At 71.7% G+C, this 40,963-nt stretch carries 32 protein-coding genes and 1 tRNA gene (1 of these 33 cut by a window edge); 16 read left to right on the forward strand and 17 right to left on the reverse strand.

What is annotated here, in order from left to right:
* Positions 1-2,804 carry the 3' portion of an ATP-dependent helicase gene (locus MXD95_RS03820; RefSeq protein ID WP_250639106.1) on the forward strand. The gene continues 820 nt to the left of window position 1, outside the view, so 2,804 of the gene's 3,624 nt are visible here — the last part of the coding sequence; its start codon lies beyond the left edge, outside the window; it ends in the stop codon at positions 2,802-2,804.
* On the opposite strand, the gene MXD95_RS03825 is transcribed toward MXD95_RS03820, so the two are convergent.
* Both MXD95_RS03825 and MXD95_RS03830 read right to left on the reverse strand, forming a co-directional pair.
* On the reverse strand, positions 2,798-3,595 hold the full coding sequence (locus tag MXD95_RS03825) for an endonuclease/exonuclease/phosphatase family protein (protein ID WP_250639107.1): 798 nt from the start codon (positions 3,593-3,595) through the stop codon (positions 2,798-2,800). The two genes, MXD95_RS03820 and MXD95_RS03825, sit on opposite strands and share 7 nt — an antisense overlap.
* A 443-nt stretch (positions 3,596-4,038) precedes the next feature.
* The gene (locus tag MXD95_RS03830) at positions 4,039-5,586 is read right to left on the reverse strand and encodes a helix-turn-helix domain-containing protein (protein ID WP_250639108.1); all 1,548 of its coding nucleotides are present in this window, start codon (positions 5,584-5,586) and stop codon (positions 4,039-4,041) included.
* Between the two features lie 370 nt (positions 5,587-5,956).
* Here MXD95_RS03830 and MXD95_RS03835 point away from each other — a divergent pair, with 370 nt between their 5' ends.
* Both MXD95_RS03835 and MXD95_RS03840 read left to right on the forward strand, forming a co-directional pair.
* A complete protein-coding gene (locus tag MXD95_RS03835) occupies positions 5,957-7,309 on the forward strand; it encodes a M16 family metallopeptidase (RefSeq protein WP_250639148.1) in 1,353 nt (450 codons plus the stop codon).
* The gene (locus MXD95_RS03840; RefSeq protein WP_374121952.1) at positions 7,306-8,658 is read left to right on the forward strand and encodes a M16 family metallopeptidase; all 1,353 of its coding nucleotides are present in this window, start codon (positions 7,306-7,308) and stop codon (positions 8,656-8,658) included. The genes MXD95_RS03835 and MXD95_RS03840 overlap by 4 nt, the downstream gene beginning before the upstream one ends.
* Before the next feature lie 83 nt (positions 8,659-8,741).
* On the opposite strand, the gene MXD95_RS03845 is transcribed toward MXD95_RS03840, so the two are convergent.
* Both MXD95_RS03845 and MXD95_RS28810 read right to left on the reverse strand, forming a co-directional pair.
* Entirely contained in the window at positions 8,742-10,532 is a 1,791-nt protein-coding gene (locus MXD95_RS03845; RefSeq protein ID WP_250639109.1) for an ANTAR domain-containing protein, read from the reverse strand.
* A 113-nt stretch (positions 10,533-10,645) separates the two neighbouring features.
* Positions 10,646-10,885 carry a mycoredoxin gene (locus MXD95_RS28810; protein WP_250639110.1) on the reverse strand — a complete coding sequence of 80 codons (240 nt, stop codon included), beginning with the start codon at positions 10,883-10,885 and terminating at the stop codon, positions 10,646-10,648.
* 95 nt (positions 10,886-10,980) lie between these two features.
* On the opposite strand from MXD95_RS28810, the gene MXD95_RS03855 reads away from it, so the two are divergent.
* The 4 genes from MXD95_RS03855 (at position 10,981) to MXD95_RS03870 (ending at position 16,074) form a co-directional block, all read left to right on the forward strand.
* Complete coding sequence (locus MXD95_RS03855) at positions 10,981-13,308, forward strand: ATP-dependent DNA helicase UvrD2 (protein WP_250639111.1); 2,328 nt, start codon at positions 10,981-10,983, stop codon at positions 13,306-13,308.
* A 173-nt stretch (positions 13,309-13,481) separates the two neighbouring features.
* Positions 13,482-13,910 carry a hypothetical protein gene (locus MXD95_RS03860; protein WP_250639112.1) on the forward strand — a complete coding sequence of 143 codons (429 nt, stop codon included), beginning with the start codon at positions 13,482-13,484 and terminating at the stop codon, positions 13,908-13,910.
* Positions 13,911-14,020: 110 nt separating this feature from the next.
* On the forward strand, positions 14,021-14,308 hold the full coding sequence (locus MXD95_RS03865) for a WhiB family transcriptional regulator (RefSeq protein ID WP_250639113.1): 288 nt from the start codon (positions 14,021-14,023) through the stop codon (positions 14,306-14,308).
* Between the two features lie 101 nt (positions 14,309-14,409).
* Positions 14,410-16,074, forward strand: a complete 1,665-nt coding sequence (locus tag MXD95_RS03870; RefSeq protein WP_250639114.1) for an alkaline phosphatase family protein — start codon at positions 14,410-14,412, stop codon at positions 16,072-16,074.
* A gap of 119 nt (positions 16,075-16,193) precedes the next feature.
* Here MXD95_RS03870 and MXD95_RS03875 read toward each other — a convergent pair whose 3' ends face one another.
* From MXD95_RS03875 to MXD95_RS03885, 3 genes are all read right to left on the reverse strand, one after another.
* On the reverse strand, positions 16,194-17,963 hold the full coding sequence (locus MXD95_RS03875; RefSeq protein ID WP_250639115.1) for an ABC1 kinase family protein: 1,770 nt from the start codon (positions 17,961-17,963) through the stop codon (positions 16,194-16,196).
* 61 nt (positions 17,964-18,024) lie between these two features.
* Positions 18,025-19,455, reverse strand: a complete 1,431-nt coding sequence (locus MXD95_RS03880) for a ThiF family adenylyltransferase (RefSeq protein WP_250639116.1) — start codon at positions 19,453-19,455, stop codon at positions 18,025-18,027.
* A gap of 329 nt (positions 19,456-19,784) precedes the next feature.
* Entirely contained in the window at positions 19,785-21,275 is a 1,491-nt protein-coding gene (locus MXD95_RS03885; protein ID WP_250639117.1) for a zinc-dependent metalloprotease, read from the reverse strand.
* A gap of 120 nt (positions 21,276-21,395) precedes the next feature.
* On the opposite strand from MXD95_RS03885, the gene MXD95_RS29530 reads away from it, so the two are divergent.
* From MXD95_RS29530 to MXD95_RS03900, 3 genes are all read left to right on the forward strand, one after another.
* Positions 21,396-22,127, forward strand: coding sequence for a molybdenum cofactor biosynthesis protein MoaE (locus MXD95_RS29530; RefSeq protein ID WP_480024054.1), 732 nt, complete (start codon positions 21,396-21,398; stop codon positions 22,125-22,127).
* A 60-nt stretch (positions 22,128-22,187) separates the two neighbouring features.
* On the forward strand, positions 22,188-22,694 hold the full coding sequence (locus MXD95_RS03895) for a hypothetical protein (protein ID WP_250639118.1): 507 nt from the start codon (positions 22,188-22,190) through the stop codon (positions 22,692-22,694).
* Between the two features lie 141 nt (positions 22,695-22,835).
* The gene (locus MXD95_RS03900; RefSeq protein WP_250639119.1) at positions 22,836-23,876 is read left to right on the forward strand and encodes a YlbL family protein; all 1,041 of its coding nucleotides are present in this window, start codon (positions 22,836-22,838) and stop codon (positions 23,874-23,876) included.
* Positions 23,877-23,990: 114 nt separating this feature from the next.
* On the opposite strand, the gene MXD95_RS03905 is transcribed toward MXD95_RS03900, so the two are convergent.
* Positions 23,991-24,497, reverse strand: coding sequence for a PPA1309 family protein (locus MXD95_RS03905; protein ID WP_250639120.1), 507 nt, complete (start codon positions 24,495-24,497; stop codon positions 23,991-23,993).
* Between the two features lie 140 nt (positions 24,498-24,637).
* Here MXD95_RS03905 and MXD95_RS03910 point away from each other — a divergent pair, with 140 nt between their 5' ends.
* Positions 24,638-27,703 (forward strand): UPF0182 family membrane protein, encoded by a 3,066-nt coding sequence (locus MXD95_RS03910; RefSeq protein WP_250639121.1) that lies wholly within the window; start codon positions 24,638-24,640, stop codon positions 27,701-27,703.
* 162 nt (positions 27,704-27,865) lie between these two features.
* Positions 27,866-27,939 (forward strand) — tRNA-Met (locus tag MXD95_RS03915).
* Positions 27,940-28,133: 194 nt separating this feature from the next.
* On the opposite strand, the gene MXD95_RS03920 is transcribed toward MXD95_RS03915, so the two are convergent.
* Entirely contained in the window at positions 28,134-28,400 is a 267-nt protein-coding gene (locus tag MXD95_RS03920; RefSeq protein WP_250639122.1) for a hypothetical protein, read from the reverse strand.
* Positions 28,401-28,533: 133 nt separating this feature from the next.
* A complete protein-coding gene (locus MXD95_RS03925) occupies positions 28,534-29,076 on the reverse strand; it encodes an Lrp/AsnC family transcriptional regulator (RefSeq protein WP_250639123.1) in 543 nt (180 codons plus the stop codon).
* Positions 29,077-29,261: 185 nt separating this feature from the next.
* Here MXD95_RS03925 and MXD95_RS03930 point away from each other — a divergent pair, with 185 nt between their 5' ends.
* Positions 29,262-30,725, forward strand: coding sequence for an aspartate aminotransferase family protein (locus MXD95_RS03930; protein WP_250639124.1), 1,464 nt, complete (start codon positions 29,262-29,264; stop codon positions 30,723-30,725).
* 1,178 nt (positions 30,726-31,903) lie between these two features.
* Here the strand turns inward: MXD95_RS03930 and MXD95_RS03935 are convergent.
* From MXD95_RS03935 to MXD95_RS03955, 5 genes are all read right to left on the reverse strand, one after another.
* Positions 31,904-32,677 carry a glycerophosphodiester phosphodiesterase gene (locus MXD95_RS03935; RefSeq protein ID WP_250639125.1) on the reverse strand — a complete coding sequence of 258 codons (774 nt, stop codon included), beginning with the start codon at positions 32,675-32,677 and terminating at the stop codon, positions 31,904-31,906.
* A 61-nt stretch (positions 32,678-32,738) separates the two neighbouring features.
* On the reverse strand, positions 32,739-33,578 hold the full coding sequence (hisN, locus tag MXD95_RS03940) for a histidinol-phosphatase (RefSeq protein ID WP_374121953.1): 840 nt from the start codon (positions 33,576-33,578) through the stop codon (positions 32,739-32,741).
* A 99-nt stretch (positions 33,579-33,677) separates the two neighbouring features.
* Positions 33,678-34,664, reverse strand: coding sequence for a ribosome small subunit-dependent GTPase A (rsgA, locus tag MXD95_RS03945; protein WP_250639126.1), 987 nt, complete (start codon positions 34,662-34,664; stop codon positions 33,678-33,680).
* A gap of 47 nt (positions 34,665-34,711) precedes the next feature.
* The gene (aroA, locus tag MXD95_RS03950) at positions 34,712-36,043 is read right to left on the reverse strand and encodes a 3-phosphoshikimate 1-carboxyvinyltransferase (RefSeq protein WP_250639127.1); all 1,332 of its coding nucleotides are present in this window, start codon (positions 36,041-36,043) and stop codon (positions 34,712-34,714) included.
* 167 nt (positions 36,044-36,210) lie between these two features.
* The gene (locus MXD95_RS03955; RefSeq protein WP_250639128.1) at positions 36,211-37,047 is read right to left on the reverse strand and encodes a methyltransferase domain-containing protein; all 837 of its coding nucleotides are present in this window, start codon (positions 37,045-37,047) and stop codon (positions 36,211-36,213) included.
* Positions 37,048-37,077: 30 nt separating this feature from the next.
* Here MXD95_RS03955 and MXD95_RS03960 point away from each other — a divergent pair, with 30 nt between their 5' ends.
* The 3 genes from MXD95_RS03960 (at position 37,078) to rsrA (ending at position 39,185) form a co-directional block, all read left to right on the forward strand.
* The gene (locus tag MXD95_RS03960; protein WP_250639129.1) at positions 37,078-38,028 is read left to right on the forward strand and encodes an alpha/beta hydrolase family protein; all 951 of its coding nucleotides are present in this window, start codon (positions 37,078-37,080) and stop codon (positions 38,026-38,028) included.
* A gap of 264 nt (positions 38,029-38,292) precedes the next feature.
* Positions 38,293-38,904 (forward strand): sigma-70 family RNA polymerase sigma factor, encoded by a 612-nt coding sequence (locus MXD95_RS03965; protein ID WP_250639130.1) that lies wholly within the window; start codon positions 38,293-38,295, stop codon positions 38,902-38,904.
* Complete coding sequence (rsrA, locus tag MXD95_RS03970; RefSeq protein ID WP_250639131.1) at positions 38,901-39,185, forward strand: mycothiol system anti-sigma-R factor; 285 nt, start codon at positions 38,901-38,903, stop codon at positions 39,183-39,185. The genes MXD95_RS03965 and rsrA overlap by 4 nt, the downstream gene beginning before the upstream one ends.
* Before the next feature lie 101 nt (positions 39,186-39,286).
* On the opposite strand, the gene MXD95_RS29130 is transcribed toward rsrA, so the two are convergent.
* Both MXD95_RS29130 and MXD95_RS03975 read right to left on the reverse strand, forming a co-directional pair.
* On the reverse strand, positions 39,287-39,361 hold the full coding sequence (locus MXD95_RS29130) for a 50S ribosomal protein bL37 (RefSeq protein WP_369809780.1): 75 nt from the start codon (positions 39,359-39,361) through the stop codon (positions 39,287-39,289).
* A 170-nt stretch (positions 39,362-39,531) separates the two neighbouring features.
* The gene (locus MXD95_RS03975; protein WP_250639132.1) at positions 39,532-40,665 is read right to left on the reverse strand and encodes a DUF5317 domain-containing protein; all 1,134 of its coding nucleotides are present in this window, start codon (positions 40,663-40,665) and stop codon (positions 39,532-39,534) included.
* Positions 40,666-40,963: the final 298 nt, after the last annotated feature.

Genomic DNA, 40,963 nt, shown 5'->3' on the forward strand with positions numbered 1-40,963 from the left:
CCCTCGCCCTCGACGCGGCCCGCCGACGTCCGCGGACCAAGGGTGTGCAGGACCTGCTGCGGCGGATCGCCCACACGTCCCGTGGACGGCGCGAGCTGGCCGCGCTGGTCACCGAGTACCGCGCGGCCCGGCGCGAACGGGGCGTGCTCGACTTCGGCGACCAGGTCACTTACGCCGCCCACATCGCCGAGACGATGCCGCAGGCCGGACGAGCCGAGCGGGCCCGAGCCCGGGTGGTGCTGCTCGACGAGTACCAGGACACCTCCGTCGCCCAGCGCCGGATGCTCACCGGCCTGTTCGGCGGCGGTCATCCCGTCACCGCGGTCGGGGATCCCTGCCAGGCCATCTACGGCTGGCGGGGGGCGTCGGTCGCGAACCTTGACCATTTCCCCATCCACTTCCCGCGGGCGGATGGCACCCCGGCTGCCGTCTACGAGCTCTCGGTCAACCAGCGCAGCGGCGGCCGGCTGCTCGAGCTCGCGAACGCCGTCGCGGAGCCTTTGCGGGCCCGGCACCGCGTCGTCGAGCTGCGTCCCCGCGCGGACGTCGCCGAACGCGGGCAGACCATCGTCGCGCTGCACGGGACCTGGTCCGACGAGGTGGCCTGGGTCGCCGCGCGGGTCCGCGCCGCCGTCGACGCCGGCACCGCGCCGAGCGGGATCGCGGTGCTCGTGCGGGCCCGTGGCGACATCCCGCCGCTGCTGGGCGCGATGCAGGCCGTGGGCCTTCCGGTGGAGGTGGTGGGGCTCACCGGGCTGCTCACCGTCCCCGAGGTCGCCGAGATCGTCACGGTGCTGGAGGTCCTCGACGCGCCCACGGCGAACACCGCACTGGTGCGCCTGCTCACCGGCCCGCGGGTCCGACTTGGCGCCCGCGACCTCGCTGCCCTCGGCCGTCAGGCCCGCGAGGTCGTCCGCCTCGACCAGACGGCCGAGTCCCAGTCCCAGCCGGAGTCCCGGTCCGGGTCCGGGATGGGCGCCACAACCGGGGGCGGGGACGGGGGCGATCCGCCGGAGCGGCAGGACGCGCTGCGCGCGGCGGTCGCCGACGTCGACCCGTCGGACGTGGTGGCGCTGTCCGACGTCCTCGCCGAACCCGGGCCGGAGATCTCCGCGCAGGGCGCGGCGCGGGTGCGCCGCCTGGGCGCCGAGATCGCGGCGCTGCGCGGCCACCTCGGCGAAGGGTTGCTCGATCTGCTGCACCGGGTGATCGCCACCATCGGCCTGGACGTCGAGCTCACCGCGACCGATGCCGCCGTGCGCGCCCGCCGTGAGGAGAACGTCGCGGCGTTCCTCGACGTCGCCGCCGACTTCACCGACCCGGACGGGACGACCTCGCTGCACGCCTTCCTCGGCTTTCTGCGCGCCGCCCGTGAGCACGAGCGCGGCCTGGACGTCACCGGCCCGTCCGGTGCGGACGCGATCGCGCTGATGACGATCCACCGGTCCAAGGGCCTGGAGTGGGAAGTCGTCGCCGTCCCGAACCTGAGCGCCGGGGTCTTTCCCGACCTGAAGGTGCGCGACCAGTGGACGAGGACGACCTCTGTCCTCCCGGTGCCACTGCGCGGCGATGCCGACGACCTGCCCGCCGCTCCCGTCCGCGACCAGCAGGTGTCCGACCAGAAGGCCGATCACGACGCGTATGCGGCGGCCGCCACCGGCTACGCCGAACGGGAGGAACGCCGCCTGGCCTACGTCGCCGTCACTCGGGCGAAGTCGCTGCTGCTCGCCAGCGGTCACTGGTGGGGCCCGACGCAGAAACGCCCGCGCGGCGCGTCGCTCTTCCTCGAGGAACTCGCCGAGCATGCCCGCTCCAGCGACGGCGGACGGATCGACGGGTGGGCCGAGCGCCCGGCCGAACGCACCAACCCGGCCCTGGACACCCCACCCGAGTTCGCCTGGCCGGTCCCCTACGACCCCGAGCCGTACGCTCACCGCCTCGAAGCCGCCCGCGAGGTCGTCGCCCGCCTCGACGCCGCCCTCCACCCACCCGGCCCGTCGTTCGACGAGGAAGCCGGCACCGGCGACGGGGACGGGGACGCAGGCTTCCCCACCGCGGCGACCGTCGGCCCGGCGGTGGCCGCCGGGCAACGCGTGCCGCCGGATGACGATCTGGCGGGAATGACCGCGGGGGAGCGGGCGCTCCTGGCCGAGCTGGACCGGGAGGCGCGGCTGCTGCTCGCCGAGGAGCGCGCCAGCCGCAGGCCGCAGCTGGACGTGCCGCTGCCGGCGAACCTGACCGCGTCCGAGATCGTCCGGATGCACGCCGATCCCGCCGCGTTCGCCCGGGAGCTGGCCCGCCCGCTGCCACGCCAGCCGGTGGCGGCGGCCCGCCGGGGCAGCCGGTTCCACACCTGGGTGGAGGAGCTGTTCGACCATCGCGCGCTGATCGGCGCCGACGATCTGCCCGGTGCCGAGGACGCCACCCTCACCGACGATGACCTGAGCGATCTGAAGGACGCCTTCCTGCGCACCCCCTACGGCATCCGGCGGCCGTACGCGATCGAGGAGTCGTTCGAGCTGCCGCTCGCCGGACGCATCGTGCGCGGTCGCATCGATGCCGTCTACGCCCTCGGCGGCGGCCGCTGGGAGGTGATCGACTGGAAGACCGGTGAGTCCCCCGCCGACGAGCTGCAGCTCGCCATCTACAGACTCGCGTGGGCTCGCCTGCGTGGCATCTCCCCGGACTCCGTGGACGCCGCCTTCCTCTACGTCCGTACCGGCGAGCTCGTCCGCCCCCGGCCCCTGTCCGAGGCCGCCCTCGCGGCCCTCCTGTCCGCCCCCGGCGGGACAGCCGGTCAGTGACGTCCCGGCAGGTCGAGGTCGACGAGCAGGGCGCGATGATCGGAGATCGGGGCGCGCAGGCAGTGCACGGCGCGGACCTCGCCGACGTGGCCGCGGGCCAGGATGTGATCGAGCTGCACGCGGGGCGAGGGCGACGGATAGGTCGGGGCGACGGCGAGGCGGTGCCAGCGGGGGAGCAGGCCGGGAAGGCCGCCCGGCAGGTTCAGATCGCCGAGGATGACCACCGGGCCGTCGACGCCCGCGAGCCGGCGGGTGAGCCGGCGCAGCTGCCAGGCGTTCCATCCCGGGACGAACGACAGATGCGTGGTCACGACGGTGATCGGCCCCTCCTCGGCCTCCAGCGTGGCCGCGAGGGCGATCCGGGGTTCGTCGTCGAGCAGGATCAGCCGCGCCCTGCCGCCCGGCCTCCCGCCGGGCAACGCGATCGGCGAGCGTACCGGCGAGCGGCCCAGTTCGATCACTCGCCACTGCCGCACGGGCAGCCGGCTGACCAGGGCGATCCCGTACGCCGGCTCGCCGCCAGCGCGAGGATGGTCCGCAGGGCGCCAGCTCTCGCCAGGGGTGCCGAAGACGGTGGGGACGAAACGCCAGGTGCCGCCCGCCGCCCCCATGGCCTGCGCGGCCAACGCGGTGAGATCCAGGCGGCCTGACCTGGGCTGGTCGAGGTCGACCTCCTGCAGGCCGAGCACGTCGGCGTCCAGGCCGGCGATGGCCTCGGTGAACCGCGCCGTCCGCACCTCGCCGTCGGCAAGTGACCGACCGTGCATCACGTTGAAGGTGCCCAGCCGCACGCGGCGACCGTACCCGACCGCGACACCATCCGCGCGGATCATACTGCCGGTCGCACGCCCTGCTCCGCGTGGGCGGGCGTTATGGCCGCAGGTGCGAGCGGAACCAGTCGGCGACGACCTGATCCACGACCTTGGCCAGCGGGGCGGGGCGAGTCCATCATGTGCCAGGTCACCACGAGCGGCGCCGCGCCACCGTCGCCGGCCCCGTTTCGATCGCCTCGCACTGCGTCGCCTCGCACCGCGTCGCCTCGCACCGCGTCGCCATGGATCGCGTCGCCATGGATCGCGTCCCCGTGGACAGGATCGCCGTGAACGGGAGGGAGTGCCGTGAACGGCACGCCGGCCGCCCAGCCGGTGATGGCGCCCTTCTCTCCCCCGCTTCTGGTTTCCGAGCTGGCCCGGACATGATCTGTCATCGTGGCAACGCTAGGCCATGGGCACGATCACGTGGTGGAATCTCTGCTGTCGGCAGAGCCGCTCTGCTGCAGGCAGAGCGCAGCCGTTGGGTGACTGGTGGATCGGGGCGCAGGGGCGGCCTGTCGGACACCCCGGCCGCCGCGATCGCCGCCTGTCGTGTCACCGTCCTGGATGGCGTCTGCCCGGGCACCTCTGCTGGCGGCGCTGGCGCGCAGGACCAGTTCGAGGTCGAAGCGGGTGTCGGGGTCCTCGAGGCTCGGGCCGAAAAGGTCGCGAAGTTGGTTGACGCGGTAGCGGACGGTCTGCGGGTGGATGTGCAGGCGTTCGGCGATCAGGCCGCGCTGGCCGCGCAGGGACAGCCACTGCAGCAGGGTCTCGGCGAGGCGCTCGCGGGTGCGGTGGGGCAGGCCGTCGAAGGGGGCGAGCAGGCGGGTGGCGAGATCGGTGACGAGACCGGGGTCGCGGGCGAGCAGCAGGGCGCTCAGGTGCTCGTCGGTGAACAGCGGGTCGGCCGCGGCGGCGGCGGCGAGCCGGCCGGCGGCGCGGGCGTCGCGGGCGAAACGGGCCCGGGCGGCGCTGGCGGCCGACTGGGCCCAGGGCACGGCGGGACCAACGACCGCGGCGAGCCCGGCGAGCCGCCCGGCCAGCGCGGTGCGGGCCGGGCCGCGTTCGGCCGCGCTCAGGAACAACCAGGTGTCCGTGCCCTGAACGGTCCGCGGACAGTCGTCCGGCAGGTGCAGCATCCGCAGCACCGAAGCCCTCTCGCCGCCGCTGTCGTCCGGTGCCGCTCGCCCGTCGTTCCCGTCCTTCCCGTCTCGCTCGTGTGCCGTGTGCCGTGCGCCTCTGCTGTTTCGTCCGGTGTGACCGGTGTGGTTTTCCCGTCCGGAGGGGTCCTGTCGAACTCCGGCGATCGCGCCCATCCGCGCGCCGGCGGCGGATGCGAGGCTGGTGTCGGCAAAACCGTCGGCGGGGATGCAACCGGGGATGAGGACCGCGGCCAGGCGACGGGGCAGGCTCAGCCGGCCGGACTGGGCGACCTGGGCGACGGCCTCCACCGGCGCGCCGGTGAGCAGCATCTCGCCCAGCCGGTCCAGCAGCCGTTCGCGCTCGCCGGCGGCGGTGAACTGCTCGGCGGCGTAGCCCTCGGCGGATGCGGCGGAGATGCTGTCGATGTAGGCGAACATCATCTCGGCGAGGGAGACCAGGCCGGACGCCTCGACGCCGTGGCTGGCCGCGGCCTGACCGAGACGCCGCCAGGACACCCGGGCGCCGACCCGGTAGGCGCCGAGCAGGTTGTCCAGAGACCGTCCCGCCCGCACCTCGCCGCGGCCGAGGCGGACGTACACGTCCCGGCTGGCGGCCAGGTCCGGCTCCCGCTGTGGCCCGGCCTCGACAACGGCCAGGAAGCGTCCCAGCGCCTCGTCCACTCCACGGCGCACCCCCCGGCCGAACCCGCCCTCCAACGGACGGGCGTAGGCGGGCACCTCCTGGGCGATCGCCAGGATGATCTCTTCGCCCAGTTGGTCAAGCTCGGCGGCAAGGGTCGCGGGCAGACCAGCTGGAAACTGTCCCATGGGAACAGACTGTCTCATGCGCCACACTCCGAACGGCGACGGGCGGCTGCGTGCCATCGCGTGTCCCGGGCCGTCGCCGGGCCGTCGGGCAGCCTGGCGGTGGATGGGCGGCGCAGTGTTTCGTGCTCGCGCCGCGGGATGTCACCGGACTGTGGTGGTGCGGCCGGCTCGGCTCCGACGGGCAGCAGCGGGCAGTAGCGTGGCTACCGTGTCCTCGTCCTCGCCCCACGCTCCCGACCCGGTCGGCTCCGCCGCGGTGAGGTCGGCGCCCGCGGTCCCCTCTCCGACTCCGGCGGACTCCACCCCGTCCCATCCGGCATCGTCTCGGCCGGCCCCCGCTCAGCGGGCGTCGCCCCGGCCGGCGGTGCCCCTGCTGGCGTCGGCGTACCCGATCGAGCGGGCGCGGCTCGACAACGGGCTTCGTGTCCTGCTCGCGCCCGACCGGACGGCGCCGGTCGTGGCGGTGAGCGTGCACTACGACGTCGGCTTTCGGTCGGAGCCCGAGGGGCGGACCGGTTTTGCGCACCTGTTCGAACACCTGATGTTCCAGGGCAGTGCCAACATCGGGAAGGCGGAGCATCCCAAGTACGTCCAGGCCGCCGGGGGAATCTTCAACGGTTCCACCCATCCGGACCACACGGACTACTACGAGCTGCTGCCGTCCGGCGCACTGGAACTCGCTCTGTTCCTCGAGGCTGACCGGATGCGAAGCCCCAAGATCACACAGCAGAATCTTGAGAACCAGATCGCGGTCGTGCAGGAGGAGATCCGGGTCAACGTTCTGAACCGGCCGTACGGCGGATTTCCCTGGATCAAGCTGCCCCCGGTCGCCTTCGACACGTTTCCCAACGCGCACAACGGTTACGGCGATTTCACCGAGCTTGCCGCGGCGAGCCTCGAGGATGCCGAGGACTTCTTCGACAAGTACTACGCGCCGGGCAACGCCGTGCTCACCATCGCCGGCGACTTCGATCCGGATGAGGCGCTCACCTTCGTCGAGCGCTACTTTGGTGACATCCCCGCCCGTGACGTGCCGGCGCCGCGCAGTTTCGTCGAGCCTGTCCCGAGTACGGAACGCCGGGCGCGGATCACCGATGCGCTCGCCCCCCGCGCTGCGCTCGCCGTCGGCTACCGAGTTCCTGATCCGATCGCCGACCTGACCGGCTTCCTCGCCTACTACCTGTTGGCCGACGTGCTCAGCGACGGGGATGCCAGCCGCCTCGAGCGCCGGCTTGTCCAGAAGGATCGGTCGGTGATCGCCGTGCGCACCTACCTCGGCACCTTTGGCAGCGCGTTCGAGCAGCGCGACCCGATGCTGTTCACCCTGGACGTCCGTCAGTCCGAGGACACCACCGCGGACGCCGTGCTCGCCGCCGTCGACGAGGAACTCACCCGCCTGGCCGACGACGGCCTGGTCGACGGCGAGCTGGAACGGGTGCAGGCGCGCGTCGCCTCCTCGCTGCTGCGCGAGGCCGACGACGCCCTGAGCCGAGGCATGGCGATGGGCGTGCACGAGCTTCGCCGCGGCCGTCCGGAGCTGCTCAACGAGCTGCCGGGGGAACTGGCCGCCGTCACCGCCGAGGCTGTGGGCGCTGCCGCCGGCAGCCTGCTGACCCAGGGCCGCTCGGTCCTCGAGCTGCACGCTGGGGCCGCGTCCACCGCGGCGGCGCCGGCCGCGGCATCATCCACTGCGGCAGCCGCAACGACACCGGGAGCACCGTGACCTCGCCAGCCTCGCCCACGACGGCCTCCACGGCGGAGGTGGTCATTCCCGCCGTGCGGCCGTCCGAGCCGGCGCGGTTGCCGGTGGTCGCCGATCGCATGCTCGACAACGGGCTGCGGGTGCTTGTGGTCGAACGGTCCAGCGTGCCGCTCGTGGAGGTGCGCCTGAGGATCCCGTTCGCCGGCCATGGCGTGGAGCATCAGGCCCGAGCGGAGGTGCTGGCGGAGACGCTGTTCACCGGGTCCACCCGCTTTGACCGCACCCGATTGGCCATCGAGGTCCAGCGGCTCGGTGGCGCGCTGTCCACCGGCGTCGACAACGACCGGCTCACCGTCGGCGGCTCGGCGCTCGCGAGCAACCTCGAGCCGCTGTTGCAGATCCTGGCCGAGGTGCTGCTCGGCGCCACCTACCCGCCCGACGAGGTGGCCGGCGAACGCGACCGGATCGTCGAGGACACCGCGGTCGCCCGCAGCCAGCCCGCGGTGATCGCCCGGGAGGCGCTGCTCGCCCGCGTCTTCGGCGACCATCCGTACGCCACCGGCATTCCCGACCCGGACGTCGTCGCGGCTGTCGGCGCCGACGACGTGCGCGCCCTGCACGCGCGGCGGGTCTCCCCGGTCGGCGCCATCCTCACCCTCGTCGGCGACGTGACCGCCGAGCGGGCGTTCACCGCGGTGAACGCCGCCCTCGGCGCCTGGGCCGGCGAGGCCTCCCAGCGCGCCGCGGCGCTCCCGGCGGTCAGCCCCGGGCCGGTTCTCATCGTTGACCGTCCCGGCGCCGTGCAGACGAACATTCGCCTCGGCGGGGCAGCCCTGGATCGCAGGGCCCTCGGCGCGCCGGCCCAGCGGCTCGCCAACACGATCTTCGGCGGCTACTTCAGTTCCCGGTTGGTCGACAACATCCGCGAGGACAAGGGTTACACCTACTCGCCGCGCAGCTCCATCGACCACTATCAGGCCGGTTCCCGGCTCACCATCGCCGCGGACGTCGCCACCGAGGTCACCGGCCCGGCACTGCTGGAGATCTGGTACGAGCTCGGTCGGATGGCGCTGCTCGCGCCCAGCCAGCAGGAGCTGGACGCGGCCCGCCAGTACGCCGTGGGCACGCTCGCGCTCGGCAGCGCCACCGCGGCGGGCCTCGCCTCCACGTTGTCGGCGCTGGCCAGCGCGGGCATCGGCGTGGAATACCTGCGCGATCATCCGCGGGCCCTGGCCGACGTGTCCCTCGCTGACGTCCAGGCCGCCGCGTCCGATCTGTTCGCCCCTACCTGTCTGGTGACGGTCCTCGTCGGAGACCGGCAGAAGATCGCCCGTGCGGTCGAGGACCTCCTGCAGGTCACGCCGGACTAGCGGGTCCCTCCAGTCTGGACGGGCCGCCCACCCGCGCCGGCCCGTCCAGACTGGACGCCTTGATCCGGGTTCGTCCGTCGCCGTCAGTGACGGCTGGACGTGGACCGGGGCGGTGCGGGTCGGGGCGCGCCACCGCCGGGCCCCGAAGCCGGCCCGGGTGGACCGCTGGGGGCTGCGCCGCCCGGGCCCGCCGATGGCGCGCCGGCCGGCCCCGAGGACAGTCCGCTCCCCGGCCCGGCGGACGCACCGCCTGCACCGCCTGCACCGCGCGGGCTGCCTGACGGGGCGCCACCCGGCGTACCGACCACCCCGCCACCGCCACCCGTGCCACCTCGCCCGCCGAGTTCACCGGGCAGGGCCACGCGCGGGTCGCCGACCGAGTCGACGACCTGCCGGGCCAGGTCATGCACCCGACGACCCATGCCGCGGGCGGTGCGCCGCAGCCGCTCGAACGCCTCTCGTGGACGGATCTGGTTGCGCTCGGCCAGAACCCCGATCGCCTGCTCGACGACAACCCGGGAGGCCAGCGCGTGTTCGAGCTGGACGACCGACAGCCGTAGCTGCTCGATCTCGCTGAGGTCGCGTTCGGCGCGTCGCGGCCGTCCCGGCGGCGCGAGATCGTCGGCGAGCAGATCGGCGAGCACCATCGCGGACAGCAGATCGCCGACCGGCCGGACCTCGGGACCCGGTCCTTCGACCACCCACCCGGCGGAGGTTCGCCGCAGCCGCATGTCCGCGCCGGGCTGGCGGGCAGCCGCCGTGATCGCGGCAGCCGCCGCGGCGTTCGACCCTCGGTTCGCGCCGGACGAGGGCCCGCCGGGTCCCGCGGTACCCCCACTCGGAACGGCTGGCTGTCCCGGTCGTGGTGGCCCGGGACGCACCGCCCGCGCGACCGTCTGTGGCGTCGGGGTCCGCCCAGGTCGTGGGGGCGTGGGGCGCGACGTGGCCGATCCCCGACCCGCGGCACCCGCTGGCACCCGTCCGGCCGGGGGAGAACCGGCCGGCGCCGACACCTCGGACCCGTTCGCGGGTCCGCCCCGTGCCGGTTCCGTGGGCACGCCTGCCGTGGACGGGTCGCCCGCCGCCTGGGACACCCGCGTGGGGGCCCCCACCCCCGACTGGCCACCCGTCCGAACCACCTCCCCACTACCGTGCGGCGTCGCCTGCACCGTCCGCGTCGCCTCCGGCACGGTGACCTCCGCGGATGTCGCATCCGGTGGCGCTGTCCGGGGCGCACCCGACGTCGGTGCCGGTGGCGGCTCCGGCGGTGCCGCTGGTGCTCCCGCCTCGAGCGGGGTCGGTGGCGAGGGCGGCTGCGCCGGGGATTCACCGGGCGGCGACGCGCCGCCCGCAGGTGCACCCGGTGGTGGCCCGTTTGGCGAGTCGGCGGGCGGGGGCGTCGAGCCCTGTGGGGATGGTGCGCCCTGGGGGGGGCTCGGCACCTGACCAGATGCGGCCAGCCCGTCGGCAATCCCGCGGATCAGGGCACGATTCTCTGCGGTCACGGGTACCTCGCCGTGGTCCAGGCTGACGAGAACGCCGAGCAGTTGGCCATCTGTATGCAGCACCGGCGTCGCGAGATAACTGCGCACCTCCAGCAGGCGATGCTCCGCGGTGTCGGCGACCGGATGCCCCGGATCGACGCTGGACGCCGCCGCCGGCGCACCGTCGAGCATGCGGGCGATGATGCTCTCCGCACGGGGATAGTTGGTTCCCACGTCCAGACCGGCGAAGGATCCCGCCACCCGGAGATAGCCCACAGTCGTCGTAGAAACCACGACGAAACAGGCTGCCTCCATCCGGTCCAGGGCGTGAACGGCCCGCAGCGCGGCATCGATGGTGCTCCACGCCTGTTCTGAAGGTACTGACGACACAGGCCGAACTCTCCCACAAACTTCACGGGCAGTGACGGACACCGTCCCACGAGCCGGCCGCGTGTGCGGTGGGAAGGTAAGAACTCCCGGGATGTCGTTGCTCTACGTATCCGTTATGCGGCAGAAGTGACCTTCTCGGTGACCTGGCGGAGGCTCGGGTTCGTCATCACGGTGCCATCGGGAAAGAGCACAGTCGGTACGGTCGCGTTCCCGTTGTTCGCATCGCGGACAAGTTGCTCTGCTGTCGGGTCGTTCTCGATATCGATGGTCGTGTACTCCACGCCGGCGCGGTCGAGTTGGCTCTTCAGCCGAACGCAGTAGCCGCACCAGGAAGTCGTGTAGATCGTGAGCACGAATGGCCTCCAAGTCACCGGGACGCTGGCGGTCGCTGCAACAGTGTGGCGGCGCCATCCCTTCCCGCGCCATACCGGTACTACCGTGTCGAGGGATGTCCGTACCCACCGCCCCGACGCCCGCGCCCGCTGCCGGCGCTTCGCCCGCGGCAGGCCCGTCCCCGGTCGCACCCGCCTCGGCGATCGTCCTGTCGCCCGCCGACGAAGGCCCGGATCTGCTGGCGATGCTGGACCCGGAGCAGCGGGCCGCCGCGGATGCACCGATTGGCCCAGTCTGCATCCTTGCCGGAGCCGGTACGGGCAAGACACGCACGATCACCCACAGAATCGCGCACATGGTCGTGGATCGCGCGGTTGCGCCCGATCAGATCCTCGCGGTGAGCTTCACCACCCGGGCGGCCGGTGAGCTGCGCGGCCGGCTGCGGGCGATGGGCGTGCCCGGCGTGCAGGCGCGGACGTTCCATTCGGCGGCGCTGCGCCAGCTGCAGTACTTCTGGCCGACGGTGGCCGGCGGACCGCTGCCCCGGCTGGAGTCCAGCAAGATCCCGAATATGGCTCGGGCGGCCGGACGGCTGGGACTGCGACCCGACCGGCCGGAACTGCGGGACCTGACCGCCGAGGTCGAATGGGCGAAGGTCACGCTGGTCACCCCCGAGGACTATGCGCGCCTGGCCCCGGCGGCGGGCCGCGAGACCACCATGACGGCGCAGACCGTCGGGCGTCTCTACGGCGCCTACGAGGAGGTCAAGCGGGAGGCCGGCGTCCTGGACATGGAGGATCTGCTGCTGCTGACCGCGGCCGTGATCGAGGAGCACGGCTGGGTGGCCGGTGAGATCCGCTCGCGCTATCGGCATTTCGTCGTCGATGAGTACCAGGACGTCAACCTGCTGCAGCAGCGGGTGCTTGACGCCTGGCTCGGGGACCGTGACAGCCTGTGCGTCGTTGGTGACCCACATCAGACGATCTACTCGTTCGCCGGGGCCTCCCCGCGATATCTGCTCGAGTTCCCGCGCCGCTATCCACAGGCGACCCTCGTCCGGCTGGTGCGCGACTACCGTTCGACCCCCCAGATCGTGGGACTCGCCAACCGGCTGGTGACGGCCGGGCCGCGGGCCGAGCTCATCGCCGTCCCCCCGGCCGGCCCCGCACCGGTCTGGCTCGAGTGCGACACCGAGGCGGACGAGGCGAGCGCCGTCACTGGACGCATCCGCGCTCTGCTCGCCCGCGGCACGCCGGCCAGCCGTATCGCCGTGCTGTACCGGACGAACGCCCAGTCCGAGGCGTATGAGACGGCCATCGGCGGCGCCGGTATCGCCTATCTGCTGCGCGGTGGGGAGAAGTTCTTCGCCCGTCCCGAGGTCGTCACGGCGATGCGGCTGTTGCGGGCCGCCGTGCGTTCCGCCGACACCGACCGGCCCGCCGGGCTCGCCGACACCGTCGCGGACGTCCTCGGGGCTCTGCAGTGGTATCCCCACACCCCCGCGGCCGGCCCCGGCGCCGAACGAGAGCGGTGGGAGAACCTCGCCGCCCTGCACCGCCTCGCGGAGGATCTCGCCGCGCGGGTCCCTGAGGCCGGCCTCGAGGAGTTCGTCGACGAACTGGCCGACCGGGCCACCCATGAGCATCTGCCCACGGTCGAAGGGGTGACCCTGTCCACCCTGCACGCGGCGAAAGGCCTGGAATGGGATGCCGTCTTCCTCGTCGGCCTGACTGAGGGCACTCTGCCGCTGGTCCACGCTCGCACCGCCGAGCAGGTCGAAGAGGAGCGCCGCCTGCTGTATGTCGGGGTCACTCGGGCCCGCACCCACCTGGTCCTGTCGTGGTCGCTGGCCCGCACCGAGGGCGCCCGGGTACGACGGCCGTCCCGCTTCCTCGAGGATCTACGGCCGCCTCGCCGGGGCGGCCGTCCGTCCGGTTCCAGGCCCGGCTCTGGTCCCGGGTCTGGCATCGGTTCCGACGGCCGAGGCGGTGTACGGGGGAGCGGCGGGTCCGTTGGTGGCCGTGGAAACCACCATCACGGCGCCGACGGTGCGGGCACTGACGGTGCGGGTGCTGACGGCGCGCAAGAGGCGGACCGGGCAGGGCGTGGTCCTGGCCGGGGGCGTTCCGCGGTGCGCTGCCGGGTGTGTGGCCAGGCGCTCACCGGCGCGCCGGCGCGGGCCGGACGGTGCGCGGACTGTCCCGCCGACGTCGACGCCGAACTGTATGAACGCCTGCGTACCTGGCGTGCTGCCGCGGCGAAGGACGCTCGCCTGCCGGTCTTCGTGATCATTACCGACGCGACGATGCGCGCGATCGCCGAATGCCGGCCCGGCTCGGTCGCCGAGCTGGTGCGCATCCCCGGGATCGGCCAGGCCAAGCTCGACCGCTACGGAGCGGCCGTGCTGGCCCTGGTCGCCGGCCGCACCCCGCCATCCCCCTGATTCCGGGGCCGGGCTCTACGCGCGCCGTGCCGTGACATCCTGTGTCCGGCACGCGACAGAGAAAATACGTTGAGGTTCTCGCGAAGGCCTTCTACCGTTACCCACGACGCCCTACAGACGCCGAGTGGATGCCATGCGCCACCGGCCCTCCGGAGAATCGAGGTGATCTCGCAGTGGTGAACGCTCTGATGGACGGAGTGGGCCGCGAGGTCGTCGGTCTCCGGGGTCTCCCAGCGGCCTCCGGTGCTACCAGTCCGGCCGTCTGCGTCACCGTTTTGGCCGCCTTTGCCGAGGCCCGTGTGGATGCGAAATCCGCGGTTGTCGGCGGTACCGTCGCGCCGTCTGTCCGCTTTCGGAATACCGGCATGTCTGGCATGACCGCGCGTGGCGTCGCTGCGCAATGGTCGCCGGAGCTCGCCGGCCAGCCGATGCGGGTCGCGCTGCCCATCGTCCGGCCGTCCACAGGTCAGCTGTCTGCCGCGAAGTCGTATGCCGCAGCGTTGCTCGCTGCCGTTGCTTCGGCACCCGCGGATGCCTACGGCCTGCCGTCCACGCATCGTCACCTCATGTCTGGATCCGTCCTCGATCCGCTCCCGGGCTAACCGCTCCGGAGCCGACGCGAGAGCCGCGATCCCCATGGGGATCGCGGCTCTTTGTCGTTTCGCTTCCTTCCATCCGCTCGAAGCCCAACCGTGTCGGAGGTGACACCCCGGTGTTCGATCACTCGATCGTCGCCCGGATCGAGCAGGATCGGCTCGTTCTGCCCTGCTGGGACGTCGATCCGGAGATGTTCTTCGCGGAATCCCCGGCGGACGTGGAGACCGCCAAAGCCGTCTGCCGGGCCTGCCCGGTCCGGGTCGCCTGCCTGACGGCCGCCCTCGACCGTGCCGAGCCGTGGGGGGTGTGGGGCGGTGAGCTGGTCGTGACCGGCGTCGTCGTTCCGCGTAAGCGTCCCCGCGGCCGTCCACGGAAGATCCGCCCCGAGGAGGTCGCGGCCTGAGGTCCACTTCGTGGGCGGGACACCGCATGGTCGGTGTTCCGCCCGCTGGCGTTGGCCGTGGATTTCTTCCTGTGCTCCCGGTGGCCGGATAGTGTTTTCCCGTGCCCAGCCGCGATCGCGTCTATCCGCTGTCGACCGGAGCCACTCCGTCCCCCGAACCGCCGCAACCCGTGGTGATGCAGCCGTTCCCCGCGGCTGCCCCCCTGCCCGCCGCCGTTCCGGCGCCCGCGCGCGGACCTGGCTCGGCGGCATCGGGCGCTCCTTCGCCGGGCTCGCCGGCGTCCGGCGGCCTGGTGGACGGCTCCGACGACCTGTCTCGCGCGGTTGCCGCGCTCACCGCACCAGAGCTGGTCACCATCGTCGATCTGGTCGCCTGGCGGGATGCGCAGTGGCTGCACGTCGCGAACGCGGCCGGATCGGCCCGCATCGCCACGACCGCCGCGGACGGGCCCTGGGAGCTGCGATCCGGGCGCCATCCGCTTGGCTCGCAGGACCCGATGCACGGGGTGCCGCTCGCGCGGGCACTCGCCGATCCTTCGCCGCCGAACGAGCGCAACGCCTATCCGTTCGCCGCGCGTCGACTGCTGTCCGCCTTCGGCGATGCCACGCGCTCCCCGGATCTGATCGTCATCCACACTCCCGGCCACTACTGGCCGGAGCGTGGCGGTCATCTCGGGGAGCACGGTTCGCTGGACGCCGCCCAGTCCCGGGCCCCGCTGGTGCTTTCCGGAGCCGGTGTGCACGCCCGCGGCCCGCGCGACGCGGTGGCCCGGGTTGTCGACATCGCACCGACACTCGCCGCCCTGGCCGGTGTCACCATGCCGGGCGTCGAGGGCACCCCGCTGACTGACCTGGTCACGTCCGGTGCGCGCCACGTCGTGGGCCTGCTGTGGGACGGGGCGAACTGTAACGATCTTCTGGATCTCGCCCGCTCCGGCGCCCTGCCGAACGTCGCCCGGCTGCTGGCGAACGGCACCGCGCTGAGCGGCGGAGCCATCGCGGAATTCCCCAGCGTGACACTCACCAATCACACCTCGGCGCTCACCGGCGTCGGCCCCGGTCGGCACGGCATCCTGCACAACGTCTACTTCGACCGCGCCATCGGCCGGCAGGTGATCGTCAACGATGTGAGGACCTGGCACACCGCGTGTGACCAGCTCCGCGACGGCGTCGAGACCCTCTTCGAGGCCGTGGCCCGGCAGCGCCCGCACGCGGTGACCGCCTGTGTGAACGAGCCGGTCGACCGGGGCGCGCACTATTCGACCTTCGGCCTGGTCCGCGCGGCCGGCATCGTCGGCGGTGCCGGTGACATGGGTGACCACCTGCCGCCGCTCGAGGGCGACCCGCACACCACGGCGGAATGGGCGTCGAAGGATCCCGACTACGCGTGGTCCAGCCGGGTCGACGCGCTCGGCCTTACGCAGGTTCTGCAGCTGTGGGCCCCGGACGTCACCCCACCCGATGTCATGTGGTGGAACACCACTGTCACCGACACCGGTCACCACGGTGGTGGCCCGTACTCGTCCGAGTCCCGCGCCGCGCTGCGGGACGCGGATGCGCGGCTCGGCGCCTTCCTCGGCCTGCTCGCAGATCGGGATCTGCTGGCGAACACCGCGTTCCTGCTGACGGCCGACCACGGTTCGGAGGCGGCAGACCCTGGTTGCCGCGGCGACTGGGGTGACGCACTGCGCGACGCTGGCGTGCGGTTCCGTGACGAGGGCTATGGCTTCGTCTACCTCGGTGCGCTCACCGACACGGCGATGTGACCGACACGGCGATGTGACCGGCACGGCGATGTGACCGACACGGCGATCGTGGTGGACCGCCGCGTCAGGTAGCTGGTGCGCGGCCGTACCCAGGCCAGGCTTCCCCCGGCCCGGGTACGTCAGTCCTCGGCGCTGACCGGTTCGGTCGGGGCGGCACCGGCCGGGGCCGGCTCACCGGGAGCCGTGGCGGTGTGGGTCTGCTCCGGAATCGTGTTCTCGCGCGCGGACCTGGCGCTGTCCTCCTCGGCCGCGGGTGCGGCTGTGGTGGGTCCAGCAGTGGCGGGCTTTGGGCCGGCGGCCCGCATGGCCCGGGTCGTCGTGCCGCGGGCCCGGGCGCGGGCAGGCCTGGCAGGAGCGGCGGTGTCCGCGGTGTCCGCGGGGACTGCGGGGACTGCGGGGACTCTGGCGGCTACGGAGGCCGCCTTCGAGCGACGCCGACCGCGGCGGGGGCGCTCCTCGGCCAGGACGACCGGGCCAGTGAGCGGACGGATGACGCCGGCTTCCTCCTCCACCCGCAGGACGGGCAGCGGACGGTCCGCCCGGTTGGCCCGCGCGGCGGCCTTGGCGGCGGGTGAACCGGGTGCGGCGAAACCGGGCTGCCAGGCCTCCATCTCGGCCCGGAAAGGGCCGGTGCTGCCGAGCTGGCACAGGACGCCGATGGCGCCGAGGGTGACCCGGTGAATCAGCAGATACGACGGAGGGAGGTTCAGCTGGCGGCCGAGCTGGGCGGCGGCGGAACGCCAGTCGCTCAGACGGGTGGCCTCCGAGCGCAGCCAGCCGCGGGAGAAGGTGAACGTCTCGTCGGTGATCGGCGCCAGCATGGGAGCCAGGTAGTCGAGCAGGTCCTCGGCCTCGACCTCGGTGGACGGTGGGATGAACCCCTCCGTGCGCAGACCGTCGGCCACGGCCTGCGCGTCGCCGGCCAGGGTCTGGCGGGCGAGCCGGCCGATTGGCTCGGGCAGGCCCCCTGGCAGGCGGTTGACGGCGCCGAAGTCGAGGACGCCCAGGCGCCCATCCGGCAACAGCCGGAAGTTGCCCGGATGCGGGTCGGCATGCAGCAGTCCGGCGCGGGCGGGGCAGGAATAGAGGAATCGGACCAGAAGGAGTCCGGCCCGGTCCCGTTGTTCGGCGGTGCCCGCTCTGATGATCGTGGACAGCGGCGTACCTTCGATCCACTCGCTGACGATCACGCGGTCGGCGCCGGCCAGGGGGCGGGGGACGGCGATGTCCGGGTCGTCCGCGTAGGCGGTGGCGAAGGCTGCCTGCCAAGTGGCTTCAAGCCGGTAGTCGAGTTCCTCGGCGACCCGCGACTTCAGCTCCTCGACGAGCGGTTTGATGTCGAGCCCGGGGATGATCGAGCCGAACAGCCGGGCGGCCCGGCCGAGCTGGTTGAGGTCAGCGAGCAGGGCGGGGCCGGCACCCGGGTACTGCACCTTGACGGCGACCCGCCGGCCGTCGGCCCAGACGGCGCGGTGCACCTGACCGATGCTCGCCGCGGCCACCGGTGTGTCGTCGAACTCGGCGAACAGCGACCGCCAGTCGGCGCCAAGCTCCTCGGTGAGCACCCGGTGCATCACCGCGGTGGGCAACGGCGGCGCGGCCTCCTGCAGTTTGGTCAGCGCTGCCCGGTAGGGCGCGGCCACCTCGTCGGGGAGCGCGGCCTCGAAGACGGACATCGCCTGGCCGAGCTTCATCGCTCCGCCTTTGAGCTCGCCGAGCACGCGGAAGATCTGCGCCGCGGTGCGCTGCTGCAGTTCGGTGGCGACGACCTCGGCGGGACGGCCGCCCAGACGCCGGCCGACGCCGATCGTGGCCCGGCCGGCGATCCCCAGTGGGAGGGAGGCCAGTTTCGCGGTGCGGACGACGGCCCGCCGTGGGATCTCGGACACAGCTCCATCGTGCCTTCTCCTGTCCCGCCGCGGGAGTCGCACGCAGGATCGGCCGGGCCGCTCACCCGGATCCGGTCGGCGTGCTCCGGCGGACTGGGCGGCCCCGCCGATCCCCGCCCCCGGCGGCATCGGGAGCATCCAGCCCCGCCGCGCCGGTCGCTCCTGTGGCTGCTCTGGCAGCCGAGCGTGCTGTGCGACAGGGGCAGTTCGGATGCACGGGCCAGCTGCGCCGCCGGACCCGCCAGCCGGGCGCGGCGAACTCGAGTGTCCCGTTCGCCGTCGCGGGCAGGAGCGGGCCGGCGCCGTAAAATGTGGCGTTTGTCTCAGCGTTGGTGGTTGCCGTCACCTGTCGAGAGTTGACCCCGCCAGACTGGCGGATGAGCATCGCTGCGTCCAGGTAGTCCAGCGACTGCATCGCGGCGAGTGCGGCGACCAGACTCGCGAGCGTGATCTCGCAGGGATCGTCGCCAGCGGCGTGCGGCCGCACGAGCTGCATCGCCAGCAGCGGCCAGGCCGGGTCACGGGTATGGCGGTGCAGGTGCTGGCAGTGCAGGCAGGCGGTCAGGCCGGGAACGACCAGCGGCCCGACGATCCCGCTCGTCTCCTGTACCCCGGCGATCAGATGTGCCCGGCCCAGCTGTTCGAGTTCGAGCGCGGCACCCGGGGCGAGGGTCGGCGGTCCGATCGGGGCGAGCACGACGAAATCCGCGTCGAAGGCGGGCAGACTCGACCGCCGCGGGCCGTGGCCGCCCCCGGCCGGACCACGGGGGGACGAGGGCAGTTGCCCGGTGGGGTTGTGCCCGATGCGAGCCAGTGCCCCGCCCACCGCCAGCGCGCGGGGGCGTCCGACATCCGCCAGCCGCAGGCCACCGGGCGCGATGTCGGCGGCGGTCGTCACGCCCGAATCGTCGATCACGATCCGGCCGATGCCGGCGGCCGCGAGCAGGGCGGCGATCTGGGCGCCCACTCGTCCGGCGCCTCGCACGACCACGCGGGCCGCCCGACGCGCGCGCAGCACCGCCGAGGGGCGGGCCGGATCGGCCGACCGCAGCGACAGCGCGGCGAGGTCCGGCAGCAGGCGCTTCTGTTCGGCCGTACCTGGCGGGGCGGACAGCCCTGAACTATCGGACAGCCCTGCGCCATCGGACGGTTCGCGACCGCCGGTGGGGCCGGGCAGGCCCGTCCGGCCCGGCGCTCCCAGCGCCTCGGCCAGACGAGCCAACGCCGCTGGATCAGGGGCCGCAACCGACGGGACCGCCGCGTCGGCGAGCATGCCGGCAGCGTCGAGCAGATCTAGCAGGTCCCGCCCGGCAGGGCCGCTGTCGGCACGCACCTGTTCCAGCGTGCGGTGGCCGTCGAGCGCGTCGAGCAGCGCGGTGTGCGCCGGCTGCAGGCCGGTGACCACGACGGCCCGGGCTGGGTCGATACCGAGCTGCAAAGTCGAGCCGTTGTGCCAGAGCCTGCGTAGGCCCGGCTTGAGGATCGGGTGCATGGATCCCCCGCAGGTCCACCGGCGGCTGTGGCCGCCGGACACGAATCGGAGTCCGGCCCGCGGGCCGGGGCTCCACCGTGTCACGCGGAATCGTTTTCCGGCGAGGGTCCGTCGACCGCTGTGGATGACCGGTCGGGAGCTGTGGATGAACCCGGTGAGGCTGGCCCCTTCTTGAGGAAATGCTGCAGCTTTACGTAAATGTTCAAATAAAGCGGACCTATTGAGCTTCGATGTCGGCCCAGGTGGCCTCCGGCCTCATGCGCCGTGATTCCTGGCGGATGAGGCGGTCGCGGTCAGGACTATCGGCGCGTGGGTGGCCGGGATGGCTGTCAGCCGGTGCCGCCCGACTTGCCGAACGGACTGTCGGGGCCCTGGCCACCACCGCCGGGACCACCACCGCCGGGACCACCGGGACCGGGACCGCCAGGGCCGGGGCTGTCTGGGCCGGGACCGCTGGAGGCCGGGCCGCCGGTTGCGGGACCGCCTTCGGCAGGGGGTGTGTCGCGTAGTTTCTCGATCTCGGCGATCGGGTCGTAGGAGGCGTCGGAACTCGAACCATGCACGAAGCCATCCGGCGAGCCCAGGTCGTCCGCCGTGGGCAACAGGTCCGGATGTGCCCACACCGCGTCACGTCCGTCCCGGCCGCGGGCCTCGCTCAGGGCCGCCCACAGCGCTGCCGCCTCGCGCAGCTTGCGCGGCCGCAGCGAGAGCCCGACCAGCGTCGCGAAGGTCTGCTCGCCCGGCCCGCCCTCAGCCCGGCGGCGGCGGACCATCTCCCGCAGCGGACCCGCAGCCGGCAGATGACCGGTCGCGGCGGCGTCGGTGACATGGTCGACCCAGCCCTCCACCAGAGCGAGGACGAGCTCGAGGCGGGCGAGCGCCGCCTGCTGCTCGGGCGTGGTCGCGTCGTTGAACACGTCCTCGCCGAGCACTTCGGACAGCCGCTCGGGGTTCATCAGGGTGCTCGGATCGACCATCCGCATGACCCGGCCGACCGCCTCGGTGTCGACCGCGATGCCGCGCGCGTACTCCTCGACGGCGCCCAGGACATGCGCCCGCAGCCACGGCACGTGCGCGAACAGCCGGGCGGACGCCGATTCCCGCAGGGCGAGGTAGATGCGGACCTCATCCGGCGGGATCTCCAGCCCCGATCCGAAAGCGGCGACTCCGGCGGGCACCAGCGCCGCTGTCCCCGCCGGACCCAGCGGCAGACCGACCTCGGTGGAGGAGACGACCTCGGCGGCCAACGTCCCGATCGCCTGGCCCACCTGCGCGCCGAACAGCATGCCGCCGACCTGGTTCATCATGCTCATGACCGGCCCGCCAGCACCCATGAGGGCGCCGAGGTCGAGGCCCGCGGGCAGCGCGCCGCGCAGTTCCTCGGGCAGTTCGACGCCGCCCCCGCCGAGCTGGCTCAGGCCGCTGGAGATACCCGTGCGCATCGCCTCGACGACCTTGGTGGCGATCGGGTCGCACAGCGTGCGCCACACCGGCAGGGTCTTTTCCACCCACTCCACCCGCGACCAGCCGGCGGCGCTCGTCGCCCCGGACGGCAGGGTCGTCACCGGGTCAAGCCAGACATCGGCGATCCGCAACGCCTCCGCGACCTGATGCTGCTCTCCGACGGGGACGACGGACGCTCCGTCGCCGAGCGAGCGGACGGCGATCTGCCGGGCCAGCTCCCAGTTGACCGGACCGCCCTGCCAGGACAGAAGTCGCTCCAGTTCGGCGAAGAACGGCGCGCCGCTGCCGAAGGGGAAGCGGGGCTCCTCGCCGCCGCCCCCGGAGGGCGTGAAGCCGAACGGAAGGTTGCCACTCATCGGACGTGGCCTGATCGGGAAGCGGTACGTCGCATGCGCGGTTCGGGCATGAACCCACGGTAATGCGTTTTCTGCCGGCTGGCCGGAACGGATGCTGCCCAGCCCGGTTAGGGTCGGGACGTGGAGCCGTCGCGTTTGTCCATGCCCGCCGAGACGATGACGTCGCTGTCCGCCGAGACGTTGACGCGGCGTCCGCCCGAGGTGTCCGCCGACGCGTTCGTCGAGCCTGGCGGCGTCGATGTCACGACCGCCGGAGCCGATCTCGGCCGGGGTGCGCCGATCGGGTCCGCCGCGCGCGTTCCCCGGCGCACCGCGGCGAGCCCGGTGTCCTCGACGGCCCGCGAGACGAGCTGCGAGCAGACGCCGGACGGGGCCGGGCGGCATGGTCCGCGGGGCGCGGCGGACGGCGGGGGCCTCCCGGTAGGCTCCCCCGCGCGGGTGATGATCGCTGATGTTCGTGACGCTGCGTTGTCGATCGACGAGTGCGTGTCGGCCGTCCTGCTCCCGGAGGTCGGCGGAATCGCGCTGTTCGTGGGCGTGGTAAGGAATCACGATCATGGTCGGCCGGTCTCGGACCTTGCCTACGAGGCGCATCCGCGAGCGGCGGCGGAGATCGAGCGGGTAGCGACGGCCGTCGCGGTCGACGAGGGAGCCCGCGCGATCGCCGTCACCCACCGGACCGGGCACCTCCGCGTGGGGGAGCTTGCGGTCGTGGTGGCGGTGGGCGCGGCACATCGCGCCGAGGCATTTGCCGCCTGTCGTCGTCTGATCGATGACATCAAGTCGGGCGTTCCCATTTGGAAACACCAGATTTTTGCCGATGGCGCGGTGGAATGGGTAGGCGCCTGCTGAGCGGGCACCTACGATAGGTAATGAGTCATCTTCTAGTTCGTCTCGACGTCGAGGCTTCCCATGTGGTTCCTGCTGATCCCCCCGGTTGCGCTGCTCATGGCGCTCGTGTGGGTTGCCCTGCGTAGCCGACCCGACCGTTCCTCCGAAGCCATGATCACGATTGCGGGCTATCGACGCAGCATGGCTGCGCTTGCCCGCCCGATTCCTCTCCAGCCCTCCTCCGGCGACCGATCCGCTCCTGGTGTCGGTCCGTACCGGGGCGATCTCGACGACCACGACCGCGATGATGATCCGGACGTGCGCGCCAGCATCGACATATATGACGTCGACGGCTGGTACGACGTCGACACGCCCTTCGACGTCGACGGGTCTGATGCTGGACGGTCGAACATCGACTCGGCCGGCATCGACCCGGCAGAGATCGAACCGTTCGTCCTCGAATCCGTCGATGTCGATTTCGACGTCGACGACACCTATCTGCTGACCAGCTCGGCCACCGGGCCGATCGTTCTCGACGATCCGCAGGGACTCGGCCGCACGCGGCCCCGTTCCGACGGATCCGAATAACTCCGGGCACAGGGCCCGCGCAGCCCCGAGCACACAGGCCGACGCCCGTCGCACCCGCGGCGGGCGTCGTGCCATCCGGACACCGGCCGGCGCTGGGCGGCCCCGGTCAGTGGTGTGGGTGCAGGTACATAGACTGCGGGCATGGCCCGGCGCACGCAGACACTGGTGGTCACGTCGGTACTGGCGTTGGTGCTGCTCGTCGTGGGCCTCTGGCTGCCGGTGCCCTTCGTCACTCTTGCACCCGGGCCGGTGACGGACACGCTTGGCGCGGTCGACGGCACCCGGCTGATCACCATCGAGGGGCATCGCACCTATCCGACGTCCGGCCGTCTGGAGCTGACCACGGTCGAGGAGACGCCTCGGCTCAACCTGGTCAGCGCACTGCAGGACTGGCTGGACTCCGACCGTGCGGTCGTGCCCGCCGAGCTGATCCGGCCGCGTGGCTCCACCGACCAGGAGGTCCAGCAGCAGAACACCGAGGACATGCTGGACTCCCAGGACCAGGCGACCGCGGCGGCGCTCGCCCAGCTGGACATCAAGTCGACCGGGACGGCCGTTGCGGTCGACGCCGTTCCCGATGGCTCGCCGGCAACCGATCGGCTCGAGGCCGGAGATGTGCTCACCCTGGTGAACGGCACCGCCGTGACGAGCCAGCAGCAGCTGCGTGCCGAGATCGGCAAGATTCGTCCTGGCACGCCGGTGACGATCGGCTACGCCCGGGGCGGCAAGGCCGCGACCACGACCATCACTACCAGGCCGGCGACCGACGATCCGAAACGCGCCATGATCGGGGTTACCACCACCGAGCGGCACACCTATCCCGTCACGGTGCGTATCCGGCTCTCGGACGTCGGCGGCCCGAGTGCCGGCCTGATGTTCGCCATGGGAATCGTGGATCTGCTCACGCCCGGCGAGCTGACCGGCGGGAAGACCATTGCGGGTACCGGGACCATCAGCGCAACGGGTGAGGTGGGCCCGATCGGCGGAATCCAGCAGAAGATTCTCGGAGCGCGGGCGGCCAAGGCGGCGGTCTTCCTGGTGCCGGCGGACAACTGCGCGGACGCCCGGGCCGTGGACCGCGGGAACTCACCCCGCCTGGTGAAGGTGGACATGCTCGCCGACGCCCTGAAATCGGTGGACGCCCTGCGGACCAACCCCTCCGCGGACGTCCCGTCCTGCTGACAACCCGGCACCCTCCCCCCTGGAATCCTCCCTGCCGCTGCACCTCGCCTCGGCTCTCCCGCGCCCGGTGATGGCACCGGAGCGCGGGGGAGCCCACATCTGGGAGCGCCTGGCCTACTGGAAGGTCGCGAGCAGCCCGTCGATCAGGTTGTCGGCGAGGTCGGGGTCGACGACGAGCTCGTCGTCGCCACGAACCCGCAGGCAGGAGGCGTGAAGCCCACCGCGGGTGACGCCGACGGCGAGCCGGACGTCCTGGCGTTCGGGATGGTTGGCGGCCCAGTACTCGATCTCCTCGTCGGAGTACGGCGCTTCCTCCTCGGCGCTGGGCGGCAGCACGACGAGCTCCGTCACCAGGACGCAGCCGAGCACCTCCGGCGGCCACCCGATGCCCGCGAGCACCTCGTCCAGACGGCCCATCGGCAGCGGCTCCTGCTCAACCGGCGTCAGGGACCCGGGCGGGGAGTCGCCGATGTGCGGGGCCAGCGCCGGTTCGCGGGCCAGCAGATCGCCGGTATCGGCGAGGGCGTAGACCTGGCTGGGCTGGTCCCAGCCCGAGTCGGCGACATGCCGCTCGACCTCCAGTACGACGGAGGTCAACTCCGTGATGTTCGGGCTGCTCACCGACCCATCCTCTCCGATCTCCCCGCCGCCGCTGGCGTAGGTTGCGGTACAGGGTGCTTCACGATCCGGCTGACAGCGTGGCCGGGCGCCGACCGACGAACGCGGACCGACGACGACCGCCTTGACCGCACGGAGGAACTGTGGCCTCGACCAGCCCCCGCCCGGTGCTGACCCGCGCCAGAGTGATCGTTCCGGTGGTTCTGGTCCTTGCCGTACTGATCGCGTTCGTCACGGTCTTCACGCGGTTCTACACCGACCTGCTGTTCTACCGCTCGGTGAACTTCAGCAAGGTCTTCACGACCGTGATCTACACCCGGATCCTGTTGTTCGTTCTCTTCGGCGCGGTGATGGCTGTCGTCATCGGGACCAACATCGTACTGGGGTACCGGTTGCGGCCCCCGCTGCGTCCACTGTCGACGGAGCAGCAGAACCTCGAGCGGTACCGCTCGGCCATCGAGCCGTACATGAAGCTGATCCTGCTCGCGGTCGCGGCCGTCTTCGGGCTGGTCGCCGGACTGTCCGCGTCCGGACGGTGGCGCACCTGGCTGCTGTGGGTGAACGGCCAGAAGTTCGGGCAGACCGACCCGCAGTTCCACCGGGACATCAGCTACTACGCCTTCACCTACCCGTTCCAGCGATTCCTGTTGGGTTTTCTGCTGACGGCGGTTCTGCTGTCGCTGCTGGTGACAGTCCTGACGCACTACCTGTTCGGGGGAATCCGCCTGCAGACAGCCCGGGAACGGGTGACGCCCGCCGCCAAGGCGCACATCTCGGTGCTGCTCGGGCTGCTGTCCCTGCTCAAGGCGTGGGCCTACTGGCTGGACCGGTTCGGCTCGGTGTTCTCCTCGCGCGGCGTGGCCACCGGCGCGTCCTACACCGACGTGCACGCGGTGCTGCCGGCGAAGCTCATCCTGATGTTCATCTCGCTGGCCTGCGCGGGGCTGTTCATCTACAACATCTTCCAGCGTGGCTGGACGCTGCCGCTTCTGGGGGTCGGCATCCTGGTGCTGTCCTCGGCGGTGATCGGCGGCATCTACCCGACCTTCGTCCAGCAGTTCCAGGTGCGGCCGAACGAGGCCACCCGCGAGCAGCCGTACATCGAGCGCAACATCACCGCGACCCGGAACGCCTACGGCATCAACAGCGTGCGCTCCCAGCCGTACGCCGCCAGCACCGATGCCACCGCGGCCCAGGTCGCCGCCGACACCGGCACGATCCCGAACACCCGGCTGCTCGATCCGAGCAAGCTGTCGCGGACGTTTCAGCAGCTGCAGCAGATCCGTGGCTACTACACGTTCCCCAAGACCCTCGATGTCGACCGCTACACCGTCACGGGTGCGAACGGCAAGCAGACGACCCGGGACTACGTCGTGTCGGTCCGGGAACTGAACCAGGCCGGACTCGGTACCGAGCAGCGCAACTGGATCAACGACCATCTGACCTACACCCATGGCAAGGGTTTCGTCGCCGCGCCGTCGAACACCGTCGACGAGGGACGGCCGGCCTTCGAGCAGGGTGAGCGTAACCTGCCGCAGCAGGGCGACTTCGGAGTGAAGCAGGACCGGGTCTACTTCGGCGAGATGTCGCCGAACTACTCGGTGGTGGGCACCCGGCAGGTCGAGATCGACGGCCCCGGGCCCGGCAACACCCAGGTGACGACGACCTACACCGGCGACGGCGGGGTCTCCATCGGCTCGACGTTCCGCCGGGCACTGTTCGCGCTGAAGTTCGGCGAGAAGAACCTCCTGCTCTCCAGCGACATCACCAGGGACTCGCGCCTCCTCTACGAGCGCAACCCGCGCGACCGGGTCAGCAAGGTGGCCCCCTGGCTGACCCTGGACGGCGATCCGTACCCGGCCGTCGTCAACGGGCGGATCACCTGGATCCTCGACGGCTACACCACCTCCGACGGCTACCCCTACTCCGCCCGGCGGACCCTGGGGGATGTCACCGCCGACTCGGTCACCGCGCAGAGCGGCAACCGGGCCCAGCAGCCACCGAACCAGGTCAACTACATCCGCAACTCGGTGAAGGCGACCGTGGACGCCTACGACGGCACCGTCACGCTCTACGCCTGGGACGAGTCCGACCCGGTGCTGCGCACCTGGATGAAGGCGTTCCCCGACACGGTGAAGCCGAAGAAGGACATCTCCCCGTCGCTCATGGAGCACCTGCGCTACCCCGAGGACCTCTTCAAGGTGCAGCGCGACCTCATCGGCCAGTACCACGTCTCCGACACGCCTGGGCGCACCCCCGCCCAGGTCGCCCAGGACTTCTACTCCCAGGTGGACTTCTGGCAGGTCTCCGACTCGCCCGACGGCAGCGGCCAGCCGCAGCCGCCGTTCTACGTCTACAGCCAGCTGCCCGGGCGCTCCAAGCCGTCGTACAACCTCACCTCACCGCTGATCTCGGCCCGCTCGTCGAAACTCGCCGCCTACATGGCCGTCTCCAGCGATCCCGACACCTACGGCCGGTTCACGCTGCTCAAACTGCCCTCCGGGGACACGATCAGCGGCCCCGTCCAGGTGCAGAACGCCATCGAGTCCAACGGTGATGTCGCCAACAAGCTCACCCTGTGGCGGGGCGCCGGTTCGCAGACCATCGAGGGCAACCTGCTGACCCTGCCGGTGGCCAATGGTCTGCTGTACGTCGAGCCGTACTACGTCCAGGCCCGGGGTAGTACCGGCTATCCCACCCTGCAGGGCGTCGCCGCCGCCTACGGCGAACGCATCGGTTTCGGGACCTCCCTCGGTGAAGCCCTGGAGAAGGTCTTCGGGTCAGGCGCGGGCGCTGCGGCCGCCGGGGCCGGAACCGGCGCCACCTCGGTCACGGGAGGGGGGCAGAGCGGGGGCGGCGGCACGGCAGGAAGCGGGACGACCCTGCAGGACGCCATCAACGACGCCGACAGTGCCTATCAGTCCGGCCAGAGCGCCCTGCGGGAGAACCCGCCGGACTTCACCGCCTACGGCCAGTCCCAGACCAAACTCGCCGCCGCCCTCAGCCGCCTGCGCGCCCTCATCAGCCCGCCGGCCACCTCGGCGCCCGCCGGCCGCTCGCCGGGCGCCTCCGCCACTCCCACCGCCGTGGCCGTTCCCGCCGCCCCGGCCGCCACGCCAAGGACTCCATCCGCCGCGCCAAGGACTCCATCCGCAGCCGGTGCCAGTGCGGCCCCCACCGCGTCCGCCAGCCCCAGAGCCGGTGGATAGCCCCGCTGGGTCCGGCCCCGTGGTGCCCGGCGGGGCGGGGCGCGAGCGGGCTTGGGTGGGTGAGTCCGCGAGCGGGGGAGATCATTGCGAAAAAATCCGAACTGGGGCCGCCATCGATTTGACACCTACCGGTGCCGACCCTGTATGGTGAACTCACACCGACGCGGGGTGGAGCAGCTCGGTAGCTCGCTGGGCTCATAACCCAGAGGTCGCAGGTTCAAATCCTGCCCCCGCTACAAGAAAGAAGAAGGCCCGGATTTCTTCCGGGCCTTCTTCCATTTCTGGGGGCGATTGTGCCCGCCCATGGGGCGGTTGCCTGGCATCCGTTCCCGGTGCCCCGTCGAAGCGGCCGGCTGACTCGGCCGGTCGTAGTGACCGGCTGATGGATCAAGCAGGCCGCCAAGCGGTGTGGTCGGGCGTGAAGGTACTTTCAGCGGCCGTGCGGGCGGGGGGTGCGCCACGGGGAGGCCGGCTGGGCGGCTTCGGCGGCGCGGACGAGGATCTGGGCGAGGCGGCGGGCCTCGTCGGGATCGAGGTAGGCGGCGGCGAGCGTGTCCAGCATCGGGGCGTCCACCCGAAGCAGAATCACCGCTGTACGGCCCGAGCCGGCCTGCGGCTCGGGCCGTACGGTGATCTCGGCCTGGCCGATGCGCGTTGTCAGAATGCCGTCCTGCGGGTCATGCTGGACCAGCGCCATGCTTACCCCATTATGTCTGGGTCGGATTCAGTGGATTTTCACTACGTCTGTTTGACTCTTATTGATGCTCTGTCGTTGCCCGGCTGCGATGTCTTCCGCGTGACTGTGCCGACGTCCCCGCAAGGCGGGAGTCTCACTCACCGTCGGGATGGTGTTCTCGGTCGCCGTTCGGGTGCTGGCGGGGCGGGGGCAGTGTCCCCCCGGCGTGGGTATGTTTCACCTGGCGCAGGTAGACGAACGTCTCCGCGGTGATGACCTGTGCCATCGTGCGGATGCTGCTGTTGATCACTTCGAGGAGGTGCTCGTCGTCCTGGGCGACGAGCTCGACCAGAAGGTCGAACGCGCCGGCGGTGAGCACCACGTAGCCGACCTCGGGGAGCTCGGCGATCTGCGCCGCGACGACTCGTGCGTCGCCGCTGACCCGGACGCCGACCATCGCCTCGCGGTGGAACCCCATCCGCAGCGGGTCGGTGACCGCCGCGATCCGCATGACTCCCGCGTCCAGCAGGCGCTGGACCCGCTGGCGCACCGCTGCCTCGGACAGGCCGACGGCCGCCGCCATGGCGGCGTAGGAACGTCGGCCATCCGCCTGGAGTTGTTCGATGATGGCCCGGTTGACGTCGTCCACCAGCCCGTCCGGGCTGGACCGCCCGCCAGGGGCCCGTCGCGCCCGCACCAGCATCCTCCTCGGTTCCCGAAACTTCCGTCATCGTATGGCTACGGATGACCTGGTGGGGATGCAATCCCAAAATCCGGTTTTCCCAACGGATTCCTTCGCTGTTTGGGGATGTGGTCTACGCTTTCAGTGGTCAGGCTGGCTCTCGGAGCGGCGGGCCCGCTTCGCGAGGGGGTGCGTGGACGATGGCGGAGACAATCGTGACCAGGTCGGGCACCGGGCGAACGGCTCACGGCGGCGGTCCAGCGCGTGGCGGTGGCGCGGCGCGTGGGCTTGGCTGGGAGGCGCTACGGGCGCGCGCGACCGAGCTCACCGAGCTCGAGGAAGCTCGGCTGCGGGCTGGGACACCTGGGTCGCGGGCGATGCATGAGCGGGCGGTGCGCTCGATGACGTCGGGGGTGCCGTCGTCCTACCAGGTACGCGACCCGTGGCCGATCTATCTCACGCACGGTGCGGGCTCGCGGGTGTGGGACGTGGACGGATCCGAGTACGTCGACTTTCACAACGGCTACGGTTCGATGGTCCAGGGACACGCCCATCCGGCGATCGTGCGGGCGGTTCGGGACCGCGTCGCGCTCGGCAGCCATTTCGCGATGCCCACCGAGGACTCGATCGTGGTGAGCGAGGAGCTTGCCCGGCGGTTCGGCCTCCCGCAGTGGCGCTTCGTCAACTCGGGCTCCGAGGCGACGATGGACGCCATCCGGATCGCCCGTGGGGTCACCGGGCGCGACACCATCGTCAAGATCTTCGGCTCCTACCACGGCCATCACGACTACGTGATGGTCTCGATCGGCACGCCGTACGACGACATCGGCCCGGCTGAGCACATGAACTCCCTCGGCTACGGCGCGGGTATTCCGCAGGCGGTCGTCGATCTCACGGTGCCGGTGCCGTTCAACGACGCGCTCGCCATGGAGCGCCGCATCGACGAGCTGGACGCGCAGGGTCACCTTCCCGCCTGTGTGATCATGGAGGCGGCGATGATGAACCTCGGGGTCGTGCTGCCCGAACCCGGATACCTCCAGGCGGTCCGCGAGATCACCGCGCGGCATGGGATCATCCTGATCTTCGACGAGGTGAAGACGGGCCTGTGCGTCGCCCCCGGGGGTGCCACCCAGCGGTTCGGCGTCCGTCCGGACATGGTGACCCTGGCCAAGGCGCTCGGCGGCGGACTGCCGTCCGGCGCGGTCGGCGCCACCGTCGAGATCATGGAGGTGGTGGCGTCGGACCGGGTGAAGCAGGTCGGCACGTTCAACGGCAACCCGCTGACCATGGCCGCGGCGCGGGCAAGTCTGTTCGAGGTGCTCACCCCGGACGCCTACGACCGGCTCGACCGGCTCAACGACCGGCTGATCGGCGGCTGCGACGAGATTCTCGCCCGGCACGGCATCGCCGGCTACACCGTCGGCATCAGCTCCAAGGGCTGTGTGAACTTCACCGACGCGCCTATCCGCGACTACACGTCCTTCATGGCCCACCAGGTCGCGGCGCTGCCTGAGCTCGCCTGGCTGTACAACGCCAACCGTGGCGTCCTCATGGCACCGGGCCGCGAGGAGGAATGGACGTTGTCGGTGCAGCACACCGACGCCGACATCGACCGCTACCTGGACAGCCTCGACCAGCTCGCCCACGACCTCGCCGCTGCCTGATGGATGGGACCCTCGCGCTCGTCCGGATCCCGGCGATCGGGATGATCGAGGGGCGAGTGCTCGAAGGCCGGGAGTTTCGACGGTCGGGATACCCGGCGATCAGATGCTCGACGGCCGACGCACCCGGGTGCGGGGACGTTCGGAGGTCATGATGCCACGTGACGAATGAGTGATACATCTCGACATCCGACTGGTCCGACCGGGGCGAAGGGGCACAGGCTCGTACCTGGTGCATGGCCGTCCGTTCCCCCGCGGGTGTCTGTTCCCGCATGGACACCGGTTCGTACGTCGGTGACGGTTGGGGTGCGGTTGCCGGTTCGGGCACGGTTCCAGGTTCGGCGCGGGGGCCTGTTCGGGCCGGCTGGACTTCCTGTGATGAGCGGTCTTCGGAGCTGGTCTGCATTAACCGGTCGCCACCCGCTATCGTGGAGTTCAACGGGCAGGCCGCCGTCAATATGGCCTATCCTTGGTGACGCAACACCAAAGTCGTCAAATCGCGGAGGTCGGCTCTTGGCACGCCGTGCACGACTCAGCTGGCCGCAGGAACGGCGCCAGGCGAGTGAAGTGGTTGTTCGCCGGGTCGACCCCGGGCGGGGGTGGACCCTCGAACAGGCCCGTGACCTGGTGAGGCAGGGCTACTCGGTTGAGCGAGTGGCAGAACGTACCGGGTTTCCAGAGCAGATGCTGAAAGTCGCTGAGGAGGACTGAGCGGAGTCATCCGCCATCATCGTGTCAGGGTCGTGTCAGGAAAGTGTCTCCAGCGGGTCCAGGCCTCATCGGCAGTGGGTTGCGCGTTAATCGCACTCGGCGGCCAATCGGCTGGTTCGTCCCACGGAGGCTATCCTGGCCGCAGGGCCTATCCTGGCCGGGGAAGCCAACCCAGCCTTGGAAGCGACCCAAGCCTTCGAAGACTCCAGCCTTCGAAGACATCCAGGCCTACGAAGACATCCAGGCCTACGAAGACATGTAGGCCGTCGAAGACGTGCAGGCCTTCGAAGACGTGCAGGCGCGTGCCCTTCGTGCGCAGCTATACCCGGTGAAGCTAACACAACCGCCAAGTTTATGACAGATCGTCGGAGTCGGTCACGCTGCGCGTCATGCTTTGAGTGACCTTGCTGACCGCACTCGCCCGACCGGCTTCCCGCACAATTCGGGTGCCCGCCTCTCACCGACGACCACTACTCGGCTTTCGTGCCGGGAGCGTCGCTCACCGGCGCCGACGCACCGGGCCGCCGGCCGGTCACCTGGACCAGGCGGTCCACATGGTCACTGTAGACTGCGTCGAGACCGTAGCCGGCCAGCCGGCGCAGCGTGGCCGTACGCTGCGCGTCCCAGCCGAACGCGGCCACCTCCCGCTCATGGAGCACCTCGGCGATGCCGGCGGTGCGCGGGGTCCATTCCCGACTGCGCAGGTTCAGCGCGGCGATGCCCGCCGCCCGTAGCTTCTCGGCGTAGGCCGCGGGCCCACCACCACCCTGCACGGCCGCGAGCGACGCGGAGTTCACCAGCTGGACGTCGGGGTCGCGCGCCCGGTAGGCGGCAAGCTGCGGCAGGTGGCCGCACAGCCACAGGCGCGAGGCCGCCGCGCTGCCACCGGCCTCGCGCGCCACGGCGACGATCGCGTCTGCCTTCGGCGCGAATCCCTCGTCCGGTCCTTTCAGGTCGAGACTGAGCTCGAAGGACAGCCCGAAGCTCGCGTCGAGCGCGCGGTAGAACGCGGCGAGCGTCGGCAGCCAGGACGGCAGCCGATCGACCGCCAGCGTGCCGATCGGGCGGCGCCGCCCCGGCGGCCCGAGCACACCGTCATGGTGCAGGACCGGCACGCCGTCGGCGGTCAGCCAGACATCGGATTCCAGCCCGCGGGCCCCGCTGGCAAGGGCGCGCCGAAACGCGGCCAGGGTGTTCTCCCGCTGGTAGAGGGCTGGCGACCCGCGGTGCGCGAAACCAATCACCGGCGGTGGGGCTCCGGAGCAGGGGCTGGGGCGGAAACCGGACAGACGCGTGCGGGGGGCCTCAACGGGCGAACGAGCGCAGGGCCGAGTCGTGCAGCAGACCGTTGGTGGTGAGCACTGTGCCATGCCCGGGGCCGCGCCGACCGGAGAGGTCGGTGAACCGGCCCCCGGCCTCCTCGACGATCACCTGCAGGGCGGCCAGGTCCCACAGCGAGACCTCGGGTTCGCAGGCGAGGTCCACGGCGCCTTCAGCGACCATCATGTGCGACCAGAAGTCGCCATAGGCGCGGGTGCGCCAGACCTGGTCGGCGAGGTCGAGGAACTCCTCGAGGCGCCGCGCGGTCCGCCAGCCCTCCACCGAGGCGAACGAGAGGAACGCGTCCCCCAGCTTGCTCACCGAGGACACCCGCAGCGCCCGGGTGTCGCCGGTGGCGTCCCGGGTGAACGCGCCGGTGCCGCGCGCGCCCCACCAGCGTCGGCTCATCGCCGGAGCGCTCGCCACGCCGACGACCATCTCGCCATCCACCTCGAGGCCGAGCAGGGTTCCCCAGACCGGGACACCGCGCACGAAGTTCTTGGTGCCGTCGACCGGGTCGAGGATCCAGCGCCGGCGGGAATCCCCGCCGACCAGGCCCTCCTCCTCGCCGAGCACGGCGTCGCCGGGGCGCGCGACGGCAAGCCGCTCGCGGATCATGGCCTCGACAGCGGTGTCCGCGTCGGAGACCGGGGTGTTGTCAGGCTTCGACTCGACGTGTAGATCCACTGCCTGGAACCGGGACAGCGTGATCCGGTCGGCGGCGTCCGCGAGGCTCAGTGCCAGCGCGAGATCGTCGGCGACGGGGACGGCGTCGGGGACCTCGGGCGACTCGGCGCCCACGGACGTGGGGTTAGGCGGGGTCACCCTGCGAGACTACGAGCCGAGCCCGCTCCCGCGTCGGTGCCGCGGGCGCCGGGCGCCCGTGTGACAGACGAGTGTGACGAATCTCCCGACCGGCGGGGGTCATGCGGGTGCGCCGCGGGCCGCGAGCAGTCGGCGCAGGCTCGCCAGCCGGGCCGCGTCGGCGGTACCCTCCGTGACCGCCGAGTCGAGCGCGCAGTCTGCGGAGGGTGCGAGATGCTCGCATCCGGGCTGGCAGTAGCCGGCCGCGGCGGCCAGGTCCGAGAAGGCCGAGAGCACCCGCGCGGGCGCCACCGCGCCCAGGCCGAACGACCGCACGCCCGGCGTGTCGATCACCATTCCACCCCGCGGCAGCCGCAGTGCCACGGCCGCGGACGAGGTGTGCCGCCCGCGTCCGGTCACCGCGTTCACCTCGCCGATCGCCCGGTCGGCGGCCGGCACCAGCCGGTTGACCAGGCTGGACTTGCCCACTCCGCTGTGCCCGAACAGCACACTGGATCGCCCGGTCAGAAGATCCAGCAGCTCGCCCAGGTCGCGGTCCGGCCGGGTCGTCACGACCGGAAACCCCAACGGCCGGTACAGCTCGATGATCGGTCCGGGATCGGCCAGATCGATCTTGGTCAGGCACAGCACCGGCGACAGCCCGCCGTCGTAGGCGGCGACGAGGCAGCGGTCGACGAGACCCGGCCGTGGCGCTGGATCGGTGACCGAGCAGACGATCACGAGGATGTCGGCGTTGGCGACGATCGGGCGCTCGGCCGGATCGCTGTCGTCCGGGGTCCGCCGCAGCACACTGATCCGCTCCTCGCGGCGCACGAGGCGCGCCAACGCCCCGGTCGTGCCGGACAGATCGCCGACGAGGGCCACCCGGTCGCCGACCACGACCGACGTGCGTCGCATCGACCCGCCCCGCACCGCGGCGACCAGCCGCTCGGGCGTGGGCTCCGGCCGGCAGGAGTACCGGCCGCGGTCGACCCCGACCACGACCGCCGGCACCGCCTCGGCGTGATCGGGCCGCTGCCGGCTGCGGGGGCGCGACCCGCGTCCGGGACGGATCCGGACATCGTCCTCGTCGAGCTCTCGGGGCATCGGCCGGACCCGCTACACCGTGCCGGCCCGTGCTGTGCCGGCCCGGATCATGCCGCCTGCCCGGCGAGCATCGAGGCCCACATCCGGGGGAAGTCGGGAACAGTCTTGCCGGTCGTCGCGATGTCGTCGATCTCGACGCCCGGCACCACCAGGCCGACGACCGCGTAGGCCATGGCGAGGCGGTGGTCGGCCCGCGGGTCGAGTCGTCCGCCGTGCAGCGGGGCCGGGTCGATCGCCAGCCCGTCGTCGGTCACGGTGATCCGCGCACCAAGCCGGCCGAGTTCCTCGGCGAGCGCCGCAAGCCGGTCGGTCTCGTGTAGCCGCAGATGCCCGATCCCGCGCAGCCGTGACGGCGAGCTTGCCAGCACCGCGAGCCCGGTGAGGACCGGAGCGGCCTCGCCGAAGTCGCTGAGGTCGACGTCGATGCCGTGGATGGTGCCGCCCCCGGTCACCGCCAGGCCCTGCTCGGTGCGCTCGGTGGACGCCCCCATCGCCGCGAGCAGCGCCGGCAGCATCCGTCCGGGCTGGTGGGTCACCTCCGGCCAGCCCGGCACCACGACCCGTCCGCCGGTGGCGACGGCGGCGGCCAGGAAAGGCGTGGCACTGTTCAGGTCGGGCTCGATCGACCGCTCGCCGGCGACGAGCGGGCCCGGCTCCACCCGGAAGCGACGGCTGCCGCCCGGCCCCGGTGGGTCGACCTCGACGGTCGCGCCGGCCGCGCGCAGGTCCGCGACCGTCATGTCCAGATACGGCCCCGAGGGCAGCCTGGCGCCGCGGTGCACCACCGTCACGCCCGAGTCGTAGCCGGGGGCAGCGAGCAGCAGGCCGGAGATGAGCTGGCTGGAGTCGGACGCGTCGACCTCGACCTCGCCGCCGGGAAGGCCACCGCGACCGCGCACGGTGAACGGCATCCGGTCGGCGTCGATATCGGCGCCGAGCCGGCGCAGCGCGTCCAGCAGGGGGGTCAGCGGACGGTCCCGAATCCGGGCGTCGCCGTCGAAGACGACGTCACCCTCGCGCAGCGTGGCGAGTGCGGGGGTAAATCGTGCCACCGTGCCCGCGTTGCCGCAGTAGGCACGGGTCCCGGGCGTCAGGCGTGCCGACGGTGCCGCACGGACCACCCAGTCCGTGCCCTCAGTGACGACCTCGGTACCCAGGGCACGGAGCACCTCGGCCATGAGCAGGGTGTCGCGCGACCGCAACGCGCCCCGCAGGTGGGTTTCGGCGCCGGCCAGGGCCGCGAGGACGAGCGCCCGGTTTGTGCCGGACTTCGCCCCCGGCACCGGGACGACCGCCGACACCGGCTGCTGTGCGGTGGGGGCAGGCCACGGATCGGACTGGGTACCGGCATGCTCGGTTCCGGTCAGGATGCTCACCATGCCAGCATGCCGGATGGACCAGCCGGGTCCGGCCATCCGCCCCGCGGTTCTCCCCCGCGGCCCGCCCCCAGGCCCGGATCCGCGGCCCGCTCGTTCGGCCCCGTCGCGGGGCATCGATCGCCCGATCTGCCCCCTTGATCTGCCGCCGTGCCTGCCTGTCTCGCCGTTCAGCCTGGCCGGCGGGCTGAGGCGATCAGATGGATACCGATCGACTCGCCCTCGCGTTCCGTCGAAAGCTCCACCTCGGTCCGGACCAGGGTGGGAAAACAGGAGACATCCTCGGCCAGTGCCCGGGTGACCGCCTCGGCGGACAGCACCGTGCGCGGGCGGATCCAGTCGACTTCGAAGCCGGCGCTGGACAGCAGGGCATGCAGCTCCTCCGGCCAGAAGCAGCGGGTGATCGTGCCGTCATCCGCGGGCACGAGCACGACGTCGGCGCGGGGCACGTCGGACAGCTCCGCCCAACGGTGCTGTTCGGCCAGGCGGGCCAGGCCCAGCAGCAACGAGTCGACACACAGCAGGAGCCGACCGCCGGGGCGCAGCATGGTGTGGATCTGGTCGAGGGTCGTCTCGGTGGCCAGGCAGAATGACAGCGCCCGCGACTCGGCGAGCACGCCGTCGAACGAGCCGGGCCGGAACCAGTCCAGCGAGCGAGCGTCCCCCACCACCGGGCACAGGGCACCCCTGCCGGCACCCCCGCCCCCGCCCCCATCCCCTCCGCCGGCGCCGCCGCGCGCGCCGGTCGGATCGGTGGGGACGGCATCGCCGACGACCCGGACGACCTGATGTCCGGCACCGATCATCTGACGGGCGAATCGGGCCTGCGGCCCGGAGACGTCGAGCACTCGCGCCGGATGGTCCGGCAACCACTCCCGTAGCTGGACGGCCGCAACCTCCCCGTAGAACGCCCAGTACGGATCGTCGCTGTCCGCAGGGGCCTCGCAGACGAGGGACTGCGCTCGTCCTCGAGACGGGCCCGTGTCGGTGTCGGGGCCAGGCAGCATGGAGCTATTCCCACCCTTCAGGGGGCATTAATGAGAGGCAAGTCACAGGATCAGGGTGGAAGTTTGACAGATTCCACGCCTGACCACGCAAGGTCTTTCCCCGTTGCGTCCCGGCGATGCGTCCCGGTGGCCACACAGACCGATCTCGGCGCGTCCGACCGCACTCGCGCCGGCGGGACATCGGGCGAGGCCCACACCGCAGCCGGGGTCCACACGGCAGCGGAGGTCCACACAGCAGCCGAGGTCCACACAGCAGTGGACGGCGGGCGACTGCGTCTGGTTCCCGGAGGCGGGCCGGTCGTCGTGTTTCTGCACGGCGCCGGTAGCGGCGTGGACACACCACTGTTCGACGCGCTGACGGCCCTGCTGGATGCGGCGGGAGTACGGGTGGGACGCCTGGAGATGCCGTACCGCGTCGCCGGCCGACGCGCTCCCGACCGCCCGGCGCGTCTGGACGCCGTCGCCCGCGCGGCCGCCACCGCCGCCACCGCTGCCACCACCACCGCCGATGAATCCGGCGATGGGGCTGGGGCTGGGGCTGGTGGCGGGCCGGCATGGCCGCTGGCGCTCGCCGGAGTGTCCATGGGTTCCCGGGTGGCGATGCGCGTCGCCCCGGAGGTGGGCGCGGCCGGGGTACTGGCGCTCGGTTTTCCGCTGGTTCCGCCCGGGAGGAAGGGCCAGCCCGGCACGACCGCGTCAGGAGCGCCCAAACCGTCGCGCCAGGGCGAGCTGGACGGGGCGGGCGTGCCGGTGCTCGTGGTGCAGGGCGAGCGTGACCCGTTCGGCCGGCCGGAGCCGGACGAAGTCCGCCGCCGCCGCGTGCACGTCGTCGCCGGTGGTGACCATTCCTTCCGGACCCGGGTCCGGGACGGCCGGCCGGCCGGGGACGCCGTCCGCGAGGCCGCCCGCGTCGGTGCCGCGTTCCTGCTGGAGCGGCTTGCCGCGGCGCAACGGGAATCATCCGCCCCAGCGGCCGGTTGAGGAGGATGCCAGACGAGTAACGGAGGTCACATGACTCCAACGAGCGCCAAGCGCGAGTGGGCATCGCATGCACGGCCACCCCAGCAGCCCAGCCGCGAACGGGCATCCGGTCCGTCGGCGTCGCGCGCCGCGCCGTCACGCGATCCTGCGTTGGCAGGGGTATTGTCCGCTAAGGAGACGCGATCTGGCCCCGTGTGGCCCGCCGCGCCGCAGGCCGAGCCCGCAGTCGTCGGGCCTGCTGTCGGTGCGCACGACGGTGAGGGGATGATCCTGGTCGACGAGACGACCGAGGAGCGGGGCGCGCGGTTTGAGCGGGACGCCCTCCCGTTCCTCGACCAGATGTACGCCGCCGCGTTGCGGATGACCCGCAATCCGGCCGACGCGGAGGATCTTGTCCAGGAGACCTTCGTGAAGGCCTTCGCGGCTTTCCACCAGTTCCAGGCCGGGACGAACCTCAAGGCCTGGCTGTACCGGATCCTGACGAACACCTTCATCAACACATACCGCCGTCGGCAGCGGCAGCCCCTGCAGAGTCCGACCGAGCAGGTCGAGGACTGGCAGCTCGCCGAGGCGGAGTCGCACACCTCCGTAGGTCTCAAGAGTGCCGAGACCGAGGCGCTCGAGCACCTGCCCGACAGCGACATCAAGGACGCGCTGCAGGCGCTGCCGGAGGACTTCCGGATGGCGGTCTACCTCGCCGATGTCGAGGGTTTCTCCTACAAGGAGATCGCGGAGATCATGGGCACGCCGATCGGGACGGTCATGTCCCGGCTGCACCGTGGCCGGCGGGGTCTGCGCAAGTCCCTGGAGCAGTATGCGGCGGACCGTGGGCTCGTCCCGGCCGGCTCCGCCGACGCCGAGGGCGGTGCGTCGTGAGCTGCGGTCACGAGCACGAGGTCGACTGCCGGAAGGTGCTGGACGCCGTCTTCCTCTACCTCGATGGCGAGTGCGAGGGCGGTCAGCACAACCTCATCCGCACTCACCTCGACGAATGCTCGCCCTGCCTGCGTGAGTTCGGCCTGGAACGCGAGGTCAAGCTGCTTGTCGCCCGCAAGTGCGGCGGCGAACGAGCGCCGGATTCCCTGCGTCTGAGCGTGCTGGCCCGGCTGCGCTCAGCCCGGGTCGACACCGAAGCCATCGAGTTTCGACCCGAGTAGACCCATCATCCCCGCTCCTGGCGGGCGAGGGGGCCGTGCGTCGCGTGGGTGGCGAGGCGGCGCCGGGCGGGTCGTGCCAGCAGCACGACCCGCCGAACTCATCAGGTGTTCGGGCGCTTGCCGTGGTTGGCCTTGTGCTTCGCCCGTGCGCGCCGCTTGCGCTTCTTCTTCGCCATAGCGTCCTCCTTCCATCACGTGGACACAGCAGCCATCGTGCCAGCCCGGGCAGCCGCGCGGTGACCCGCCTGCCGCGGTGGGCGCGGCGGCCGGTCTTCGGGAACGCCCGTCAGGATGCCGCCCTCGGGGACCATCCCGGCCAGAGACGATGCCTACCAGGAGGAACCGGCTAGGACGAGGAGGAGTACGGCGAGCGCGCCTCGCTCGAGGGCGTGGGCTCCCGACTGACGGATGTCTGTCTCGGCGGCCTCGAGTCAGGCTCGGAACGGCCCGTCGAGGAGCGGTCGGAGGGCGTGTGCCCGGGCGGGTCGAGGTTGTCGTCCCAGGGGTCATCGTTCCTGGACGCCCCGCTGTCATGCCTGGACGCCTCAAATCCGGTGACGTCGTAGGGGTCGTACTCGTCGTCATCGCCGCTGGCCTGGGCCAGTCCGGCGGTGGCACCGCCGAAGTCCGGACCGGCACCCCGGCGCTCCTGATCCGAAACGCCGCCGTAGCCGTCGTCGTCCAGGTTCTCGGGGCTCTCGTCGTAGGCCGAGCTGCCGTGTTCGTGCGAGCTGCCGTGGTCGTGCGGGCTGCCGGGGTAGTCGAATGCGCCCGGGCCCCCGCGGTGGTCGGTGCTGCCGTCCGGACTGGTGCGGTCGCCGTCCGGGTCGTCCCAGGTGGTGCCCGTGCCAGGACCGGCGAGGACGGTGACGCTCTCGTCGTCGTCGGTGGGCCGGTCGGTGCCGCCGTAGACCGCGGGGAGGGCGCCGGCAAGGGCGGCGTTGCGGCGGGCCTGCAGGGTCCGCCAGGCGCGGACCGGAGTCACCGCGCCGAACACCGCGAGGGCCGCGGCGATTACCACGTCCCCGACGCTCAGCACGGCGGGCACGCCCGGGAACGCGAACGGGATGATGTCGCTGAGCAGCCGTAGCCTCGTGCCGCCGTCGGCCGGGGTGTGGAAGGCCGAGGTCATGATGTCCTTGATCGGGACCCCGGCATGCTGGGCCTGCCACAGCGACACCGGCATCTGGCCGCCGTTGGCCGTGATCACGGCTGCGTTGGCGATGATGCCGGCGACCAGCAGCCCGAGACCCGGCAGCCGGTTGTTCATGCCGGCGAACAGCGCGGCAAGCACTGCCGCCACGATCCAGGCCGGGCCGTGCAGGTCCGGGACGAGCCCGCCTACTGCCAGCACCAACACCAGCGCGGCGAACAGCCACGGCCGCTGGACATGTACACGGGCAAGGGCCGAGAGGGTGCCGCCGCGGGCGAGGCCGACACCCAGTCCGATCGCCAACGACAGCACGACTAGTACAAGCACATACGTAGTCTGCGGGTTTGCCGTATTCGTTCCCAACACCGGGCGGTCGAGTCGCGCGTCTCGTCGCGCAGCGCAGCGCCACGCGGACCCCGGCGCCGGCTCGCGGCCGCACCAAGGCCGTGGACGCAGGCCGGTGTGCGGCTCGCCCTTGTGGCCCACCAGGCCAACCGGTCGGGTCCGCGGGGGGGTCCTTGCTCGCGATTGGCATTGGTCTGGGTGGCCGGGGGCACTACGCTCGTCACAGGCTCACTGCCCGTGGGCTCTATGACCCGCTGGGTCGCGACCGACCGGTCCGCGG

This window comes from Frankia sp. AiPa1, from assembly GCF_023243075.1.
Classification (GTDB): Bacteria; Actinomycetota; Actinomycetes; order Frankiales; family Frankiaceae; genus Frankia.

Excerpts from the sequence above, each read along its gene's own strand:
- MXD95_RS03830 (WP_250639108.1), bottom strand. The coding sequence starts at position 5,586 with ATGGGACAGTTTCCAGCTGGTCTGCCCGCGACCCTTGCCGCCGAGCTT.
- MXD95_RS03855 (WP_250639111.1), top strand. The coding sequence starts at position 10,981 with ATGTCCGTACCCACCGCCCCGACGCCCGCGCCCGCTGCCGGCGCTTCG.
- MXD95_RS03880 (WP_250639116.1), bottom strand. The coding sequence starts at position 19,455 with ATGCACCCGATCCTCAAGCCGGGCCTACGCAGGCTCTGGCACAACGGC.
- MXD95_RS03885 (WP_250639117.1), bottom strand. The coding sequence starts at position 21,275 with ATGAGTGGCAACCTTCCGTTCGGCTTCACGCCCTCCGGGGGCGGCGGC.
- MXD95_RS03895 (WP_250639118.1), top strand. The coding sequence starts at position 22,188 with ATGTGGTTCCTGCTGATCCCCCCGGTTGCGCTGCTCATGGCGCTCGTG.
- MXD95_RS03900 (WP_250639119.1), top strand. The coding sequence starts at position 22,836 with ATGGCCCGGCGCACGCAGACACTGGTGGTCACGTCGGTACTGGCGTTG.
- MXD95_RS03920 (WP_250639122.1), bottom strand. The coding sequence starts at position 28,400 with ATGGCGCTGGTCCAGCATGACCCGCAGGACGGCATTCTGACAACGCGC.
- MXD95_RS03930 (WP_250639124.1), top strand. The coding sequence starts at position 29,262 with ATGGCGGAGACAATCGTGACCAGGTCGGGCACCGGGCGAACGGCTCAC.
- rsgA (WP_250639126.1), bottom strand. The coding sequence starts at position 34,664 with ATGCCCCGAGAGCTCGACGAGGACGATGTCCGGATCCGTCCCGGACGC.
- aroA (WP_250639127.1), bottom strand. The coding sequence starts at position 36,043 with ATGGTGAGCATCCTGACCGGAACCGAGCATGCCGGTACCCAGTCCGAT.
- MXD95_RS03955 (WP_250639128.1), bottom strand. The coding sequence starts at position 37,047 with ATGCTGCCTGGCCCCGACACCGACACGGGCCCGTCTCGAGGACGAGCG.
- MXD95_RS03960 (WP_250639129.1), top strand. The coding sequence starts at position 37,078 with ATGAGAGGCAAGTCACAGGATCAGGGTGGAAGTTTGACAGATTCCACG.
- MXD95_RS03965 (WP_250639130.1), top strand. The coding sequence starts at position 38,293 with ATGATCCTGGTCGACGAGACGACCGAGGAGCGGGGCGCGCGGTTTGAG.